Source organism: Sphingomonas paeninsulae, assembly GCF_003660165.1.
GTDB classification, from domain to species: Bacteria; Pseudomonadota; Alphaproteobacteria; order Sphingomonadales; family Sphingomonadaceae; genus Sphingomonas_O; species Sphingomonas_O paeninsulae.
Window position 1 is genome coordinate 399583 of sequence record NZ_CP032828.1, and the last position, 56261, is coordinate 455843.

57 protein-coding genes, 1 pseudogene and 2 riboswitches (2 of these 60 only partly in view) are annotated in these 56261 nt (G+C 60.0%); of the genes and pseudogenes, 21 read left to right on the plus strand and 37 right to left on the minus strand.

Annotation, left to right across the window (positions count from 1 at the left end; translation table 11 throughout):
• The 5 genes from cobN to D3Y57_RS03120 all read right to left on the minus strand — a co-directional run.
• On the minus strand, positions 1-355 hold the beginning of the coding sequence (gene cobN, locus D3Y57_RS03100; RefSeq protein ID WP_121151246.1) for a cobaltochelatase subunit CobN. It extends 2939 nt beyond the left edge of the window; only the first 355 of its 3294 coding nucleotides appear in the window; its start codon is at positions 353-355; its stop codon lies beyond the left edge, outside the window.
• Between the two features lie 9 nt (positions 356-364).
• Positions 365-1402: a cobalamin biosynthesis protein CobW gene (gene cobW / locus D3Y57_RS03105; RefSeq protein WP_121151248.1), complete on the minus strand. Its 1038-nt coding sequence runs from the start codon at positions 1400-1402 to the stop codon at positions 365-367.
• 180 nt (positions 1403-1582) lie between these two features.
• Positions 1583-1810: riboswitch (cobalamin riboswitch) on the minus strand.
• A gap of 125 nt (positions 1811-1935) precedes the next feature.
• A complete protein-coding gene (locus tag D3Y57_RS03110; RefSeq protein ID WP_347400377.1) occupies positions 1936-2853 on the minus strand; it encodes a HoxN/HupN/NixA family nickel/cobalt transporter in 918 nt (305 codons plus the stop codon).
• Positions 2801-4606 carry a peptidase gene (locus D3Y57_RS03115; protein ID WP_347400380.1) on the minus strand — a complete coding sequence of 602 codons (1806 nt, stop codon included), beginning with the start codon at positions 4604-4606 and terminating at the stop codon, positions 2801-2803. Before D3Y57_RS03115 ends, D3Y57_RS03110 begins: the two co-directional genes overlap by 53 nt.
• Positions 4552-6681, minus strand: coding sequence for a TonB-dependent receptor (locus D3Y57_RS03120; RefSeq protein WP_121151252.1), 2130 nt, complete (start codon positions 6679-6681; stop codon positions 4552-4554). Before D3Y57_RS03120 ends, D3Y57_RS03115 begins: the two co-directional genes overlap by 55 nt.
• 172 nt (positions 6682-6853) lie before the next feature.
• Positions 6854-7088: riboswitch (cobalamin riboswitch) on the minus strand.
• Positions 7089-7467: 379 nt separating this feature from the next.
• Between D3Y57_RS03120 and D3Y57_RS03125 the strand changes: the two genes are divergently transcribed.
• On the plus strand, positions 7468-7818 hold the full coding sequence (locus tag D3Y57_RS03125; RefSeq protein ID WP_162986912.1) for a UrcA family protein: 351 nt from the start codon (positions 7468-7470) through the stop codon (positions 7816-7818).
• A 71-nt stretch (positions 7819-7889) separates the two neighbouring features.
• Here D3Y57_RS03125 and D3Y57_RS03130 read toward each other — a convergent pair whose 3' ends face one another.
• From D3Y57_RS03130 to D3Y57_RS03145, 4 genes are all read right to left on the minus strand, one after another.
• Positions 7890-8633: a LytR/AlgR family response regulator transcription factor gene (locus tag D3Y57_RS03130; RefSeq protein ID WP_121151256.1), complete on the minus strand. Its 744-nt coding sequence runs from the start codon at positions 8631-8633 to the stop codon at positions 7890-7892.
• Positions 8623-9501 (minus strand): sensor histidine kinase, encoded by an 879-nt coding sequence (locus tag D3Y57_RS03135; RefSeq protein WP_239025809.1) that lies wholly within the window; start codon positions 9499-9501, stop codon positions 8623-8625. The genes D3Y57_RS03130 and D3Y57_RS03135 overlap by 11 nt, the downstream gene beginning before the upstream one ends.
• A gap of 515 nt (positions 9502-10016) precedes the next feature.
• A complete protein-coding gene (locus D3Y57_RS03140) occupies positions 10017-10658 on the minus strand; it encodes a dihydrofolate reductase family protein (RefSeq protein WP_121151260.1) in 642 nt (213 codons plus the stop codon).
• Between the two features lie 338 nt (positions 10659-10996).
• A complete protein-coding gene (locus D3Y57_RS03145; protein WP_121151262.1) occupies positions 10997-11878 on the minus strand; it encodes an OmpA family protein in 882 nt (293 codons plus the stop codon).
• 473 nt (positions 11879-12351) lie between these two features.
• Here D3Y57_RS03145 and D3Y57_RS03150 point away from each other — a divergent pair, with 473 nt between their 5' ends.
• Both D3Y57_RS03150 and D3Y57_RS03155 read left to right on the plus strand, forming a co-directional pair.
• Positions 12352-12687 (plus strand): DUF2322 family protein, encoded by a 336-nt coding sequence (locus D3Y57_RS03150; protein ID WP_121152090.1) that lies wholly within the window; start codon positions 12352-12354, stop codon positions 12685-12687.
• Positions 12688-12867: 180 nt separating this feature from the next.
• Positions 12868-13251, plus strand: a complete 384-nt coding sequence (locus D3Y57_RS03155; protein WP_430738992.1) for a nuclear transport factor 2 family protein — start codon at positions 12868-12870, stop codon at positions 13249-13251.
• 567 nt (positions 13252-13818) lie between these two features.
• Here the strand turns inward: D3Y57_RS03155 and D3Y57_RS03165 are convergent.
• Positions 13819-14685, minus strand: coding sequence for an aldo/keto reductase family oxidoreductase (locus tag D3Y57_RS03165; RefSeq protein ID WP_121151266.1), 867 nt, complete (start codon positions 14683-14685; stop codon positions 13819-13821).
• A gap of 90 nt (positions 14686-14775) precedes the next feature.
• Between D3Y57_RS03165 and D3Y57_RS03170 the strand changes: the two genes are divergently transcribed.
• On the plus strand, positions 14776-15678 hold the full coding sequence (locus tag D3Y57_RS03170; RefSeq protein ID WP_121151268.1) for a LysR family transcriptional regulator: 903 nt from the start codon (positions 14776-14778) through the stop codon (positions 15676-15678).
• Positions 15679-15821: 143 nt separating this feature from the next.
• Here the strand turns inward: D3Y57_RS03170 and D3Y57_RS20360 are convergent, their stop codons facing one another.
• On the minus strand, positions 15822-16013 hold the full coding sequence (locus D3Y57_RS20360; RefSeq protein WP_205590047.1) for a hypothetical protein: 192 nt from the start codon (positions 16011-16013) through the stop codon (positions 15822-15824).
• Between the two features lie 64 nt (positions 16014-16077).
• Between D3Y57_RS20360 and D3Y57_RS03180 the strand changes: the two genes are divergently transcribed.
• The 4 genes from D3Y57_RS03180 to D3Y57_RS03195 all read left to right on the plus strand — a co-directional run bounded on the left by D3Y57_RS03180 (position 16078) and on the right by D3Y57_RS03195 (position 18254).
• Positions 16078-16512, plus strand: coding sequence for a VOC family protein (locus D3Y57_RS03180; protein ID WP_205590048.1), 435 nt, complete (start codon positions 16078-16080; stop codon positions 16510-16512).
• Between the two features lie 218 nt (positions 16513-16730).
• On the plus strand, positions 16731-17201 hold the full coding sequence (locus tag D3Y57_RS03185) for a glutathione S-transferase family protein (RefSeq protein ID WP_347400378.1): 471 nt from the start codon (positions 16731-16733) through the stop codon (positions 17199-17201).
• Entirely contained in the window at positions 17198-17503 is a 306-nt protein-coding gene (locus tag D3Y57_RS03190) for a DUF1428 domain-containing protein (RefSeq protein ID WP_121151270.1), read from the plus strand. The genes D3Y57_RS03185 and D3Y57_RS03190 overlap by 4 nt, the downstream gene beginning before the upstream one ends.
• Positions 17504-17513: 10 nt before the next feature.
• Complete coding sequence (locus tag D3Y57_RS03195) at positions 17514-18254, plus strand: VOC family protein (protein WP_121151271.1); 741 nt, start codon at positions 17514-17516, stop codon at positions 18252-18254.
• A 283-nt stretch (positions 18255-18537) separates the two neighbouring features.
• On the opposite strand, the gene D3Y57_RS03200 is transcribed toward D3Y57_RS03195, so the two are convergent.
• A complete protein-coding gene (locus D3Y57_RS03200; protein WP_121151272.1) occupies positions 18538-19173 on the minus strand; it encodes a PEPxxWA-CTERM sorting domain-containing protein in 636 nt (211 codons plus the stop codon).
• Between the two features lie 380 nt (positions 19174-19553).
• Here D3Y57_RS03200 and D3Y57_RS03205 point away from each other — a divergent pair, with 380 nt between their 5' ends.
• The gene (locus D3Y57_RS03205; RefSeq protein ID WP_121151274.1) at positions 19554-20441 is read left to right on the plus strand and encodes a CPBP family intramembrane metalloprotease; all 888 of its coding nucleotides are present in this window, start codon (positions 19554-19556) and stop codon (positions 20439-20441) included.
• Positions 20442-20606: 165 nt separating this feature from the next.
• Here the strand turns inward: D3Y57_RS03205 and D3Y57_RS03210 are convergent, their stop codons facing one another.
• The 8 genes from D3Y57_RS03210 to D3Y57_RS03245 all read right to left on the minus strand — a co-directional run bounded on the left by D3Y57_RS03210 (position 20607) and on the right by D3Y57_RS03245 (position 28987).
• Positions 20607-21977 (minus strand): phosphotransferase family protein, encoded by a 1371-nt coding sequence (locus D3Y57_RS03210; RefSeq protein ID WP_121151276.1) that lies wholly within the window; start codon positions 21975-21977, stop codon positions 20607-20609.
• Entirely contained in the window at positions 21974-23029 is a 1056-nt protein-coding gene (locus tag D3Y57_RS03215; RefSeq protein ID WP_121151278.1) for a DUF7064 domain-containing protein, read from the minus strand. Before D3Y57_RS03215 ends, D3Y57_RS03210 begins: the two co-directional genes overlap by 4 nt.
• Positions 23030-23151: 122 nt before the next feature.
• Positions 23152-23949 carry a crotonase/enoyl-CoA hydratase family protein gene (locus tag D3Y57_RS03220; RefSeq protein WP_121151280.1) on the minus strand — a complete coding sequence of 266 codons (798 nt, stop codon included), beginning with the start codon at positions 23947-23949 and terminating at the stop codon, positions 23152-23154.
• 12 nt (positions 23950-23961) lie between these two features.
• A complete protein-coding gene (locus tag D3Y57_RS03225) occupies positions 23962-24819 on the minus strand; it encodes an SDR family NAD(P)-dependent oxidoreductase (RefSeq protein WP_121151282.1) in 858 nt (285 codons plus the stop codon).
• Positions 24820-24871: 52 nt separating this feature from the next.
• Entirely contained in the window at positions 24872-25921 is a 1050-nt protein-coding gene (locus D3Y57_RS03230; RefSeq protein WP_121151285.1) for an enoyl-CoA hydratase/isomerase family protein, read from the minus strand.
• On the minus strand, positions 25918-27423 hold the full coding sequence (locus tag D3Y57_RS03235) for a class I adenylate-forming enzyme family protein (RefSeq protein ID WP_121151287.1): 1506 nt from the start codon (positions 27421-27423) through the stop codon (positions 25918-25920). Before D3Y57_RS03235 ends, D3Y57_RS03230 begins: the two co-directional genes overlap by 4 nt.
• An 11-nt stretch (positions 27424-27434) precedes the next feature.
• Positions 27435-27743 (minus strand): hypothetical protein, encoded by a 309-nt coding sequence (locus D3Y57_RS03240; protein WP_121151289.1) that lies wholly within the window; start codon positions 27741-27743, stop codon positions 27435-27437.
• Positions 27744-27757: 14 nt separating this feature from the next.
• Entirely contained in the window at positions 27758-28987 is a 1230-nt protein-coding gene (locus D3Y57_RS03245) for a CaiB/BaiF CoA transferase family protein (RefSeq protein WP_121151291.1), read from the minus strand.
• A 140-nt stretch (positions 28988-29127) separates the two neighbouring features.
• Here D3Y57_RS03245 and D3Y57_RS03250 point away from each other — a divergent pair, with 140 nt between their 5' ends.
• Entirely contained in the window at positions 29128-29817 is a 690-nt protein-coding gene (locus D3Y57_RS03250; protein ID WP_162986913.1) for a TetR family transcriptional regulator, read from the plus strand.
• Positions 29818-29995: 178 nt separating this feature from the next.
• On the opposite strand, the gene D3Y57_RS03255 is transcribed toward D3Y57_RS03250, so the two are convergent.
• From D3Y57_RS03255 to D3Y57_RS03280, 6 genes are all read right to left on the minus strand, one after another.
• A complete protein-coding gene (locus D3Y57_RS03255) occupies positions 29996-30742 on the minus strand; it encodes a glucose 1-dehydrogenase (protein WP_121151295.1) in 747 nt (248 codons plus the stop codon).
• 30 nt (positions 30743-30772) lie between these two features.
• The gene (locus tag D3Y57_RS03260) at positions 30773-32041 is read right to left on the minus strand and encodes a cytochrome P450 (protein WP_239025721.1); all 1269 of its coding nucleotides are present in this window, start codon (positions 32039-32041) and stop codon (positions 30773-30775) included.
• 213 nt (positions 32042-32254) lie between these two features.
• Positions 32255-33730 carry an aldehyde dehydrogenase family protein gene (locus D3Y57_RS03265; RefSeq protein ID WP_121151297.1) on the minus strand — a complete coding sequence of 492 codons (1476 nt, stop codon included), beginning with the start codon at positions 33728-33730 and terminating at the stop codon, positions 32255-32257.
• A 44-nt stretch (positions 33731-33774) separates the two neighbouring features.
• On the minus strand, positions 33775-34092 hold the full coding sequence (locus tag D3Y57_RS03270; protein WP_121152094.1) for a 2Fe-2S iron-sulfur cluster-binding protein: 318 nt from the start codon (positions 34090-34092) through the stop codon (positions 33775-33777).
• 386 nt (positions 34093-34478) lie between these two features.
• The gene (locus D3Y57_RS03275; protein ID WP_121151299.1) at positions 34479-35405 is read right to left on the minus strand and encodes an acyl-CoA dehydrogenase family protein; all 927 of its coding nucleotides are present in this window, start codon (positions 35403-35405) and stop codon (positions 34479-34481) included.
• 2 nt (positions 35406-35407) lie between these two features.
• Entirely contained in the window at positions 35408-36550 is a 1143-nt protein-coding gene (locus D3Y57_RS03280; protein ID WP_121151301.1) for an acyl-CoA dehydrogenase family protein, read from the minus strand.
• A 109-nt stretch (positions 36551-36659) separates the two neighbouring features.
• Here D3Y57_RS03280 and D3Y57_RS03285 point away from each other — a divergent pair, with 109 nt between their 5' ends.
• Genes D3Y57_RS03285 through D3Y57_RS03295 form a run of 3 tightly spaced genes read left to right on the plus strand, consistent with a single transcriptional unit; the run spans position 36660 to position 39174 of the window.
• Complete coding sequence (locus D3Y57_RS03285; protein ID WP_121151303.1) at positions 36660-37484, plus strand: SDR family NAD(P)-dependent oxidoreductase; 825 nt, start codon at positions 36660-36662, stop codon at positions 37482-37484.
• Positions 37481-38260 (plus strand): FadR/GntR family transcriptional regulator, encoded by a 780-nt coding sequence (locus D3Y57_RS03290; RefSeq protein WP_162986914.1) that lies wholly within the window; start codon positions 37481-37483, stop codon positions 38258-38260. Before D3Y57_RS03285 ends, D3Y57_RS03290 begins: the two co-directional genes overlap by 4 nt.
• A gap of 26 nt (positions 38261-38286) precedes the next feature.
• On the plus strand, positions 38287-39174 hold the full coding sequence (locus D3Y57_RS03295; RefSeq protein WP_121151307.1) for a crotonase/enoyl-CoA hydratase family protein: 888 nt from the start codon (positions 38287-38289) through the stop codon (positions 39172-39174).
• Between the two features lie 22 nt (positions 39175-39196).
• On the opposite strand, the gene D3Y57_RS03300 is transcribed toward D3Y57_RS03295, so the two are convergent.
• From D3Y57_RS03300 to D3Y57_RS03315, 4 genes and pseudogenes are all read right to left on the minus strand, one after another.
• Positions 39197-39865, minus strand: coding sequence for a nitroreductase (locus D3Y57_RS03300; protein WP_121152095.1), 669 nt, complete (start codon positions 39863-39865; stop codon positions 39197-39199).
• Positions 39866-40364: 499 nt separating this feature from the next.
• Positions 40365-41586, minus strand: a pseudogene (locus D3Y57_RS03305) (replication initiator protein A).
• A gap of 121 nt (positions 41587-41707) precedes the next feature.
• Positions 41708-42766, minus strand: coding sequence for a ParB/RepB/Spo0J family partition protein (locus D3Y57_RS03310; protein ID WP_121151309.1), 1059 nt, complete (start codon positions 42764-42766; stop codon positions 41708-41710).
• A 56-nt stretch (positions 42767-42822) separates the two neighbouring features.
• Entirely contained in the window at positions 42823-44019 is a 1197-nt protein-coding gene (locus tag D3Y57_RS03315; protein ID WP_121152096.1) for an AAA family ATPase, read from the minus strand.
• A 190-nt stretch (positions 44020-44209) separates the two neighbouring features.
• Between D3Y57_RS03315 and D3Y57_RS03320 the strand changes: the two genes are divergently transcribed.
• A complete protein-coding gene (locus D3Y57_RS03320) occupies positions 44210-44605 on the plus strand; it encodes a hypothetical protein (protein ID WP_121151311.1) in 396 nt (131 codons plus the stop codon).
• A 12-nt stretch (positions 44606-44617) separates the two neighbouring features.
• Here the strand turns inward: D3Y57_RS03320 and D3Y57_RS03325 are convergent, their stop codons facing one another.
• Genes D3Y57_RS03325 through D3Y57_RS03335 form a run of 3 tightly spaced genes read right to left on the minus strand, consistent with a single transcriptional unit; the run spans position 44618 to position 47371 of the window.
• On the minus strand, positions 44618-45070 hold the full coding sequence (locus tag D3Y57_RS03325) for an acyl-CoA thioesterase (protein ID WP_162986915.1): 453 nt from the start codon (positions 45068-45070) through the stop codon (positions 44618-44620).
• A gap of 49 nt (positions 45071-45119) precedes the next feature.
• Positions 45120-46196, minus strand: a complete 1077-nt coding sequence (locus D3Y57_RS03330; protein ID WP_121151316.1) for a DUF7064 domain-containing protein — start codon at positions 46194-46196, stop codon at positions 45120-45122.
• Complete coding sequence (locus tag D3Y57_RS03335) at positions 46193-47371, minus strand: NADH:flavin oxidoreductase (protein WP_121152097.1); 1179 nt, start codon at positions 47369-47371, stop codon at positions 46193-46195. Before D3Y57_RS03335 ends, D3Y57_RS03330 begins: the two co-directional genes overlap by 4 nt.
• A 177-nt stretch (positions 47372-47548) precedes the next feature.
• On the opposite strand from D3Y57_RS03335, the gene D3Y57_RS03340 reads away from it, so the two are divergent.
• The 4 genes from D3Y57_RS03340 to D3Y57_RS03355 are packed head-to-tail and all read left to right on the plus strand — an operon-like array spanning position 47549 to position 51807.
• Positions 47549-49129, plus strand: a complete 1581-nt coding sequence (locus D3Y57_RS03340) for an AMP-binding protein (RefSeq protein WP_121151318.1) — start codon at positions 47549-47551, stop codon at positions 49127-49129.
• Positions 49126-49905 carry an enoyl-CoA hydratase gene (locus D3Y57_RS03345; protein ID WP_121151320.1) on the plus strand — a complete coding sequence of 260 codons (780 nt, stop codon included), beginning with the start codon at positions 49126-49128 and terminating at the stop codon, positions 49903-49905. The genes D3Y57_RS03340 and D3Y57_RS03345 overlap by 4 nt, the downstream gene beginning before the upstream one ends.
• Positions 49906-49907: 2 nt before the next feature.
• Positions 49908-50699: an SDR family NAD(P)-dependent oxidoreductase gene (locus tag D3Y57_RS03350; RefSeq protein ID WP_121151322.1), complete on the plus strand. Its 792-nt coding sequence runs from the start codon at positions 49908-49910 to the stop codon at positions 50697-50699.
• 58 nt (positions 50700-50757) lie between these two features.
• A complete protein-coding gene (locus D3Y57_RS03355) occupies positions 50758-51807 on the plus strand; it encodes an MDR family NADP-dependent oxidoreductase (protein ID WP_121151324.1) in 1050 nt (349 codons plus the stop codon).
• A 5-nt stretch (positions 51808-51812) separates the two neighbouring features.
• On the opposite strand, the gene D3Y57_RS03360 is transcribed toward D3Y57_RS03355, so the two are convergent.
• Together D3Y57_RS03360 and D3Y57_RS20005 are read right to left on the minus strand one after the other, a co-directional pair.
• The gene (locus D3Y57_RS03360; RefSeq protein WP_121151326.1) at positions 51813-52895 is read right to left on the minus strand and encodes an MFS transporter; all 1083 of its coding nucleotides are present in this window, start codon (positions 52893-52895) and stop codon (positions 51813-51815) included.
• On the minus strand, positions 52892-53044 hold the full coding sequence (locus D3Y57_RS20005) for a hypothetical protein (protein WP_162986916.1): 153 nt from the start codon (positions 53042-53044) through the stop codon (positions 52892-52894). The genes D3Y57_RS03360 and D3Y57_RS20005 overlap by 4 nt, the downstream gene beginning before the upstream one ends.
• 127 nt (positions 53045-53171) lie before the next feature.
• Between D3Y57_RS20005 and D3Y57_RS03365 the strand changes: the two genes are divergently transcribed.
• The 3 genes from D3Y57_RS03365 (at position 53172) to D3Y57_RS03375 (ending at position 55742) form a co-directional block, all read left to right on the plus strand.
• Entirely contained in the window at positions 53172-53642 is a 471-nt protein-coding gene (locus D3Y57_RS03365) for a MarR family winged helix-turn-helix transcriptional regulator (protein WP_162986917.1), read from the plus strand.
• 108 nt (positions 53643-53750) lie between these two features.
• Positions 53751-54914: an acyl-CoA dehydrogenase family protein gene (locus D3Y57_RS03370; RefSeq protein WP_121151331.1), complete on the plus strand. Its 1164-nt coding sequence runs from the start codon at positions 53751-53753 to the stop codon at positions 54912-54914.
• A 42-nt stretch (positions 54915-54956) separates the two neighbouring features.
• A complete protein-coding gene (locus tag D3Y57_RS03375; RefSeq protein ID WP_121152098.1) occupies positions 54957-55742 on the plus strand; it encodes a tyrosine-protein phosphatase in 786 nt (261 codons plus the stop codon).
• 62 nt (positions 55743-55804) lie between these two features.
• On the opposite strand, the gene D3Y57_RS03380 is transcribed toward D3Y57_RS03375, so the two are convergent.
• Complete coding sequence (locus D3Y57_RS03380; protein WP_121151333.1) at positions 55805-56071, minus strand: hypothetical protein; 267 nt, start codon at positions 56069-56071, stop codon at positions 55805-55807.
• A gap of 114 nt (positions 56072-56185) precedes the next feature.
• On the minus strand, positions 56186-56261 hold the 3' end of the coding sequence (locus D3Y57_RS03385) for an alpha/beta fold hydrolase (protein ID WP_121151336.1). The gene runs 803 nt beyond the window's last position; 76 of the gene's 879 nt are visible here — the last part of the coding sequence; its start codon lies off the right edge, out of view; the stop codon is at positions 56186-56188.

Consider the following 56261-nt stretch of genomic DNA (forward strand, 5'->3'; position numbering starts at 1 on the left):
CGGGCAGCACGGCCAGCGCGATGCCGCGCGACCGGGCCAGAGCCTCGACCTGTTGCAGCCCATAACTCCAATAAGGCGTACCGCCGATCAGCCGGATCAGGATCGCCTTCGCGCCCGACAGCGTCCGCTCGACATAAGTGTCGACCGATAGCGGATGCATAAGCGCCGCCAGGTTGGCGAGCCTAAGCGTAGGAAATGCCGCATCATCCGCGCGGGCCTGATGCCATGCCGCCGCGAACGCCCCGAGGTCGCTGTCTGAAAAGGACAGCACCACCAGATCCGCAGGCTCTTGCCCCAGATCCTGCGGGACGGCAGTTTCCTCCATCCCATGGGTTTCGCGGAAGATGACGTGCATGGTGCGCGCCTAGCTCAACAGCACCGCGCGAATGGCGTCGGCATCGATATGGTCATGCTCGGCAATGGCGACGAGCGTGGTGCGCCGCGCCTCGTCGGGCCGCCACGGACGGTCATACTGATGACGCACCCGCGCACCCACCGCCTGCACCAGCAGCCGCATCGGTTTTCCAACAACGGCGGCATAGCCCTTCACACGCAGGATATTGTGATCGCGGGCCAGCGTTTCTATTCGCGCCACAAAGGCCGCCGGATCAGCAATCTCGCCCAGTTCGACGACAGTGCTGTCAAAATCATCGTGCTCGTGATCGTCTTCTCCATCATGGTGTGATGGGCGCGCTGCGATATCGTTCTCTGCGGCGGCATCAAGCCCCAGAATGATACGCGGATCGACTACGCCTTCGGTAAGTTCGATCACCGGCACAGCGCGTGGAGCCTCCGCCGCGATAATCGCACGCGCGGCGGCGACGCCCTCGGGTCCGGCCAGATCAACCTTTGTGAGCAGGATCATGTCGGCGCAGGCGAGCTGATCCTCGAACACTTCCGACAGCGGCGTCTCATGATCGACGCTCGGATCAGCGGCACGCTGAGCGTCGAGCGCGGCAACATTGGGCGCAAATCGTCCTGCCGCAACCGCCTCGGCATCGGCCAGCGCCAGCACGCCGTCCACGGTGATCCGGCTGCGGATCGCAGGCCAGTCGAATGCCTTGAGCAGTGGCTTGGGCAGCGCGAGGCCTGACGTCTCGATCAGAATATGATCCGGGCGCGGATCGAGCGCGAGCAGCTTTTCGACCGTGGGGATGAAATCATCCGCCACGGTGCAGCAGATGCAGCCATTGGCCAGCTCGACGATGTTTTCTGCCGGGCAATCGGGAATGGCGCAGGATTCGAGAATCTCGCCGTCCACGCCCAACGAACCGAATTCGTTCACCACCACCGCCAGCCTGCGCCCGCCGGCATTGCGGATCAGATGGCTGATGAGCGTGGTTTTTCCAGCGCCCAGAAACCCTGTAACGATAGTGACCGGCACCTTGGACAGGTCGGACATGGCAATTCCCCGTGCGCCGGAGCGAGAACAAGCGGGGGCTTGCCGGACAGGTCCGGTCGGCGCGCGACCACGGGCGGGCGCGATGAAGCACCCGTTACCGCGCGACCGTGCAGCCCCAGCCGCACAGCTTCGTCGCTCAGACGGAGTTCACCGTGCCGCGGCCATCCCCTGGACCAAGGCAAGAGCGACCAGACGCCGGCAGGTCTCCTGGCTCGCGGGTCACAGCTTGATGCACACCTTCCCAGACTTGCACGAATGCGTTGTCCAGTGGTCGCTCCTGTGGTCAGGAGCATGTGCATCGCGCTATCCGCTTACAGTTGCAGGGACAGCCACGGATTTGGAAGCAAGCTCCCGCACCGCATTCCCGATTAAGCCCCTTGCGGGGGCACCGGCGCGATCAATGAAGGGCGGAATCAATCCGTCCTTCGATGATCGCCCTAGAGGAAAATACAAGCCAAGCCAATTGATGTTGTTGCGCCTTCCTCTTCTTGGCTGAGAATGATGTAACGACGCGCACGGTTAGGTGGGGACGATCAGGGAACGACGGGCACTTCGATCTCGTCGAAGCGCTTCCAGCGGTAGATCGCAAAGCTTGCAAGCCAACAGAGCACGAAAAGTCCGATGATGGCGAAGCCAAGGCTGTTGAAATTCTCACCCAGTTTCGCAGCAAGACTCCATGGCCACCCCGTCAGGCCAAGCTTGTCGCCGATCAGGGCCAATGTCTCAATTCCGCCAATGACAATTGCCACAATGGCCGAGATCAGGGTGATGGTGATGTTGTAATAGAGCTTGCGGATCGGTTTCACGAAGGCCCATTCATAAGCGCCCAGCATCACCACACCGTCGGCCGTATCGATCAGGGCCATACCGACCGCGAACAGCGCAGGCAGGACTAAAATCGTTCCGATCGACAGGCCATTGGCAGCCTGGCTGGCCGACATGCCCAGAATGGCGACTTCGGTTGCGGTATCGAACCCCAGCCCGAACAGAAACCCCAGCGGGGCCATATGCCAGCTCTTGTTCACGAGGCGGAACATTGGCCTGAACATCCGCGAAAGCAGACCGCGCCCACCCAATAACAGGTCAAGATCGTCGTCGACATAGTTGCCGCCCGCGCGAACATGGGCAAAGGTCCGCCAGACGGAGTGCAGGATGACAAGGTTCATGCCTGCAATGGTGAACAGGAAAAGTGCGGAAATCATGGTCGCGATTACGCTGCCCATTTCCTTGAAGGCACCGAACCCCGACAGCGCGCTGGCCGTCACCGCGATGGTGATCGACGCGATGGCAATGATCCCCGAATGCCCGATCGCAAACCAGAAGCCGACCAAAACCGGGCGCTGACCTTGCTGCATCAGCTTGCGGGTTACATTGTCGATGGCCGCAATATGATCGGCATCAACCGCGTGACGCAGGCCGAGTCCCCAGGCAAGCAAAGCGGTGCCCAGCATCAGGGGTTGCGCGTGGAACAGGCTGTATGCCCAGATCCACACCGCGATGTTGGCCGCGATCAGTCCTGCAAACAAGATGCTGATCTTTCGGCGTAGGGACAGTGATACTGATGCGACAGATGCAATCATGACTGGCTCCGTGATCGACGGGGAAATGGGTAGCGTGAGAGCCGCCGCCGGATACGCCGCCAAATTCGCCGCAGGTCGCGGCCAAGTTTGCGGATACCCATCCAGGCTCCGGTCCCGCACACGAACGTGACCGCTGCGAGCAAGGGCAGGATAACGATATACCGCCAAGGGCTGTGGCGCAGGCCGGGCAGATCAAAGCTGTGGGGGCGCTCCATAGCCAGCGCTCGGCGCGCGCGGTGCCATCGACCGCACGCAGCAAAGTGCCGGACACCGCGTCGATATAAAGGCGCGTGGCTTGCGGATCAGCCAGCACCGCACGCCACACCGGCAATCGCACCGACTCCTTATGCGCATAGTAATAGCTGTCGCCCTCGGACAGCAGGGAAAGCGATGCGACACGAGGGCCGTTCCGCAATGCGACCGCGATGTCCGCCCCCGTCAGTATCGCGGGCTTGCCCGAACTGTTCAGCCGGACCATGCGTCCATCCGCGGCAATCGCAACAAGCGCCATTTTTCCGCCAAGCGGCGCGCTTTCTACGCGGACCGTATCGATGGGAAGGCGGCTTATATTGGCCAGCGCGGCCCGCATGTCGGCCCAGTGCATCGTGCCTGCAAGGTACTGACGTTCCACAAGTCCGGCATTGCTGTCGAACAGCCCCCAGGGATTCATCGAGAACAGGCCACTCCCGACCCAGGTGAGGGTGAGCAGGCCAAAGACCAGTCCCGCCATATGATGCCACCACCACAGGCCGCGATAGGGCGAGCCGATCGTTCCGTCCTTGCCCCGCATTAATCGGATAATACCGATCCAGATACCGGTGACGGTAAGGAAGCAGCCGGTCAGCGATGTCCAGATAACGACCTGGCTCCACGCAACTGGGTTCTGGCGAAGCACCGTCGGGTAAAGCCAGTGCGGAACCGCGCCGAGCCAGCCCCAGAAGCGCTCAAATCGGGTCGTTTTTTGGACAACTTCACCGGTCAGGCCAGCGATGTAGGCCGTCGAGCCTGCGGCGTCGGCATAGTCTACCCGATAGAGCGGTCGGTTGGCGCGAAATGCCTGAACGGTCCATTGATCGACGAAAATCGGCGTTATCGCGGCCACAGGTCCGTCAATCCCGACGTTGCGCCCGAATTCCGCCCCGACCTTGCCGAGATCTTCGCTGGAAAGCGTCGTCAAGAGAGCGCCGGACCCGAGGTCATAGCTCTGCGGTGAGGCGCGCATCTGCCAGATCGCGCGCCCATCACCCTTTTCAGGCACGACCCGCAGCACGGCCTTGCCCGCGACCATCTCAAGGCGGGCCGAGGCCAGTCCAGCATCGGGTGCCAGGGCAATCCGTGCCAGACTGCCACCGAACGGCAAATGCAGCGGTGACAAGCCCCGCAATTGCTCGGTCGGCAGCAGCCGGGGGTAATCGACAAACAACATCACGAACCCGGTAAGGCACCACAGCGTCATCACCGTGCCGATGATGACCCCCATCCAGCGATGCAGGACGAGCAGCGCCCGCAACAGCCGACCCCGGCTGCGCGGGGGTGCCGTCGCCACGGGTTTCGTGAAACCATGCATGGTCAAAACCGCCCGCTGATCGAAACTTCGATCGAGCGAGGCCGCCCGAGCAACCATTGCTCGTCATTATAGGTGGTGGTCGCATAGTTCTTGTCGAACAGATTGTAGACCCGCAGGTTGGCCGCGACATTCTTCGTCACCGCGAACGAAATACCGCCATCCACCACGGCATAGCCGGGCACGCGAAACTGGTTGGCGTTGTCAGAGTAAGTCTTGCCGACATACCGCAGGCCGAGGCGTGTCTGAAAACGCGCAGTCACATCATAGCGCAGCCAGAGATTAGCGGTGGCTTCGGGCACGCTCGGCGGAGTCTTGCCGCTATAGGATATGCCCCCGGTGTTGAACGAATCGAAGCGGGCCTCCAGTACGCTGGCATTGGCATCGAGTCCGAACCCTTCCGGCAATTCGAGCGAGAGCAAGCCTTCCAGGCCCTTCGATGACCGCTGGCCGACCTGCAACAGCGTGGTACTCATCAGGTCGGCGGGATCGCGTACCAACAGATTCTTCTTCACGATGCGGTAAGCCGCGAAGGTGAAGGTTCCTCGCCCGTGCCAGAAGGCCGCCTTGAAACCGGCCTCGACCTGATCGCCGGTAGTGTTCCTGAATTGAGCATCGCTCGGGGAAAAGGTCACGAGAGAACCCAGCGGATCAACCGCAGTGGCATATTGGGCATAGAAGGACAGTGTAGGCAGCGGTTGATAGACTGCGCCGATCCGCCAGGTCGTATTGTTGAGCGACTTGTCCAGAACCTGCGTCTCGGCAGCGTTCGCCGCTATCGTATAGCGCTTCACATTGGCGTGTTCGTGATTGATCCCGGCGACCAGCGAGATCTGGTCGTTCAATTTCAGCCGGTCTTCGGCAAAGAAAGAATATTGCAGGGTGCGGGTACGAAAAACGGGCTGGATCGGGACCGTGGTGTCGAACAGGCCCGGAACGAAGATGAAGGGATCGACCGGGCTATCGGAAATGGAGGCCGCTCCCGGATAGAAATTGTTCGAATGCCTGAATTTGATGTCGTTGACGTCGAAACCGATCACGAAATCATTATGCAGGCCCGCGATCGGATGGCTGACCGTCAGGCTGGTTTGGTCGCCGACCTGAGTCTGGGCATGATCGATCCCCAGATAGTCGGTACGATCAACCTTGCTGGTCGTGCCGTCCCAGAAATAGCTCTCAAGGTTGCGCCAGTGCCTGCTTGTGGTCAGGCGATAGGCCGTGCTGACAAGCTGGATGCCATCGGCCAATCCCCACTCAGCCCTCAGCGTGGTGCGATTGTCCTCAAAATGCATAACCGCATCCGAGACATTGTAGTTCAGGCGCTTGTTGCGGTCATCGAGCCTGCCGTCGATCAGCGGCGTTCCAAAATAGCGCATCGGATGCTGATCGCTATAATCGTCCGACAATGTGAGGCTGAAGTTGTCGGTCGGGGCGAAGCGCAGTGAGCCGGAAACGGCAAAGCTCTTCGAATTGCCGCGCTCAACCCAGCCATCTGAACCGGTCCGACTGGCATCGACCCGATAGGATAGCGTTTGGTTCACGGGGCCGCCGGCACCGGCACCGATACGCCAACTGTTCTGCGATCCGTAGCCTGCCTCGAAATCGAAAACCGTCCGATCCTGCTGCGGCTTTTTCGATATGACATTGACCGCGCCGCCAATTGCGCCTTGCCCATAGAGGACCGAGGCAGGACCACGCAGCACTTCGATCCGGTCGACAGTCCAGGGATCGGTCGGAAAGGTCACGGTGCCCGCGCCGGGATAAAGCCTGACGCCGTCATAGAGGATCATGACAGAGCCCTGATCGCTGAAGCCACGTGCGGCGAGGCCAGTTCCGCCGTTGCCGGGATTTGCAACCGAACTGATGCCGGTGGCGCGCGTGACGGCATCGACAATCGACAGGTCGCCCCGCGCGCGGATAACATCGCCCGATAATGTCTCGATGCTGGCCGGCGTCTCGAGGATAGTCAGGCCAAGGCGGCTTCCCGTTTGCGTGGCCTCATTGGCGTTGTTGGGGTCGGTGCCGATTACAAGGATATCGGAATTGCTTCCTGCGTCGGATGCCGTTTCGGCATGAGCAAGTGCAGGCAAAAGAAGCGCGGCGAGCGCGCTGCTGGAAAGGATGGTCTTGATCACAAATAGTCCCCCGGCGTCTTGCGACGTGGCCGGGGCAAACCCGCGCGAACGGGCGACACGCGCGGCGGCCGGACGCCAAAGGCGACCGACGCACGTCTCCGATGCGGCCCCAGCCGCTCGTTCGTCGCTCAGACGGAGTTCACCGTGCCGCGGCCATCCCCTGGACCAAGGCAAGAGCGACCAGACGCCGGCAGGTCTCCTGGCTCGCGGGTCACAGCTTGATACACGCCTTCCCAGGCCTCGCATGATTTAGCGTCCGGCCCAGTGGCTGCCTCTTCAAGGAGAGGCTATGTGCATCGCGCTATCCGCTTACAGTTGCAGGGACAGCCACGGATTTGGAAGCAAAACTTCCGCACCGCATTCCCGATTAAGCCCCTTGCGGGGGCACCGGCGCGATCAATGAAAGCCGGAATAATCCGACTTTCGACACCTCGCCTAACTGAAGCGAACGAAAAAGCCAATAACTGAGGTTGCGCGATTTGGGCTGCTGCTTTTCCCGCGGGCGAAGGCGCGTGCCTGAAACGTGTCAACGGACATCAGAGTGTGACCTGACGACCGCCTGTCTGGCTGTGCTTTAACGGGTTGCCCTTCCACATTGACGAAGCGGAGCGACGTTCGTCGAAAACCACCTGTCATTCGTCGATGCGTTTTGAGGTTGATGGATCGCTGTAATGCATCCGTCGAATGCGCCGCGCGCCGGGCACGTGCATCACGTATCAAAGCCCTCAGCAGTCCCGTCACCCATTGCTGTATGTCAAAGACGGGCGTGCCAGAGGAGCATCGATCATGTCCACCATTGTCACCCGCACCGTCTTGTCATTTGGTCTAGTCTGCGTACTAGCAGCAGCGCCCGCGCTAGCTGAGCCGGGCATCCCCAGCGTGTCGGTCCGTACTGCCGATTTTGATGTCACAACGTCTACAGGCGAGCAGGCTCTCCGTAACCGTGTCGCGCGTGCGGTCCGCTTCGTCTGTGGCGATAACGATCAACGCGATCTTGAGGCATGGATGGAGCAGCGCGCATGTCGTGCGACTGCCTTGTCGAAAGCCCTCCCACAGGTGCAGATCGCGATTGCCAAGGTACGCACCCGCAACGCTTATACCGCGGAAATTACCAAGGCTGGGCGCCCCGCTTCCTGAGGTCACAGGTACAATTTCAGCTAAATCGTGGCGACGCTATCGAGGCCCATACGAAGGTAGATGCGAGCCAACTATCCGCGCTTCATCAGCGTGCGCGCCGAGGTGAGATAACTGCGCCCGATCCGTATCTCGCAATCGCTGGCAAGGACAGCGTACCAAGTGCCGAGCCCGTCGTGACGGAGCTTGGCGATCAAGTCACGCCGAACGATTGTTGAACGGTGCAGCCGGATGAAGCGCGCCGGGTCGAGCCGCTGCTCAAGCGCGCTGATCGTTTGGTGAAGCAGAAAACTTCGCGGGCCGATGTGAAGTCGCATATAATCACGCTCCGCCTCGATCCGTTCGATGGTCGTGGCAGCGATACGAATAACCTCGGAGCGGTGCGGCACCCAGAACTCTTCGACCCACGCCGGTACAGTATCAGGCGCGGCGTCGACCGCGGCGAGCGCTTCGGCGACACGGGCAACTGTCCTGGCAAGTCGCTCTGGCGCGACCGGTTTGAGCAGATAGCCCACTGCCGCGACATCGAACGCCGCCACAGCGAACTGATCGAAAGCGGTGCAAAAGATGATCGCGGGGCGCTTGGCCTTTCCCTCGAGCGCGCGCGCCACACCAAGTCCGTCAAGCCCCGGCATGGAGATGTCGAGCAGTACCAGCTCAGGCAGCAGCGCTTCGATAAGCCGCAGCGCCGCCTCACCATCGGACGCAGTTCCAACGAGATCGATCCCCGGTATCTGCGCGCACAGGATCTGCAACCGCTCGATCGCCAACGGTTCGTCGTCGACGATCAGCGTACGCAGCCTGCCCTCAACAGCCATCACGCACCAGCGGAAGCTTGAGCACTATCGCGAAGCCGCCGTCACTTTTCGGGCCCCAATGGCAGGTGGCTTCGTCTGCGTAGCGCGCGGTCAATCGATCACGGACATTGCGCAGGCCGACACCGATGCCGCCTTCTATCGCATCGACATAGATCGCATCGCCATCGTCTTCCACCGTGAGCGACAATCCAGTTGCGACTTCCTGCGCTGCAATCCGGATCGTCACCACCCGTTTCACGCGCGAGACCGCATATTTAACCGCATTCTCCACGAGCGGCTGCAGGATCAGGCCAGGAACGCAAGCGCTTAGCAATGCGTCGGGGACATCGATTTTGACGAGCAGCCGATCGGGAAAGCGCACCTTCTCAATATCGAGATAAAGCAGTTGCAGCGTTATTTCTTCGGACAATCGCACGTCTTCAGTCGGATCGCCAGTCAGGCTGGTGCGGTAGAATGTCGCGAGGTTGAGGATCATCCGCTCGGCTTCGTCGCGCTTGCCCCCTAGCAACATCGACGACAGCGAGTTCAACGTGTTGAAAAGGAAATGTGGATTGATCTGATAGCGCAAGGCCCTGAGCTCTGCGGATTGAGCGGCGGCGTGCAGCGTTGCGGTCCGTCGCTCCAGCGCGCCAATTTTGGCAGAATAGCACAGTGCCAGATAAAGGGCCGCCCAGGCGATAAAGAAGAAATAGCCATTGGCGGCCTGATCCGCGATCGCCTGAAGCGGGTCATCTCCGCACCGGTCTGGGACGGCATCGTGCCAAAGCCCACCGACATCGAACCCGGAGTCGGAGGTGGTGGCGGAGGAGGAGGAGGTGGTGGTGGTGGGACCGCGCTTGGTGCAGATGTCATCGTTGACCAATGCCACTGCATCACCGCGCCTTCGCCGATATGGTCGAACATGTACCAGTTGAGCGCAGAATAAAGTATTGCGGCGGGCACCGCGAGCAAGAGCGCAAGACCGATGCTACGCCTAAGGCGCATCGCCGAAACGCGGCGCATCAGCAGAAAGAAGATCACGGTCAATCCCGCGCTGCCTGCTGACACAATTGCGCGAGAACCCAGCATACCAGGCTGATTATGCTGATACAGTACCGCTCCGCGCAGGGACCAGATTACAAAATAAAATGCCCAAAAGCACGCGATCGAGATGAGCGCAACGTGCGGAGCGAGTGGCTCGGTGGTTCGATCGTCGGTCAGCATTGATCCACTGTACCCTGCCCCGCTCAAGCACGCATCCGGGGATTAGCCATTGGTCGAAGGCTGTAGGTCGCTTGTCGAAATTGCCGTGCCCCGCGTCATTAGCGACGCAGGCGGATTCTGTTTGAACCTGATGGGCGCTGAAGGCTGCGACGGCTCGCGCGTTTTTACCTCCGCCTTTTCCTAACGGCCGAGCACGACGTGCGTGGCGAGTTCGGTGGGTGCGGTCTCGATCACGCGATATCCGAGTTCGGGAAGGTTCAGGCCTTCAAACATCGCTTCGCCCCGTCCAAGCAAAACCGGAGAGAACGCAAAGTGCAGCTCGTCGATCAGGCTGGCCTGCAAATATTGGCGGACCGTGGACACGCCGCCGCCAATTTTGATATCCAGGTCACCAGCGGCGGCGCGTGCTTTCTCGAGCGCCGCGCGGATCCCGTCCGTCACGAAGTAGAAAATGGTGCCTCCCTCCATAACGATCGGATCGCGGGGGTAATGCGTCAGGATGAAGGTCGGTGCGTGATACGGTGGGTTCTCGTCCCACCACCCCCTCCAGTTGTCATCTGTCCACTCGCCGCGCGAATACGCAAACATGTTCCGCCCGAGGATGAAGGCGCCGAAGCCGTCCATAGAGCGATGGGCATAGCTATCGTCCACGCCTTCGGAACCACCGCTTTGCCCCAACATGGCTTTGAAGCTTTTCGTGCCGACGAACCAGCGGTGCAGTTCCGGTCCTCGCTTACCGAGAGGATCCTGAAGGCTCTGCTCGGGTCCGGCACCGAACCCGTCCAGTGACACACTAAACCCAGCAACTCTGACTTGTCCCATCACAGCCTCCCTTTGTGTATGCGATGTGCCATCACCGTTCTGCCTTCAACCGCCGCACACCGCCCTTTGGAGAAGGGTGGGCCATGTCGCTTCCAGCCAAGTCTCGTAACCCGTTTGCCGCGTCGCTCCCGATCGCCTCGGTGATAAATGTATCTACATTATTGTGTGGATAAAGGGGTGTTGTTTCAGGTCACTCGACCGGAACTAGCGCTCAAGATGATCGATCACGCCATGCCGCACCACAAAAGCCGTTCTGTGACGTTGATCGCATTGCCGGAGCACACCCCAAAAGCGCCTAGGCCAACAACCCGGGGTGGGCAAAGCCCACCCCGCGCGCCTCACAGGCCGTCGAGGCCTTTACTGACCAGAACGTTCACCGAAACGCGACGGTTCTGTGCTTTACCTTCGACGGTATTATTGTCCGCCAACGGGTCAGCTTCGGACATCCCGGTGGGGGTCAACATGCGATAGGGCTTCCAATGGCAGGCCTGCTGGAGATAGTTGACGACGCCACTGGCCCGCTTTTCGCTGAGCACCTGATTGAATTCCGGTCTCCCGGTAGAGTCGGTGTAACCCACGACGAGCAGCAGGGCGTTATTCATCCCCTCGGCAGCCGCTGCCGCCGCGCAGAGTTCGCTCTTAGCTTGCGGAGACACGACCGCCTTGCCCGTGTCGAAGTTCACGTTGGTCGTGCTCTTGACGTTATACTTGTCGATGTCTCCCATGCGGCCGCGCAGCGCCTCGGTGGCTGCGGTCTGTTCGCCAAAGCGCTGGTCGGTGCCATTGTGGATCATCGAGGCAGTCTTGAGATCCTTGCCGGTCAGCATGACCTGACTTGCGAGAAGGAAATTGCCCGACTGCAAGGTCTTGACTGTCACCGGCAGGCCATTGAGCAGCGACGTCGCCGCAAGCTTGTCGCGGTTGATGCCGAAGAGGCCCTTGCTGGCAGTAATACGGGTGGAATCGTCGATGGTAATGATCGATTTGGCACCGTCGGCGGCCGTGACCTGCACCCTGTCGCCGCTGCGCGCGGAGATGATGCCCTCTATCTCAGGCCCTTTGGTCATTGCAGACCGGTCAGGCGGGCTCGTGTCAGAAACGGTCACCGCGAGCGGAGCCGCCGGCGGCTCCTGCGTCTGCGCAGACACGCTGACCGACGCTACGCCGGCAAGCATTGTAACCAGCAAGAGAACTCTTGGACTTTTGGAAATGATATTCATTGCGCTACTCCTTCAAACTCGACCATTCGGGCCTGCGGATCGCAGCTTTTCGTCAGACCGCCGACCGCACAATGTCGTATTCGGCTGCGAGAACCCCTCCATTTAGTTGCGCAAGGTAGGCAGCGTGAAAGCTACACCTGAACGCGATGGATGTTCTGCGTGTTCAGATTTACCTGTCTGGCATATGAACAGCCCCGGTAACACTGGCGGTTTATCGTTAATTCGAGCGCAACTCGCGACAAACCGATGCAGACGTCGCTCGCCAAGCAAAGGTTCATGTTCTGATAGAGTTCCTCCACTGGAGGCTCGCGGATGCCGGCCCTCACCCGGACGCACAGCCTATTTGCCGGCATCCGAAAACCTTCACAAAGGCAGCCGTAGGGCGCCGATCTTCGCGCGCCTCATAGCAGCCATCCGAAGAGGGTGTTACATGCCCGCGGGCAATTAACTCAGGAATTCGAGAAATGCTGGCGATGATTCAACCAGGCGCGACGTTCAAGGATAACCTTCAGCAATTGCCGCCAATCGATTGCGTGCAACGCATCGACCTCGTCGATGGGAAGGGAGCTGTGGTCGCCAGCATGGAAAATCAGCCAGGCAAGCAAGGCTCGCTGGCCGTCTACCAATATCTGAAGCAGTTCTTTGATACTTTGGATGCGAAAGCGGCCGAACATGGCTTGGTTGTGTTTGCCGAGCACACGGCGGATGCGCGCAACCGCCCGGGCGCGCATCCGAATGTCGACCGCCTGCTTGCGATTGCCGCTGGCGGTACGCCGCTGAGTATCGAAGTCATCGCCGTCAGCCGCTGACCGCGCTGCTACGCCCCATTAGCGCCGTTCAGGCCATTAGCGCCGTTCAGGACTGGCTTTCGCTATTCTGGATCCCATGGCGAGGGCGCGCGCCGCGGCATGAATTGCACGTCTCCGGCTATCTGTGCTTCGGCAGACACGTGGGCACGCGATAACGCAGATAAAAGGATACGGATAAGCATGACGCCCGAAATCGCAATCCGGATGGCGCGTGCCGCCTTTAACCGAGCGCTCACCGATGCCGACCTAGCCGCGATTGGGTCAATCCTGGCGCCAAATGCTGTGCTTGTCGCCGGCACCGACAGCGCGCTGATCTCCGGCCGCAAGGCGCAACTCTTCGCTTGGAAGCGCGAATTCAGCTCGCCCGGGCGCACCGTCTATACCCGCACGCCTGAGACCATCGTTATATCTCCGATCGAGCCCATCGCGTTTGAACATGGGCAGTGGGTAGGCGTAGCGACCACGGACGGCCCCCCTCTCGCCAGCGGGAATTACAGCGCTAAATGGCGGCAGATCGGCAATGACTGGCTGATCGAGGCGGAGCTATTTCTGACCCTCGCCTGATCCCCAAGGTACCTGAAACATACTTAAGTTTATGGTCGCTCAGGTTCCGACAGCCCCGCACCTTACCGGCAGAGTGTGATTCGCTTGTTCGCGACGGAGGCTATCGACGGGGCTTTGCAGCCCTTCCCGCCCGCATCATGTCCGCTTCCGTCCACTTGCGGACGTTCCCGAATGGGCGGATGATTGGCCATGCTCATCCTTCTTGCCCTTTCAGCAGCATGACCCCTAAGGTTTGGTGGTGGGCAGAGTATTTGCGAGAGAGTAAGCGTTGCGGTGCGGTTTTCAACGTTGACGCTCCCGGCCCAGCGGGTGACGGCGTGAATTTCGACGAGGACTACAGGCGGATCATCCTAAGCCGGAGCAGGGCTCGCCCACGCAAGCCAATTGACTGTATCGATGCTTGGGCGAAGCGCCGGAACATCCCTGTCCGCTACGACCAGCATTGATCCAGCGAACGGCAGCTTTCCCCCAACACCGGGCGTCTAAGTTGCGCACAAACGATAGCTCGGAACGGGAATAGCTGGCCGATTCCGGACAGACGGCTTTTAATCGTATGGAGCATGAATGTCAGGATCCGATTGCATCGAGCCTTCGAAGATGTTCGGTATCAAGCACCAGACCGGCCACTTGCAGATTTTCATTCAGATGGGCGACCGACGACGTTCCGGGGATCAACAGGATGTTGGGCGAGCGCTGCAGAAGCCAGGCGAGCGCAACCTGCATGGGTGTTTTTTTAAGCGTCTCGGCCACCTCAGAAAGCACTGAAGATTGTAATGGCGAAAATCCGCCCAGCGGGAAGAACGGAACATAGGCGATGCCATCCGCAGCGAGCGTGTCGATCAACGGGTCGTCATTGCGATGCGCCAGATTATACTGGTTCTGCACGCAAACGATCGCGCAGATATCGCGCGCCTGCACCACCTGCGCCTCGGTCACGTTGCTGAGGCCAATGTGACGAACCAATCCTTGTTGCTGCAGTTCGGCCAAAGCCATGAGCGGCGCCTCGATCGATCCTTCCGCAGGGCCGTGAGTACCGAACATGATCCGTAAGTTCACGACATCGAGCACCTCAAGGCCAAGGTTGCGTAGATTGTCTTCCACCGCCTGTTTGAGCTCAGCCGCGCTAAACGCCGGGTTCCACGATGCGTCATCGCCGCGTTTTGCTCCGATTTTCGTAACCAGAACCAGATTGTCCGAATAAGGCGACAGTGCCTCACGGATGATCTTGTTGGTCACATGAGGTCCATAAAAGTCGCTCGTATCGATGTGGTTGACGCCCAGATTCACAGCCTCGCGCAATACCGCCAGCGCCGTGGCATGATCGCGCGGCGGGCCAAAAACGCCGGGGCCCGCAAGTTGCATGGCCCCATAGCCAAGGCGCCGCACCGTGCGTCCGCCAAGTTTGTATGTCCCTGCCTGTTCGATCGTCTGCATGGTCTTCTCCTGTGATGGAAACGAGATAGGCATTGCGGACCATCATGATAATCCGGCAAAACCAGCACGGGCTGTGCAGATAAATGGACAATAATGACGGATCTCCGTGACCTTAACGCCTTCCTCGCCGTGGCGCAGGGGCGCGGTTTTCGCGAGGCTGCACGTTCCGGTGGCACGAGCGCGTCGACATTGAGCGAGGCGGTACGTCGTCTCGAAGCGCATCTCGGCGTCCGCCTGCTGCATCGAACTACTCGCAGCGTGACGCCAACCGAGGTCGGCGCGCGCTTGATCGACAGGCTGACGCCCGCGTTGGTCGAGGTCGAAGCGGCGCTCGATATCGTCAATGGTTTCCGGGATCGGCCGGCGGGAACGCTGCGCCTTAACGTGCCGGTCAGCGCCGCCCGCCTGGTACTGCCCACGATCCTGCCTGGGTTTTTGGCAGCTTATCCCGACATATGCATCGAAATCATTGCCGATGACAGCTTCGTAGATGTGCTGGCATCGGGATGCGACGCCGGCATTCGCTACGACGAGCGCCTTGAGCAAGACATGATTGCGGTTCCCATCGGACCGCGCGTCCAACGAATGGCCACCGCCGCTGCCACGGCCTACCTCGACCGATGCGGTCGCCCGCAACATCCGCGCGACCTTCTGTCACACACCTGTCTGCTCGGTCGCTTTGCAAGCGGTGCATTGACCAGCCCCTGGGAGTTTGAGCGATCGGGCGAAGTGATGCTGGTCGAGCCTCAAGGGCAATTGGTAGTGCGCGTCGGTGCCGCCACTGACCTTGCCGTTGATGTCGCGATTGCGGGCGGCGGCATCATCCATTTGTTCGAAGGGTGGCTGCGTCCCCATATGGAAAGCGGTGCACTCGAACCTCTGCTCGAGGACTGGTGGCAGCCCTTTTCTGGGCCGTTCCTCTATTATTCAGGTCGCCGCCTCGTCCCGGCACCGCTTCGCGCTTTCCTCGATTTCATCAAAGTTCCAACCTGATTGGAACCAGCTCCAAAACCGGGCAGAACACTGGCGCAATCGATTTGACGCTCGCGGCATACAGGGAATGACTGCTTCGGGCGCGCACTGCTGTCCGACCGCTCTTTGCTCTATGTACGGCGCGGAGCCGTCAGTTTCCTGATTCAGTCCGCGATCTTCTCCGGCAAGGGGAAGAGATCGACAAAGCGATACGCGATATCGATATCGCCTTCGACCCGGAGCGGCACGCCGGTCAGCTCGCCGATAAATTCCATCGCAAGCGCGGTGCCGCAGGCGTCGTCATACCAACGCTTCGCCGTGGCCTTTTCTCCTTCAGTCACTTTTAATAACTGCATAGTTGCTTTTTGTAACTAGCCCGCTCATTCCGTGCAAACAGTGATTCGCAAAGGAGTGGTTTCAATGGCAAAGATGATCTTCGTGAATTTGCCAGTCGCCGACGTCGCCAAGTCGACGGCGTTCTACGAAGCGATCGGCTTCGAGAAGAACGTGCAATTCTCCGCAGAGCATGCATCGTCGATGATGTGGACCGACACGATCACCATCATGCTCGTCGGTCACGCATTTTACCGAACACTTACAACCAGGCCGATCGCCGATACGCATGGGACGAGTGGCGCGTTGATAGCGCTGGGCTTCGACAGCCGCGCTGAGGTGGACGCCATCACCGAAGCAGCGATCGCGGCTGGCGGGCGCGAGGGGCACGATCCCGAAGATCTCGGTTTCATGTACAGCCGAGCTTTCGAGGACCTTGACGGGCACGGCTTCGGGCCACTGCACATGGACCTCGACGCCGCCGTCGCCGCGATGGCGCAATCTGAGACGGAAGCGGCCTGATACCATCCAACCGGGAGAGATACGATGAGCGACCTTCTACGCATTACCACCTTCAAATGGGTGCCGCCGTTCGCGCGCGGTTTCGTTCGCGATCTGCGCGCGCGCTGGGCGTTCGAGGAAGTGGGTCAGGCCTATGAGGTCGACGGCCCTCCGCCAAGAGCCCGCAACACCGCCGTTACCAGCCGTTTGGGCAAGTCCCGACCTATTCGGACGGTAGGGTGGAGATCTTTGAATCGGGTGCAATCGCACTGCGTATCGCAGAGAAGGGGAAAGGATTGCTCCCCGACGACGCCGATGCCCGACTGAACGCGATCCAGTGGCTGATCGCGGCGCTCAATTCGGTCGAACCATGGGTGATGCAGATCGCCGTCGTCGACGTGTTTGAGGCCGAAAAACCATGGTCACCGATGCGCCGCCCACGCGTGATCGCGGACCTCGAGGGGCGGCTCACCGACCTCGAAGCGGCGCTGGGCGACAAAACCTGGCTTGACGGCGAGGCATTTACAGTCGGCGATCTGATGATGATATCGGTGCTCGGCGGCCTTCGCGGAACTGACATATTGCAGGCGTACCCCAGGCTCGCCGCTTATGTCGCGCGCGGCGAGGCGCGGCCCGCACATGTGAAAGCCATGGGCGACCAGCTCGCGCTCTACGAAGCCGCAGACGCACAGGAGGAGATGTCGGCATGACCTATGTCCAAGGGCTTCCTGATTCCGTCGCCCGACAAAGCGGGCTATACAGCGATGGCGGCGATGGCTGGGGCATCGACGTTCCCCAGGGCAAGGTGACGGATTTTCGCCGCGCCGTCGACCTAACGGACGACGAGACGGTCGTATTCGGCTGGATCGAATGGCCCGACAAGGCGACGCGCGATGACGCCTGGAACGCGCTGATGAGCGATCCGCGCATGGCCGGCAACAAGCCGGCATGGAACGGACCGACCGCGATCTTCGGCGGCTTTGCACCGGTCTTCGATACTGCCCACGCATAGGAGAAAGAGGATGACGACCTACGGAAAACCGATCTGGTACGAACTGAACGCGCCCGACCCCGAGGCTGCAAAGCGATTCTACGGCGACATCACCGGTTGGACGACCACGAGCTTCCCCGGCATGAGCGGCGAGCCCTACACGATCTGGAACGCAACCGGCGAAGGCACCGGCATCGGCGGCCTGATCAATATGCCCGACTTCCCGGCCGCGCCGATCTGGCTCGCCTATTTCCATGTCGAGGATGTTGATACCAAGGCGGCGGACGTCGTTGCGGCGGGAGGCAAGAAATATATGGAGCCGTTCGACATCCCGCAGGTCGGCCGGATCGCGCTGGTTGAGGATCCACAGGGTGCGATCTTCTATCTGATGAAGCCCGCGTCCGACATGGTCGCCTCAGACAAGGGCGACACCGAAAGTACGGCTTTCTCGCCCACGCTGATGGGCCGTTGCAGCTGGAACGAGCTGGTCGTGCCCGATCAGAAGAAGGCGCTGCCGTTCTACAAGGATTTACTGGGCTGGGTCTCCAACGAGGCGATGCCGATGGGGCCGAGCGGTGACTACAGCTTCATCGATGTGGGCGACACCCGGATCGGCGCGGTGATGGACCGATCGGCACCGGAGCAGCCTGTCAAGTTCACCTTCTACTTCGCAATTCCAGACGTCGATGTAGCGGTCGATAAAGTGAAGGCAGGCGGGGCAGTGTCATCATGGGGCCGATGGATGTGCCCGGTGGTCAGCGTATCATTCTGACGATCGACCCCACCGGCGCGTCGGTCGGTTTCGTATCGGGAGAGCGCACATGACCTTCGCGCACAACACGCTGACCACGGTGCTGTGGTTCGACCATGGCGAGGGACAACATCACGCACCTGCATTCGACGTTCCGGTTCCGCAATGGGCCGGCATCCGAAACCTTTAGACTTGCGGTCATACAGCGGCTTAGAAACTGTTCCCGCAAGTATACGCTTGCGGGAGTGGACGAGCCGTCAATCTTGCGACCTTCGGTTTCCGAAGACCCGCATGAGAGGTATAATCAGACGACGTATGAAACGCGCGTTGCAGGCTTCCGACGGCGACGCATGGCGACACCCGCCGCGCCGAAGCCGAAGATCATCATTGCCCAGGTCGCTGGCTCTGGAGCCGCTGATCCGAATATTAGATTGTCGAGTTCAAACGCATTTGAGCTACTGCTTAGGCTGATGCCCGTCAGTGCGGCGGATTCGGCTGGCGAAAAGTAAAATGTCACCTGGCGCGACGGCCGCGATACGTCAGAGTCAGTGCCGCCGAAAATAGCGCCACTAAAAGATTGGCTCAATCCGTCGAATGAGATCGTATTATAAGTATCGATACTTCCCCAGTAAAAGCTCAACTGGTTTATAGCTGAAAGCGCGAGCGAAGCTGGACTGCTTGTGCTTGGTCCGACAGAGAAATAAGGGGTCGTATCCCCTGCGGGCGCAACATATTGCCCTGTAGTTGTGCCCGATATGACAGCTCCGCCTGTAAAGGGGGAAGTGCCATCATTGAAATCGATCAGCGTGTAACCAGGATTGAACGACGAGGTCACGTCGATCGGCCCACTGTCGATCGGTCCAACGGTGTAAGTCACAGCGTTTGCCGGCAGGGTGGAAACCAGCAAGCACACAGCCGATATGGCTTTCCAAACCTTCATCTTCGCCTCCGTCGATTAATGCCCCTGAATGCGTAAACACGATACATTGTTTACCACACCCGATACGCAGGCCTGAAGACTGCAGCCTTTCCGAATATCGTTCAATTGAGAACAGCGCGGTTCCCAATTTGGGACTAATTGGTCATGGTGACCTGCGCCTCGCAGAGCGCGCCCTCGATAACGAATGCACTATGATGGTTGAGAGAAACTAAGATCGATGCGACAGCGCTCGCTCCTCTTTCCCAAACCTTGCTAGGGCAGCCAGTTCTCTTATAAGCACTACCAAACCCGACACGGGGATATTACAGCGAGGATAGACAGATTTGACCGACCTCCCTCGCTCGCGCGCTTTAGTACGGCTGGATGGACCTGGGCACATCATGCCTGTCGAACCTATCACGCCGCCCGATAGCAAGATTTGGCAGGTCATACATCTTCCGATGATGCTCGCCGTTGTTGCGGCAGGCCTGCTCTTCGTGGCGACCCTTGCGATCAGTCCGCTCGGTCTCGGCTTCCGATCTGTCACCCATGTTCCGGGAGCCCGTTACTTCTTGCCGTTAATCGGCGCGGCGGCGACAGTCGCGGTCTATTGTATATTTGTCCGCATCGTCGAGCGTCGCTCCTATATTGAGGAACTCGGCGATCGCGGGTGGCTGAAAGAACTCGGTCTGGGCTTCTGCGGGGGACTGGCTTTGTCCTTCGGGACCTTCGCAATCCTAAGTCTGCTTGGGGGCGTTAGCATCGTCGGTTTCAATCCGCCGTCCGTTATGCTCTTGCCGTTCGTCGTAAAGCTTTCCACCGCCATTATCCTGGTCATAATTGTATGCGGACTCGGTTTCCGGCTGGTCGAGCGATTGCTTGGAAGCTGGCTTAGCCTGCTGCTGACCATGATCTTCTTCGGGGTAGTGCGCCTCTTTGGCGATGACGCGACGCCATTGGCCGTGCTCGCCGTTGCGCTGGAAGCCGGATTGCTATTTGCCGTTTTATATATGGTGACGCGACGGTTGTGGGCCGCGATCGGGCTGCAAGCAGCCTGGAAATTCGCTCAAGTCGCTTTGTATGGCGATGCGATGACATCCATCGGACCTCGTGGATTCGTCCTGTCGAATCTGGAAGGGCCAGATTGGCTCACGGGCGGTCGCGGGGGCACCGACGCCTCGATCCCGGCGCTTGTTCTCGCCACACTATTCGTCATAGCGCTGCTCGCGGTCGCTGTCCGCCGAGGCCAGATCGTGCGCCCGGTATGGCAACGCGGTCGCACCACCTGAGCGCACTACCCATCGTGCTGGCCATCATCGTGCTGGCTTTTCTGATCGAAAGCGGACTGACAGGAGCCGACCACTCGCGGTCTGCCGAACCATCGCTGTGCAGACCGATCGCTGATTTGAGACATAGGGTAACGCTCGGGACAATAAAGCCGAGTCAGCCCTACTCTATTCCAGCGGCGCGAACCTCGCCTTGGCAAGCCCACCCATCGCATCGGCCATGAGTGCGGAATCGCGTGCGACCCCGGCATGGCAAAGGCGGATTGCGGTCGGTTGGTCGATGGCCCCTGCCACAACCGCCGCGCCAAGCGCCGCGCGAGCCTGCGTCAACGTGGCAAAGGGTTTCCCCAGAGCCGCCGACAGTTCCGCGATTTCGACAGCCGCAAAGCCGGGGCCAAAGCGTTCGATATCGCGCCACCATTTCACCAGTCGCGCCAAACCCTTTGCCTTTACCGCAGCCTGCTGGTCGGCGATGCGCGGCACGATCATGTCGCGGATATCGTCCAGCGCGATGGCGAACGATCGCGCGTGCGGCCCCTCGGGTGCATCGGGCATGGCAACCGGCGACAGGGTAACGCCGCTCGCTTCGGCCAGAGCTTCTGCCAATACGCGACGGTGAACCATCGAATAGACCATGTTCATGCCCAGATTGGGCGGCGGCGGCGCGGTCGGGTCGTCAAGGCGCGAACGGCTTGCGAAACCGGCCTGAAACAACAGCCGCCAGTAACGCACGCGCGCCACATCGACCTTGACCCCACCCGCAGCCTCATAAGCGGCAAACACCTGAGGCAGAGGCACGAACGGCTGAAACAGCATCCGCAGCGCGATCATCGCCATATCGGCCATCGGATCGCCGATATGCACCAGTTCCCAATCGAGCAACGCAGTCACCTTGTCGCCGTCGAACAGGAAATTGGCGGGACCGGCATCGCCGTGGACGACGACCATGCGCGTCGGTTCGGGCGGGATGTTCGCTTCCAGCCAGTCGGCGGCAAGGCGGACGACCGGATTGTTGCTCGCTTCGTTACTCTCCCGAATGGCGGCGATGCGGATCAGGATTTCACCGCGCACGCTGGGCGGCGCTGGTACGCCCTCGACCCCGTTCGGATCGACACGGTGCAGGGCGGCAAGCTGAGTCATGAAATCGGCGGCGACGGCATCGCGGCGCACGGGGTCACCCTTCAGCATCTGGAAATTGGATTCGCCCGACACCTTTTCGGCGACGAGCGCGCGCAGGTCGGGAATCGAGGCAATGAAACGCGCAGTCTGGACGCCAGAACCGGCAAACGGACCGGACAATGCGCGCAGGATCGCGGCTTCACGCAGGAACGCGGCATCGTCACCCGCGCCAGCCCGGTGGACGTCATAGTTCATATAGGCGTCGGCGGTGCGTCCGTCGGGCCATACCAGAGTCAGCTCGGCTCCCTCTCGCGATGCCCCTCCCCCACCGCGTGGGCGGACGGCGGTGACGGCGACACCCGCCGCCGCCTCCACCGCGTCGAACAATCCCGGTGGAAGCAGGGCAGCGAGTTCGCTCACCGCGTCGTCCTCAACGCATTGACCATGCGGGCATAATGGTCGCCGACCCACACGTCCTGATCCTCGCCCCAGCCGATCTTACCTTCCATTTCCCAGCGCATAAGCTGGTTGAGGCCATAGCCACCCTCGCTCATGCGGCTGACCGACTGGCCTTCGACCTCCATCGTGCGGCCCTGATCGTCGGTCAGATCGACGAGCATATGGCTGTTCCAGCCCGCGATCGGATCGCGGAAGTTCAGCATCCGCGACTTGTCCTTGTCGATCCGTCCGAACACGCCGTCCTTCAACAACCAGCCGACATTCATCGGTGCCCAGCCCTTCGCATCGGCCTCTTGCATACGAACGAAGCCAAGGAACCCGGTCTGGAAATCGAGCGAATGGCCGTAGATATATTCGATCCGGCCCCGTCCGCGCTCGCGTTCGATCTGGCGCCACAACGGGCCGCCGGGGTGTTTGACGCGGTTGCTGTCGGGCGCGTGCTTCTTCTGGCTCATCTGATACGGACCACCACGCGGACCCCATGTGCGGTCGCGAACGCCAACGCCGTCGATCGCAATCTTTTCGCCACGCAGCGTCATCGTACCGACGACATGGCCGAGTTGATCGTAATGCGGAGTCTGGATAAAGGGCGGCTCACCGGGCTGGAAACGGTGCGGCGCGTGAACACCGGTATGCGTGAAATCGAGCGCGAAACCGCGTTCGGCATCCTCATAGTGAAGATGGTATTTCATCCCCGGTTCGATCATCTTCAGGCTGTAACCGCCCTGTGGGAACGTGATGTCGCGCAGGTCGGGATTGTCCGGCATCGGCGCTTCCTCGACCTTTTTATAATAGGCGAGGCGACCCGGCTCGACTCCTTCGTCATCCCATACAAAGATCCGCCACGTCACGGTCTTTCGGTTGGGATAATAGGGCGTGTGAATCCAGCAGCCGATTTTCCGTTCGGGAATATTGAACGACCACCAATTGGTTTCCGTCTCATACGGATCGTCCGAAAGCTGGTGGTAGCAATCGTCCTCGAGCTTGAACGCAAGTGCTGGATCGTCGGTCATATTGTGTCTCCGTGGATGTTGTGATGTTTCTGAATGTCGAAAGGATTTTGAAGATTTGAGGGTTTTGAGGATTGTAAGAATTTTACCGCCGCGTCAGGGAAACGGGGAGGAAGGAGGAGGTGTCATTCTCCAATGAAAACAGGCGGCCGCTTATCGATCATCGCGGCAACGCCCTCACGGTAATCCGCAGTCGCATGGGCATTGACCTGAGCCAGTGCAGCCATATCGAGCGCGGTGTCATAACTGGTATTCTGACCCTGACGCATCAATGTCTTGGTCAGGCGCAACGAATGGGCAGGAAGCGCGGTGATCTTCGTCGCCAGCGCCATCGCTTCGACCATCAGCGTGTCATGCGGCACGACCCGGCTGACCAGCCCCCATTCGGCGGCCATTGTCGCGTCGATCACATCGCCAGTGAAGAACAATTCGGCGGCGCGGCTCATGCCGATGACGCGGGGCAACAGCCATGATCCACCGTCGCCGGGGACAAGTCCGAGTTTCAGGAAGGTAACACCGAACTTGGCCTTGTCCGACGCAATGCGGATGTCGGCCATGCACGCGACATCGCAGCCGAGGCCGATCGCCGCGCCATTGACGGCGGCAATCACCGGCATGTCGAGGCTGTAGAGCGCGCGGGCGGCGCGGTGGATATTGTCGCGATAATGGTTGCGGATTTTCAGGCCGGTGCCAGAGAAGGAGCCGTTGGGGTCGGCCATCGCCTTGATATCGCCACCGGCAGAGAACGCCCTGCCCTCACCGGTCAGGATCACGCAGCTAACGGTCAAATCGGCGTTGAGCGCGGCGCAGGCGGCCTGAATGACCTCGCCATCGCCGGGCGCGCCAAGGGCGTTCATCGCATCGGGACGATTGAGTTTCAGAACGGCAATCGGGCCGTGACGTTCGGTCAGGATTATCGACATTTCTGGGGCTCCTCAGCCAAAGTTCAGGCCATGAGCGAGCGTCCAGGCACCGGCGGAATCGCGATGCCAGCCCGCGGCCGCAGCCGTGCCGCCATCAACCGGCAGCACCACGCCCGTGATGTAGCAGGCGAGCGAGGAGCAAAGAAACGCGGCCGCATCGCCACATTCCACATCGACGCCCTCACGACCAAGGGGGACAAGGCGGTCCATCGCATCCTGTGCTTCGGGCGTCGGTTGCGTCCATGCGGCGGGATCGACCGGCCCGGCGCGATTACCACGATTGCCGGGCGTTACAGTGTGGTCCGGCGCGATGGCGTTGACGCGGATATTATGCGCCGACAGTTCGATCGCCATCGATTTGGTAAAGCTTTCCATCGCGGCCTTGCACGCGGCATAAACGGCGAATCCGGGGGCGGCGCGAGTGCCCTCTATACTGCTGACATTGATGATTGATCCGCCTCGCCCGCCCGCGATCATCAGGGGTACTGCGGCGGAAACTCCGGCGAGCATCGAAGTAAAGTTAATGTCGATATGACGTTGCCAGCTCCGTTCGGACTGATCGACGAAATCGCGCCGGGATACGCCACCGGCATTGTTGACGAGAATGTCGAAGCGTCCGAATTCGGCTTGTGTACGGTCGATGGCGGCACGAACCTGTGCCTTGTCCATCACATCAGTCGGCAAAGCGAGCGCGCGGCGTCCGGCGGTACGGATTTTGGCCGCCGTTTCCTCGCAGCGTTCGGGAACGATATCGGCAACTGCGACATCGCAACCGGCATCGGCAAGACGCAGAGCGATGGCGCGACCGATGCCGCCGCCGCCGCCGGTTACCAGTGCCGCTTGTCCGGTCAGGTCGATTGAAAGGCTCATATCCGTCCCTCGGTCTGTATCGCTATGGCGATGGCGTAATGACACTTTGATGTCAATTCGACACACGCGAGTCGTTTGGCATTTCGGGGGTGATGGCGACAGGGGAAACCAGGCCCCAATGGGCTGCGGTCTCTGCTGTTATGCGGCGGCCACTGAGCACCATATAACAGGTACGGTGGCGACCGATGGCGCGGGCGATGCTGACGGTCCCGCCTGCCCCCGGCATCAGGCCCATGCCAAGTTCGGGAAGCTGGAAGAAAGCGCCGGGAAGGGCGTGGCGATGAGCGGCGGCGGCGGGAATCTCGATCCCCGAACCGATGCACGCGCCGTGCAGCATGACGGTCGCCCGGTCGCCCAGTTCGTAAAGGCGCAGCGCACAGGATCGCAGCGTGCGGATGGCATGGGCGGCGGCGAGATCGGTCGCGGTGCCAAACTCCGCAAGGTCGCCGCCCGTGGAAAAGCACGCGCCGTCGCCCTTCAACACCAGCGCCGGGGCACTGGGATCGTCCAAAACCGCGCAAATAGCTTCGTGCAAGGCGTCGCGCATCCCCGCGCAAATGCCGTTACGCTCTGCGGGGCGCGCAAAAGTGACCGTAACAAGGTCATTATCGCGGCTTATGTGCAAATAGGGACCGCTGGACTCTGGCGGGGCACGATTTGGTTGAGCGGCTCGCCACGCGCGAAACTCCGCCCCGCCAAGCAAGGTGGAATAGGCAAAGGACTCAAGCTGCAAAGCCTGTTCGAACGGCAAATTTCCGCCCATACGAAGGACTTGCGCCGTAGCTGACGCAGCAATCGGATTCCGCACAACCGCCGCAGTAATGCTCTCCGCAGCTTTCCACGGGTCCGCCACAGAGATCCAGGGCGCAGCGGGCGCCACTTTACTGGTCAAAACCAGATCATAAAAACCCACATCAAACCGACAGCACTCCCCTCCCCTGTCAATCCCGCCAATAATCGCCTGCGTAGTGCGCGAAAGGGTTTCGGCGCGCGCGGCCGCTCCGGGTTCAGCCACGTCGATCCAGACAATCGGAGTGGAGCCAAGCGCTGAAAAGGCTTCAGCGTCGAGATGGTCGATATCGGCCACCCTGTCGCGCTTCATGCTGTCGTCGTCAGCTCGGACTTCAGCACACGACGGAGCAGTTTGCCGGTTTCGTTATAGGGCAGCTCGGTGCGGAACTCCCATGTCTCGGGCGTCTTGGTCGAGCGCAGCCGTGACTTCACCCATTCGGTCAGTTCGGCAATTGCGGGCTGTTCGCCGTCGCAGACGAGTACGGCGGCAACACGTTCGCCCCACTGGTCGTCGGGCAACCCCAGAACCGCGACGTCGCGAACACGGGGGTGGGCGCGCAACACGTCCTCAATTTCTCCGGGAGAGATATTTTCCCCGCCACGCACGATCACATCATCGAGACGTCCTTCGATGAACAGATAGCCGCCTTCATCAAGCCAGCCCGCGTCATTGGTCGCGAACCAGCCATCGTCGCCGATCAGTTTCTTGTGGAGATATTCGCCCGCCACCTGTTCGCCGCGGACATGGATTTCACCGGACTCACGGGCCGGAAGCACCTTGCCGTCGGGACAGCGGATTTCGAGTTCGAGCGTGTGCAGCGGGCGACCCACTGATCCGAGCCGCGCGCGGACGAGAACATCTTCAGATGAGATCGCAGCACGGTGATCGTCGGGACCAAGAACCGCGACCGTCGAACTGGTTTCGGTAAGGCCATAGGCGTTGACGAAATCGACGTGCGGCATCAGCTTCAACGCGCGCTCAATAACCGGCAGCGGCATCCGCCCGCCCCCGTAGGACAACGCGCGCAGGCCCGGCAGGGTAATTCCGCGCGCATCCAGCACGTCGAGGATACGGCCGAGCATCGTGGGAACGACCATCGCGTGGGTCACATTTTCCGCAATCGCCGTATCGACCCAGATTTCAGGGGTGAAAGCGGGCAGATAGACAAGGCGTCGGCCGCCATAAATGCCTGTCAGCACTGCCGACATGCCAGCAATATGATAAGGGGGCACGCTGATAAGTGCGGCTTCGCCTTCTTCGGCACCCATGAATTCGACGGTCGAGACGACATAGGAGCTGAGGTTGCCGTGACGCAGGACGGCGGCCTTTGGTTCACCAGTGGTGCCACTGGTGAACAGCAAAACGGCAATGTCCTGTTCGCTTTCGGGCAATTCGATCGCGCGGTTGGCGGGGTCCAGACAGGCCGCTTCGAACGCTTCTCGCGTGACCAGTGTAACGCCGGGCGTGCCGGTAACACGCGGCATGATGTCGGCATCGACGATGGCAACCGACGGTGCGGTCCGGGCGAGCAGTCGGCACAGATCGGCGTCCGTCAGACGATAGTTGATCGGCGCAAACGGCATTCCGGCAATCGCACCTGCAAACAGGGCGATCGGCAGCGCGGGCCCGTTAAGGCCACAAAACACCAGAGTCTCGCCACCCTGCCCTGCCAACCACGCAGCCCCAGCGCGGGCACGGGCCAGCACTTCGCCGCCCAGGATAGGGCCATCAGGACCGGCGAGCCCATTGGACACCATAGCCCGGTCGGGGAAGCTCTCAGCGGCCATTTCGAGGAGGAGCGAGATCTGCATGGTTTCTGAACTCAGTCGGACGCCGGAAGCGCCTTGGCTTCCTTGATTGTCAGCGGACGGCCATCGACACCGAGCGTCCCCTTGCCGGGCTTGCTGCCCAGAACCTCGATACCAGCCTCATCATCGAAATAGCGTTTGCCGACCGAGGTGCCCCCCGAAAAGTCGGGAGACAGCTCGAGGCCGGTGGGCGCCGTGTCGGCAAGCGCGACCATCGGGTGGCCGCCGCATTCAAGGCTAACCGAGCCCTTCGACGGGCGGACGATAACAACTTCGGTCGTGCAAACAGCGCTTTTCCAACGCGAACCGGGCTTCAATTCCATAATTCAGATCCTCTTCAGGCTATTGCGCCCTTGTTTTTCAACTCTTCGATCCGGTCCCAATCAAGGCCCAGTTCCATCAATACCAGTTCGGTATGTTCGGACGGTTCGGGCGCGCGGGTCGTTTCAACCTTGGCATGGTTGAATTGCACCGGATTGGCGACCAGCTTGATCGGTGGCCCACCATCGGCGGATTCAACCTCAAAGATCAAGTCGTTGGCCAGCACCTGCTCGTCGGTCGTGACGTCGAACACAGTCTGATACGCTGCCCACTGACCCTTCATCGTTTTCAGATGCTGCGTCCAATAAGCGAACGGGTGCTTTTTGAAGGCTTCGGCAACGAGCGCACGGGCCGCGGGGGCATTTTCCATCAGCAGCAAGTCGGTCGAGAAACGCGGATCGCTCGCATGTTCGGCGATGCCGAGATGTGCGAACGTATCGTCGATATAGGGGCCGGGTTTCAGCACCGTCAGGTTGATATGTCCACCATCGGAGGTTTCAAACACACCAACGAATGGGTTGGTGCCAGTATCGATCGCACCCGGCATGGCGGCAGCGAACGGATCCGACTGCAACTCCATTGCGACGTCGATGCTGCACGCTGTTGCCCACACACCTGACGACAGCAGCGAGACATCAACTTCGGTGGTTTCGCCGGTGCGTTCGCGGTGAAACAGGGCCGCCGCGATACCGCCAGCGATGTTCATGCCGCCGATCGTGTCGCCATAAGCCGGCCCTGGCTGAAGCAGCGGCCCTGCGAGTTCATGCGGCGTGACGAGTTTCGATGATCCGCCCCGCGCCCAGAATGCGGTCGAATCGAAGCCACCCTTCTCACGCTCTGGCCCCTTGTCACCGAACGCCGAGCCACGGACGTAGATGATATCGGGATTGGCGGCACGAATGTGCTCGAGGTCGACCTTGAGCTTCTGGCGCTGCGCCGGGAGGTAGTTGGTCAGGAAAACGTCGCATGTTTTGGCGAGTTCATAAATCAACTCCTGCCCTTCAGGCGTCGAGACATCGATGCCAACCGACCGCTTGCCGCGATTCGGGTGCTGCATGAACGAACTGCGCTGCGGATTGACCGTCAGGCGCTGCAGCATAAGAATGCCGCGCTGGGCATCGCCGCGCACGGGGTGTTCGATTTTGATAACATCTGCGCCCCAGTCGGCCAGCACAGCACCTGCAGCCGGAACATAGGTGAACTGCGCAACTTCAAGAACGCGAACGCCCTTCATTACCTGAGTCATATAATTCCTCTCCCGCCGCCGAATCCTGTTAATTAAAAGGTATCCGAAAAACTGACGATGTGTCAGTCCTGATATCGCAGCGCTTCCGCTCTGTAAACCGATGTGTATAGCTATTGGCTGGGACGTAGGGAAAAATTAGGTTGAAACGGTTGACGCCAGAACAGAATCAAAGCGGCCAGACGATGGGTTCGAAGGGCCTTCGCACGCGGCGCAAGATTATCGACACGACCGTGGAACTGCTCGCGACGACGCCGCTCCGCGACCTGAAAGTCGTCGATATCGCGCAAATGGCCAATGTGTCTGCGGCCACATTCTACGTTTATTTCGACACCGTGATCGACGTCGTCCTGGCCGCGACTGCCGAACTCTCGCAGAGCACGCCCGAGATACTGGCGATCGTTAACGCGCCCTGGGATCACGCAACCGGGCATGACCGCGCGGTCGAGATGGTCGAAAGCTATATCCGCTACTGGGACGAACACCGTCCGTTGATGCGGACGCGAAACCTTGCGGCCGAAGAGGGCGATGAGCGGTTCGTGGGGATGCGCGAACGATCAATCCTGCCACTCATGCTGGCGATGGTGGAACAGATAGAAGCGGCACAGCGCGACGGTCGGGTAGCGCGGGGATTCGTTCCCTATGCCAGCGCCGGAACGCTATTGATGATGCTCGAACGGCTTGGCGCACTGGCGCATATTTATAATGGCCGTGGCCGGGTTACCTTCCCGCAGATGAAAATAGCCGCCGCCCACACAGTCACGGCGGGGTTCGGTTGGTCGGTCATAGACGAGGTCGAGCGGGAAGAAACCAAGCGCGCCGTTTCGAACTAGATCACTCTGATCTTTACTGCGCGGAGTCGGAGGTTATCGTGCTTCACATCCGGCACCGGGCGCAGGATTATGCCGCGTTGCAGTTTCCGTCCTGACAAGCGCCGATGGTCGAAAAACAGCGGACAATAATACCTGAAATCGGGGGAGATGCCAGAACACCTCCCCCGATTGCGCGACTTCAGGGTTTGCGGATCATGCCGCCATCGACGCAGATCGTCTGGCCGGTAATGAATGATGCCGCATCCGAAAGCAGGAACAACACCGCATCGGCCTGTTCGTTGGTGTCGCCAAGGCGACCGAGAGGCATCTGCGTGAGAATCCCGGCAATGACCTGCTCATCGACCTGACGCATCGCATCGGTAAGCGTCGGTCCGGGTGCAACACCATTGACGCGGATACCCTTGGGGCCGAGTTCGGCGGCGAGGCTCATCGTAATGCCGTTGGTGGCGAGTTTCGAAATGCCGTAATAAGCACCCACGGCACCCGACAGATAAGCAGCGGTCGACGACTGGTTGACGATTGCGGCACCGGTGCGCCCCTCCATCAACGGCACGATCGAGCGCGCGACGAACAGCGCACCGTGCAGGTTCACCGCCATGAACTTCATATAATAGTCGAGGTCGACCGACATCAGCGGCTCGTAACGCATACCAGCAAAGATCGCAGCGTTGTTGACGAGGTAATCGACCCCGCCGAACTTCGCCTTTGTCGCCGCGGCAAGGGCGGCGCATGAAGCGGGGTCCGCAACGTCAGTCTTTACGAACAGCGCAGCGTCACCGATTTCGGAAGCTACGCGCTTGCCTTGTTCTTCGTTCAGTTCGGCGATGACGACTTTCGCGCCTTCCGCCGCGAGCCGCTTAGCATAGGTTTCGCCGATGCCCTGACCAGCGCCGGTAACGATGGCCACCTTGTTTTCAAAACGCATATGTATCTCTCCAATAGTATTTGGGTGAATTTACCAGGTCAGATGCAGGTTGGTTACCGACAGCAGGCCGGGAAGAACGGTCATGTCGTCACCGTCTGCAATGCTGAACATCGGTACGCGCTTTAGCCAATGCTCCAGCGCGATCTTCATTTCCTGACGGGCAAGATGTGCGCCGAGGCAAAGGTGCGCGCCACTCGCCAGCGTAAAGTGCCGGTTCGCCTTGCGCTCAGGATCGAAGTCGCGCGGACATTTGAATGTATCGGGGTCGAAGTTGCTGACCGCCGTGAGCGCCTGCACCCAGTCGCCCTCTTTCATTTGGACGCCGTGCAACGTCAGATCGGTCTTGAGCTGACGAAACGAATTGACGAGTGGCTGCATCCGCAGAAACTCCTCGATCGCGCCGGTGATCAGTTCAGGATGCTCGCGCAAGCGCTGCTGAAGCGTGTGATCGAGTGCCAGACGACGATACATCTGCCCCAGCGTGGAAGCGACGGTATCGAGCCCGCCGAGCCACAGGAAGAACATCGTGCCGATCTTCTCGTCATCGGTCAGCGGGCGACCGTCGATCGAGCCGTTGACGATCTTCGAACTCAGGCCATCGTCTGGATGCGCTTCTTTTTCATGGATGAATGTGCGCAGCCAGTCGAGGACAGCCGCAACACCGGCACCCATGCGTGCGAAGTCGCGGGTGTGGAGAATTTCATATTCCCAGCTCAGGAATTGTTCGAGGATCGAATGGGGAAAGCCCATTAAATTGAAGAAGACTTTGACAGGGAATACCCGCGCAAAGTCATAAGCAAAGTCGCCGCCGCCCTTTGCCAGAAAATCGTCGATCATCTCGTCACACAGCGCACGGATGTCGGCGTCCATTTCCCCCACCGCTTTCTGGGTGAAATAAGGATTGAGGAACCGGCGATAGGCCATGTGTTCAGGGCCGTCGAACGACAGAGGAATGCACTTGAACGTCTCGCCGATCAGTTTCTGGAAATCGGCCTGACCATGCGATCCAAACGTCTTGCTGTCCTGATAGAGTTTGGCGCAATCCTTATACTGGGTTAGCACCCAGTTTCCGCCGGTAATCCATGTTGCCGGAAACGGCGACCACATCACCGGAGGGATGTCGTCGGCGCGCAGCCGCTCGGTATGGGCATAGGGTTCCGGGCAGGTATTGGGCCGCTGTCCCTGAAAGTTGCGAAGGTCACGAATGAGGTTGCGCGGCACATAATCGGGCGCAGGCACGTCGAGGATCACCGGCTCTTCCGGCGGCTCGCTCATCATGATTTCCATAAGGTCAGCCATAATTCGCTCCTTTTCTTAATGTGTTACGCGCCGGACAGCGTGAGGTCGCCATCGGCTTTGGAATTCACAAACAACGCCCAGATCGACTTGATACCGACGCGGGGGTTGCCGGAACCCACGGCTGCCAGCCCAGTCCGTCCTCATAAAACTTCCGCAGACCCGCGATATCGCGGGTCTGCGGTCATGATCATGTTGACGCGCGGCTCCATGTCGTCAGCCGCCCTTGAAGCTGATGGTTTTGATGTTGGTGAATTCGTTCAGACCCTCAATGCCGTATTCGCGGCCATAACCGGACCGTTTGATGCCACCGAACGGTGCGTGGCTCGACATTTTGCCACCGCCGCCGTTGATCGCCACGCCGCCGGTGCGCAGTTGCAATGCGATTTCATAGGCACGACCGACATCCGCGGAGAACACTGCACCAGATAGGCCGAAATCGCTGTCGTTGGCGATGTCGATGGCTTCCTCGTCGGTGTCGTAACCGATGACGACACCGATCGGGCCGAACACTTCTTCCTGCGCGATACGGTGGCTATTGTGGACATTGTCGAACAGCGTCGGCTCATGGAAAAAGCCCTTGTCGAGGCCAGCCGGACGCTTGCCGCCGGAAACCAGCGTGGCACCCTGATCGAGCGCAATCTGGACGTAATCCTCGGTGCGCTTGCGGGCGACTTCGCGGATCAGCGGCCCCATGCCGACGCTGGCATCCGAAGGGTCGCCGACCTTTACATGGGCGAGCATCCCCTTGACCGCTGCCACATATTCGGCACGGATCGAATTGTGGACGACATGGCGCGTCAGCAGCGCGCAGCCCTGACCGCAATGAACGGTGAAGCCCATCAGGCCGTTCTGGGCAGCGGCCATGATGTTGGCATCGGGCCGCACGATCATTGCCGATTTGCCACCGAGTTCGAGCAACACACGCTTCAGCGTCGGCGCACCCTGCGCCTGAATCATCGCGCCGACCTTGTCCGAACCGGTAAAGCTGACGAGGTCGATACGGGGGTCGGTCGTCAGTGCGGTGCCGACCTCGATGCCGCCGGTAACGATGTTCAGGACGCCCTTTGGCAAGCCAACTTCTTCGGCGATCTCTCCAAGGATCAGCGCCTCAAACGGGGTGAATGGCGATGGCTTCAGGATAACCGTGCAGCCGACGACCATCGCGGGTACAATCTTGCCGACGTTCAGGAAGAATGGAAAGTTGTACGGAGTGATCGCAGAAACGACGCCGGCGGGTTCGCGAGCGAGGACACCAGCGCCAAGCGTAATCGAGCCCTCTGCGTTCGGCGTGGTTTCAACCGGCAGCGGCGTGATGGCAGGACGCGACGAGATTTCGACCATGTGACGGGCGTGCTGCATGGGGATGCCATATTGCAGATATTGGGCGAGCATTTGGGTTGCGCCCGCTTCAGCAACGATCAACTGAACGATTTCCGGCGCGCGACGCTCGATCGCGTCAAGGAATTCGGTCATCTTTGCCTGTCGCTCACGCTGCTGCAAGCGCGGCCACGGCCCCTTGTGGAATGCTTCGTGCGCGGCAGAGATCGCGGCTTCGACATGGGCGGCGGTGCCCACGGGCGCTTCACCCAGCACAGCTTCAGTTGCGGGATTAAGAACCGCTTCGAGCTGGTCGGTGCTCATCCACTCGCCGTTGATGTACAGCGCCTTGCTGTTCTTCAGAATCGTCATGTTGGTCTCCTAACGCAGGCCATGGCCTGCTGGTGGGAATGATATCAGTCTTCTGGAGCGATCGTGACACGCAAACCCTCGAGCGCGGGGCTGATCGCGATCTGACAGGACAGGCGCGAAGTTGGCCCACGATGGTCGGAACTGTCGAGCAGCTCGTTCTCGTCAACGCCGAGCTCGCCGGTCGCCGCAAACCAGTCTTCATCAACGATGACATGACATGTGGCGCAACTCAGGCAACCGCCGCACAGCGCGATCATTTCGTCGATGCCGGCGTCGCGAATCGTTTCCATCAGAGACAGGCCATCCTCACCCGTCAAATTTTGAAGGGAGCCGTCGCGCAGTATAACCGAAATTGCCGTCATCCACATTCTCTCCGGATTTTGTCAGCCGCTCGCGACTCTTGAATGGTCGCGGTACGAAGAATGCATAGTGTGTCATTACGCCGGACAAAAGCAGAAAGTTGTAACAGCGTCAGTTTTCTTCGCATACTAATGAGGCGGAAAATAAGGTGCCCGCAAATAGGCCATACAGAGCCAAAACATAAGGTCGCGCTACACCAGTGACCGAAGGTCGCGAATCGCCCCCTGCGGAGCCTCTGACGAGATTTTATCGTCTCGCTGATGCCTCTGTTGTTAACGAAAAGGCTTTTCGGACGGTTCAATGATCGGCGCGGGCGTGCGGATCGACCCACCGGCTTCTTTTTCGGTTTTGGGGCGTCCGACGCTTTTTTCGGATGAGATGTCGAACGTCAGGCCGCCGTTTTCCACAGCCGATCATAAACGGCCGTCGCCGCGCCATCCGCGCCGCCAAGTTCGGCCTGCAGTGCGCGCAGGCGATAAGAGAAGAAGTGGAGTTGATATTCGCAGGTCACGCCCATGCCGCCGCTGAACTGATGAAGATCGAATGCCAGCTTGTTGACGTGATCCTGTGCATAAGTCGCGGCGATGTCGGCACCGACCGGGTCGCCGCTCCATGCCGCATGAAGAGCAAGGAAACGCATCCCCCGCGAAATCTGGTAACATTGAGCAAGGCGATGCTGCACCGCCTGATAGCTGCCGATGGCCCGACCAAAGGCAAAGCGTTCCTTCACATGGTCGACCGTGATGCGGACTGCCGACTGCGCGGCCCCAGCACTCTCGCACGCCAGCGCCACCCGCGCCCATTGCTGCAACAAGGCACCCGACCCTTCGCCAAGGTCGCGGGCCGAAGACCAGTCAGGTTCGACGGCAAGGCGACCATAAGGATAACCATAGATCGAAGACACGGCCTCGACGGTTACGCCCGCCATGTCGAGCAGCAACGCTCGATCGTCGCGCAGCACCAGCGCATAAGCGGCCACCGGCAGCAGTCGCTGGGGCTTGCGCCAGTCGCTGGTAATAATGGCGACCGGGCCGCTGAATACATCGCCAAGCAATGCCGCAGAGACCAGCGCCGAGGCTCCAATGCTCGTGACCACCGGCAGCCGCGATACTTCGAGCGCGACCAGCCCGGCTTCGAGCATCCCCATGTCCAGCCCGGCTCGCAGAAAGCCGCCTTCGGCCAACGCGGCCTGAAGATCGGCAGCATAAAAGGCATAGTCACGCTCATGACCCGGCGGCATCGTCTGCCAGCGCGTCCCCAGCGTCTCCACCGCATCGACCAGCAACTGCTGTTCGCCCGTCAGTTCCATATCCATCGTCAATTTCCCCGCGGCAAGTCGAGCGCGCCGCGCGCGATCATGTTCAGTTGCAGTTCGTAGGTTCCAGCAGCAATCGTCGCCGCGATATTCCCACGGTGAAATTCGCGCAGGATGGCATCGCCATCCGCCAGACAGTCGGGCACATATTCCATCAGGAAGTTGGTCAGGTCGGTACACGCTTCAGACGCCGTGATCCGACTGACATTGGCGTCGACGCTGGGCGGCGCACCCTTTGCGCGCTGATCGACCACGACATAGGTTAGCAGGCGTGCGGCTTCGAACTTGGCGACGATCCGCCCTACGCGAGCTTTGATAATGGGGTCGTTCCCCCTGCCCTCCCGGTCAAGCTGCGCAATGGCGCGGTCGAGCAGTTTGCGACCGACATGGTAGCGTGGAATGCCGACGCGTTCGAAACTGAGCGCGTAAGTGATAATGTCCCACGCCTTGCCCTCTTCACCCACGCGGGCGCTGCCGGGCACTTCAACGTCGGTGAAGAAAACCTCGTTCAGATGGCCGTCGCCGACGAGACCGGGGAAAGGCTTTACCTCAATTCCGGGGGTGTCCATCGGCACAAGGAAGATCGAAATATCCTTACGACCTGATCCCGTTCGCGCCAGCAGGAAACAGAAGTCAGCAAATGGCGAATAGCTCGTCCAGATCTTCTGGCCGTTGACGACATAACCGTTGCCTTTGGGCTCGGCGCGGGTTTGCAGCGCCGCGAGATCGGTGCCTGCGCCGGGTTCCGAATAGCCCTGACACCAGATCACATTGCCGCTGGCAATGCGACCGAGATGCTCCTGTTGCTGTTCGGGCGTGCCATGCTTCATCAGCGTGGGTCCGAGCCAGTTGACGTTCATATATTGCGGCCCACGCGGCTCGCCCCGCCACTTCATTTCTTCGGCAAGGATGAACTGTTCCCAGGGATCGGCGCTCTCTCCGCCCCATTCGGCCGGCCAGTGGCGCACCAACAGACCACGCTCGGCAAGTTTTGGACCGAACTCCCGCGAAAACGCGATCTGATCGGCCGAGCCATAGCCCTGCGGCGCATAATGCGTGCCCCAGTTGTCAGGGAGCAGTTCGTCGAGCGCGTCCCTGACATGGGCACGGTAAGCCTGTTGGTCGGCGGTCCAGGCAAACTCCATGAGCACTCTCTCCTTTGGCCGATTCTACGGCGGCAATGCCCCTAAAAGACATTGACATGGTTTACATGTCAATAGCACAAGGTAACCTATAACGAGGTGGAGATGATGAATGTTCTCGCTTAAGGGCAAGACGGTTGTGGTTACGGGCGGCGGACGCGGGATTGGACGCGGCATCGCAAGGGCAATGGCTCAGGCGGGTGCCGATGTGCTCATTACCGGGCGCAGTCCCGAACCTCTGGAGGAAACCGCTACGGAACTGCGCGCAATGGGCGCAACCGTCGGTATCGTCGCCACCGACATCATGAGTTTCGACGGCATCGCTGTGGTCGTCGGCGCAGCGATTGCGCTGGGCGGGAACGGTTATATCGACTGCTGGGTCAACAACGCGGGCAGCGCCTCAGCAGGCGATGTCGGGCCGCTGATGGACATGGACGAGCGCCAATGGGACGCGGTGGTCGATCTCAACCTGAAGTGGACGTTCTTTGCGGCACAGGCGGCAGCGCGGGTCATGACGCGCGGTGGGTCGATCGTAAATATCTCATCGCGGTCGGCGTCTCAGCCTTGCCCGATGACCGGCAATTACGGAGCGGCCAAGGCTGGCGTCGAGAATCTCACCGCAACGATGGCGGTCGAATGGGGGCATCTGGGCATCCGGATCAACGCGATTGCGCCGGGGGTGGTTTTGACCGAAAGCTCGTCGGCAATGACATCCGAAAGCCGCCGTCGCCGCCAGATCGAAACCGTACCGCTGCGCCGGTTAGGCGTGGTCGATGACGTTGGGCCCCTTGCGGTATATTTCGCATCCGACGAGTCGTCGTGGACCAGCGGCACTGTCGTTCAGGTGACCGGTGGAAGCCGTATTCCGGTCGGTGTCCTGACCTATCTACACCGCATGAACCGGGATGCCGAAGCGCGCGAGAGTGCGGACGGTTGAGCGAAGGCCCCTCCCCCGCGCTGATCCCTTTTGTGGGAAAGATCCGTGCGTCGGAACGGATTGCGGATGCATTGCGGCGTGAAATTATTGCCGGGCAGCCCGTAGCGCGCACGCCGGCGCTGATGGAGCGCTTCGGTGTCTCACGGCCGACGTTGCGTCAGGCGTTTCGCGTGCTGGAAAACGAACAGTTGATCGAGGTTCGCCACGGGTCGCGCAACGGTGTCCGCCCCTTGCGACCCGGTCCCGACAGCGCAGCGCGGATGGTAGGCCAGTCGCTACAGGCCTCGGGCGCGACGATCGAGCAATTGTACGAGGCCCGCGAGGCTTTCGAACCGTTTGCTGCCGCCCTTCTTGCGCGACGTCGCGACCGGCGCGACATTGCGACGTTGCGCGCCTCGCTCGGCGCATTATCGGCGCTTGTCGAAGCGCAGGCGTGGCCCGACTTGGGCGCTGCGCTGGCGCGGTTCCATCACGAACTGGTCGCGCTGACCGGGAACCAGATGCTTGCGCTGACGGCAGCGACGATTGCAACCTTGCTCGAACAGCACCAGCGCAACCGCAATTTGTTCATCGAAACCGATAAGCCGGACGTTGCGACGCTGGAGTTTCGCGGACGCGGCGTGCGTTCTATCGCTCGCCTGACCCGGCTGATCGAGGTTGGCGATGCCGATGGTGCAGAGGCGCACTGGCGAACACACCTTATCAATTCGGCGGATCACTGGCTGTCTGGGCAGGACCGTCACGCCGTTATCGACATCGTCGGCGAGCCTGCCTAATCGCCCTCCTGAAAAGGAGAGCGCATATGTTCGAAACCATTTTATACGATGTAACCGACGGCATCGCGACCATCACATTGAACCGGCCTGACCGGCTGAACGCATTCAACGGCACGATGTCGAAGGAAATCATTGCGGCATTCGACCTGACCGATACCGACGATGATGTGCGTGCCGTGATCGTTACCGGATCGGGCCGTGGTTTCTGTGCGGGTGCCGACCTGGGCGCTGGTGCCGCGACTTTCGATTATGCCACGCGGGACGGCCGCGGGCCGGTTATGGCGGATGGCACGATTGATTGGGCGCATCCAGACGTGCGCGACACCGGCGGCGTCACGACGCTGCGCATTTTCGAGAGCCTGAAGCCAGTTATCGCCGCAATTAATGGCCCGGCGGTCGGGATCGGTATCACGATGACGCTGCCGATGGATTTCCGCCTTGTCGCCGACGGTGCAAAAATCGGATTTGTCTTCACGCGCCGTGGCATCGTCACCGAAGCAGCGTCGAGTTACTTCCTCCCGCGCCTTGTCGGCATCCAGACCGCGCTCGAATGGTGCATGACAGGACGGATTCTGACCGCGGAGGATGTCCAAGCGGGTGGTTTGGCGCGCTCCAGACACGCTCCGGGCGACCTTCTGGCTGCCGCGACCGCTCTGGCGCGTGAGATTGCCGACAATACTGCCCCTGTATCAGTTGCGCTAACCCGTCAGATGCTTTGGCGCGGTCTTGGCATGGCTCACCCCATGGAAGCGCACCGGATCGACAGCAGGAGCGTCTATGCCCGCGGGCGGAATGCCGATGCCGCAGAAGGGGTCACCAGCTTCCTCGAGAAGCGCGCACCGACGTTCCCCGACCGGGTCAGCAATGGGATGCCAGCATTTTTTCCGTGGTGGGAGAATCCCGAGTGGAGTTGAGCCCCCTGCCCTCCTACACTGCTTAGAAGCCCAGAAAGGTCGTAGTTTCATCGACGGGCGCGCGTTCCGCATTGGTGCGGTTCGCGGCCTCGTCCGGGTCGGCATAGCCGATCGACATGCCGGTATAGAGCAAGTGACCGTCAGGAATCGGTACGAAACGCCTGACGGTTTCAGGCCATGTCACCCAACATTCCTGCGGGCACGAATCCAACCCCTCCTCGCGCAGCATTAACATCACGCTTTGCAGATAAATCCCAAGGTCGGCCCATTGTGGCAGGCCCATGTATGTCGGTGTGTGGACGAATAGGCCGACGGGCGCGTTAAAGAACCGGAAATTGGCGGTGAACCATGCAAGACGACCAGCCTTGTCCGCGCGCGGAATGCCTAGGTTGGCGTAAAGCAGCTCGCCAACCCCGAAGCGCCGTGTTCGATAGGGGTCGGGCAAAGCTTCGGGATAGACGGTATATTCGGGAAACTCGCGTTCACCCGTCGCGATCTTCAGCGCCACCGCATTGACCAGTACTTGTTTGGGCTCGCCCGTGATGACGACGATGTTCCACGGTTGAACATTGCCGCCGCTGGGAGCACGGGCAGCAAAAGCTAACACGCGGCGCAGAGTGTCGAGATCGACCGGTTTGTCGAGGAACCCGCGCACCGAACGCCTACTGGAAAGGGCTTCGCTGACCTTCATGATATTTACTCCTGCGTAATGCGCGAGCGATGACAGGATGCTTGGCATCAGGCCACAGCTTTTCTCATCCAAATTTCATGGAATCTGATCAGGACGGTTAAGAGAGTTCATAAGTCTATTATAGAGTTAAGCGGCACGGATACGGTCAAAAGAGCAGGGTAAAGCACGATTCGAGGGGGAGGGGCCGTTCCCGAAAGGTCGGCGTTGCGTTCCCGTAGGGTCGAGACTGGTGTTCCCGAAAGATCGTTGTGTCGTTCCTCATGGATCGAAAGCCGTTCCTGAAAGGTCGAAGGATGGCGTTTGCGCTACGACAACGCTGAGGAGAGGGCGTGCGATTGAATCAAATCCAACACGCGATCGCGGTTTCGCGTTCAATAATTATCCGAAGCGCCAAAAGCGCGGCCGATTATGAACGACGCAGGTTTGCAAACGTGTTTGATGCCGACACTTCGGGAACGCCGATTTTGCGGTCCCCGAACTTTCGGGAACGGCAAATCGCCTAACGCGAGGGCAGAGTGTGCCGGTTCTTCGCATCGTAGCGACGAACGAAACCGATGAATGCGGCCTGATAATTGACCGGCGTGCGCGTTGCGTCGCTGCCGACCCATTCGCGAAACAGGGTGTGGAGGTTGTGATAATCCCAACCTGGACATTCGCTCTGCAACAGAGCCAGCGTATCATCGGCGATGAAGCCCGCTGTTGCCCGGCTCGATAGTCCGGCAATCGAGCGTCGGATGAGGGCCCCTGCGTCAAACAGGTCCGGTGTGGTTGCCAAGGGAACGGGCCGCACAGGATCAAGGGCGAGATCGGATGCGTTGATGGGGAGGGGGCCTTTGCCACCGTCGCGGGAGTCTTTTTAATGGTGCGGGGTTTAGACGCTTCGCCGTCGGCACGGCGGCGCATCCGCAAGCTCGGCTCGCGCTTGCCCGCAGCTTGTTCGAGTGTGAGGGCATAACCGGGCAGTTCGTCGCGCTCGGCAATCTTGGCGAGTTCGAATTTGAAGCGGCGATACTGGCCCTCCGCACCTGACTTTTCGAACAATGTCGGCATAGAGATTGCGAAACCCGCTTCGCCAGCGCCGCCGGAGTGCTTGCGCGCAACTCGATAGAGCCAGCGTTCGCGGCCGCCGGTGATGTCGAAATATGCGCGGTCGATCGACAAGACGCCGCCGCTCATCGTCACGCCTTCATAAAACCAGTTCGATAGTTCGATGGTCATGCCGCGCGACCGTTCGGTGCGCTCATCGACAAGCTGGGTCCAGCCATCGAGCCAGCTGAATGTCGCCTCGCGCCTGTTCTCGGCACGGATGTTGGTCTTGACCGTCGTCGCGACGAGCCGGTCGAGCGCTTGTCCAAGAAGTTCATAGGCGCGACCGGTTGTGGGGCGACCGATGGCGCGCAACAGGTCATAGGGCATCAGATGAAGCTTGCGTGGGACGTCGTTTTGCCCGCGTCGCGCCATGTCGGCGAGCATTGACGCGCAATAGATTAACACGTCGGCGTCCCAAATGGTCGCCATGCCGTAATCCGGATTTGCCGAGACATGGACCCAGAGTTTGCCGTCGGGGACTTATAGTCGATCGGTTTGAGGCGTTTGGATTTGGCAAGGCTGAAGAAGGGGCGCTCCATCATCTCGCGTTGATCGCGAAGTGGGAGATCGGACAAATACGGCAGGAACAGGTCGAATGTTTCTGTCACGCGTTCGCGATTGGCCCGGGTCATTTGGCGTTTCCCCGGAGAAACGAAATGCCATTGCGCACCGTGTTTCCCTGGGGAAACACGGGCCACCAGCGCGGTATGTTTCCCTGGGGAAACATCGGGGCAACGCTTGCGCGCAGGGTTATCATCGCTTCAGGCCTTGCCCTGTCTCATCGAGGTGATCGAGTGCTTGTCGAAAGGCGTTGACCAACGTGTCGTTGTCGGCCCCTGATCCCGCATGAAGACGGAGCGTGACGCCCTGCCTGCTTGATGACAGCACGCTGAGCGTTGCGCGGCCTGCTCCCGTGGTGTGCCTGAACGGCTCAGGCTTGGCTTTCCGTTGATGTGGAGCATCGAGCAGGCGACGCAAGACATCGGCGAAAGTGTAGGGGGGCTCACTCGCCGCGCGCCGCTCCGCCTGTTCGGCTGCAATTACCGAGGCAATTGCCCGGATCGCGCGTGCCGATGTGTCGATATCGAGCGCCTGAGCCAATGCATAGGCAGGCTTCAACTGCACGTCGGAAAAAGATGCGAAGGCCGCGAGCACGCCATCCTCGATTCCTGCGACCTTGATCATCTTCGAAAGCCAACCCTTCGATAGCCGAAGGCGTTCGGCCATGCGCGTCAGTTGGCCGTTGTAATGCTCCCCAAGCGCTTCGGCATAATTGCGCGCGCGTTCGAGATCGGAGACGTCTTTGCGCGCACGGTTTTCCAGGTCGGCAAGGCGGAAGGCAGCCTCGTCGTCGAGCACTGCAGCCTGTGCGACGAACGCCACGTCGGGATAGGAATTGTGCCGCAGCCACGAAACCGCGAAGTGCCGCCGTGTGCCCGCGATAACCTCATATTCGTGATCGGCGTCCCCCTCGACCCGGCGCACGATGGCTGGGACTTTCTGGCCGCCTTCGGCAAGGATCGAATCGATCAGGTCGCGGCAATTCGCTTCGTTCAGATCCTGATAAATGCGGGCATTACCGGGCCAGATGCGGACGCGCGACGGGTCGAGTAAAAGCTGCGTGACCTGTCGCACTTCACCTGATGCGAGGCGGGCAAGCGCGGATTCTCGGCCGAGAAGCGTCGTTCCGCGCATCCGTTCGGCGCGCTGATCGGAGAAACTTGTTGGTGTTTCGGCCTCCGTCGTCCCGGAATTCTCTGGAGCTTCGTCAGCCAGCAGATCGGCCAGATATTCTTTTTGCTTATGTGCCATGATGGTTCCCTCTTTCGGAACATATCGCGAACATGTCCGTGTAGGACACCATTAAATCAAGCGGCTTCATTAACGATCGCCTCTTCGCTGGCGGGCTGGGTCCGCCCCCACCCGCGCCGGACCAGCAACTCGACTTGGCCAAGTGCTTCTTCAAGATTGGCGCGGCATCGTTTATGAGTCTTTGGCGTGCCGATCGGGCGTTCGAGTTCGTATACCGTCATCATGCGCATCGCTGCGTGACTGATTTCTGCCGATTCAAGGATCGCAACGGGCAGGAGCGAGGGGCCGAACGCCTGCTCCATGATCGATTGCACCATCGCGTGGCTGGGATCGTTGGCGTCAAATTTCGAACAGATCAGCCGTACGAAGTCATAGTTAACCTCGATCCCCGCCTCGCCAAGCTGGTGAATAACCTGATCCATCATCGACAGAAATTGCACCGTCGAACAGAAATCGGGCGTCGTTGCAGCGAGCGGCACCAGCAGCGCGTTGGCCGCCTGCATGACGGCCAGGCTGATCGTGCCCAGCGCAGGTGGTGGATCAAGGATCACAATGTCGTAATTCCGCGCCAGATCCTGCAAGCCGTTTTTTAACTTGCGGAACCTTGCGGCCAATACGCCACCTTCCGAACCCGAAGCTGCGAGTTCATATTCGACATCGAATAGCTCGAGGTTCGACGGAATGAGATCGACGTTGGGCCAGGCTGTCTTTTTGACGGCATAGAGCAGATCAGTCTGCGTCGGGTCGATCGATAGATAGGGATAGAGTGTTTCTTCACGCGTGATGTTGAAATGCGGGTTGAAGCCGAACAGCGTCGTCGTCGTCGCCTGACTATCGCAATCGACCACCAGCACGCGGTAGCCGAGAACGCCGAAATGATGCGCAAGATGGGTGGTGACGGTCGATTTACCGACGCCGCCTTTGAAATTCTGGACTGCAATGATCGCTGGTTTGTCGAGCGGTGCGCGGGCAGGGGAGGCACCCAGCACTTCGCGCATGTTCATCAGATCTTCCATTGTATAGCCGAGCCTGCGGCCGGTTTCGGAAGCTGGCGGCGCGGGAAGGCGATGATCCTCTTCTGCCATGCGAATACGATTGGTCGAACAACCCAACAGGGCTGCGGCTTCGGCAATGCCAATACGGACGTTGAGGCTTTTCCGGCTATCTGGCAGAAAGGCTTTTCGGCGGAGGCGTTCGATCATGCGTTCGCCAGCGTCAGCCAGTTCGCCGATCCGCGTCGCATCTGAATGCATTTGTCGTTCCCCCGGCTCGCCTGAACCCCAGACGGCCGAATAATGGCAGAAAAGCTTCAATTTGACAATGGGCGCGCGAAAATCGCTTATAAGTATCTATTTAACGTCGCTGTCTGGACGATATAGTGGCAGGGAATGGGACTGACGACCCTGCCTTGGCCTAAGACTGGCCTGCCTATGGAGACGATTGATGGCAAGCGACAGTTTACTCGACGAGATCAGGCTGATGGCACGGGCGGATCATGCCTATCGTTTACCCCGGACCGACAATCCTTATGCAGCAGGCGACCCGCGCGCTGCCGCATGGACCGAAGGGTGGCAGGCCGAGGACGACCGTGTTCACAGGCTCGACGAAGAGATCGTCAAACTTCCGCGCTTTCGCGTGCTGATCGAGATCGTTTCAGGCTCCGAGGTGCTCGTCGCGCTCGATCGTGAGGAACTGGCAAATTACAGGGTTTCCAACCTGAACGGGGTCGATGCACGTAGCGTCACCTATGAAAGCGACGAAGCGCGGGCGCGCTTTCCTGACCGCGACAATGTCCTGATCCGCGTGACAAACGAGGATGATGGCGGGATGTTCGACTGAGATGGCAGGGGCTTAGCGCCGTACCAGAAACGCCTCTGCCCGTGCGCGTTCTTCGGACGTCAGCGGTGCGGAACGGCCACCCGCTGTCTTTACGATCACCAAACGGCTGAACACGTAGCAGCGGTCGTCGCGAAAGAATCCGAGAACCTCTCGCAAGGAACTGTTGCCGATCTCTTCGATACCGACGCCGATAATGAGCGAGCCGGGATAGGTTACTTCATGCAGGAAGCGGAAATTGCTTTCGACGATGTGGAGTGCGTGACCAGCCATCCGGTCGCCCATGATCTTTGTATGGACATCCTCGCGCGCATCGTCGGCCAGGGCGGCAAGCTTGCCATTAGCGACATGGCCGTTGCCACGGCTGTCCGACTGCCGGAGCGCGGTGGTGTAGTGGTACGGATAATGGGCAAGCCGTAATCCGGCATCGGAGGCCATTTTATCGCCGGTGATCGTTTCGTTCGTCAAATCATGACCCCTGTTGGAAGGCGCTCTATCCCGGCACCGCATCGTTGCGTCAACCAAACGCCCGCAGCGCTGTAAGCATCCGATTGAAGTGATCGACCTTCCATCCGTCCTGATCCTCGCCCCACCCGGTTTTGCCGTCATATTCCCAACGCATGAGCGCGTTGGAGCCCGCGCCATGTTCGCACATATGACTGACGGTAAAGCCCTCCGCTTCCATCGACCGGCCCTCCTCATCGACGAGGAGTACGTCCATATGTTCGCTCCAGCCGGTATCGGGCGAGCGCCAGCTTTTCATCCAGCTTTGCGTCTTGTCGAGCCGGGTGAAGCGACCGTCTTTCAGCAACCAGCCCATGTTGAGCGGCGACCGGCCGTGTGCGTCGCCGTCTTGCGGACGCACGAAGCTGAGAAAGCCGGTCTGATCGTCGGTGTGGCCAAAGATATACTGGATTCTGCCACGCCCGCGTTCGCGCTCGATCTCGCGCCATTTCGGACCACCGGGATGTAATATCTTGGCAGGTTTTCCGGCATATTTCTGTGACGAGGCATGTGCACCCTCACGCGGTCCCCAGGTGCGGTCGCGAACCGACCAGCAGTCGATGGGAATTCGTTCTCCGCGCAGTGTCAGCGTGCCGGTGTAGCGGCCAAGTTGATCGAGGTGCGGATTAAACATCGCAGGCGGTTCGCCGGGCGTGAACCGATGCGGCGGGTGACAGGCGGTAAAATCGAATTCGAGCGCAAAATCTGCTGCCGGATCGGCATATTCGACGCGGTATGCCATCAGCGGATCGACCATCTTCAGTGAATAGCCGCCCTCTGGAAACACGATATCGCGCAGGTCGGGCGTGCCGGCCATATCGACGCCATCAGCGATCCGGTAATAGGCGAGGCGGGCAGGGTCGGCGCCCCTGTCGTCCCATGCGAACACCCGCCAGCGCAGCTTTTGCGTGTTCGGATAATAGGCCGAATGGACCCAGATGCCGATCTTGCGCTCGGGGATGTTGATCGACCACCAGTTGGTTTCGAGATTGAGCGGATTGTCGCTGAGTGTGTGATACTGGTCGTCGGCAGGCACGAACGGCGTGTCGCGGGTGATATTCACGTTCTCGTTGGGTGTCAGGGTGCTCATGCTGCAATCTCCATCTGCTCGAGTGTCGTTACATGCGCTGCAGCATTATAAGGACGCAGCGCGTCGAAACGGCCTGTCGCAACCAGATTTGCCCAGTCGGGATTGGCAATCAGCGCGCGTCCAACGCCTGCCAAATCGAAGTCGCCGCGCGCAAGCATTTCGGCGAGTTGGCCGAGACGTTCGGTTGTAACCTTGTTCCGCGTCGGACCGCCCAACAGGAATTCGCCCTCCAGCCCAATCGATCCGACCGTCATCGAGGCCTTTCCGGTCAGCTTTTTTGCCCAACCGGCGAGATTAAGTGGGCTTCCCTCGAACTCAGGCTCCCAAAAACGCCGGGTGGAGGCGTCGAAGACGTCGACACCCGCATCGGCGAGCGGTTCGAGGATTTCGGCAAGGGCATCTGGGGTCGCGCCGATCTTTGCGGCATAATCCTGACTCTTCCATTGAGAGAAACGGAACATGATTGCGAAATCGGGGCCGACTGCGGCGCGCACTGCAGTGACGATTTCAGTGGCAAACCGGACGCGGTTTGCAGTCGATCCGCCATAGCGGTCGTCGCGCCGGTTTGCGCGGTCCCAGAAGAACTGATCGAGCAGATAGCCGTGTGCGCCATGGATCGCGACGCCGTCGCAGCCGACTGCCTTGGCATCGGCGGCTCCTTTGGCGAACGAGGCGATTATTCCCTCGATCTCGGAAATGGTCAGCGGTTCGGACGGGCGACGTGGCTTCGTCGGAGCAGGGGCGGTGCCATTTGCTGCGGCACTGGTCAGATCTTCTTCGGTTAGTGTCGAGGCGGACACATTTGGCGTTTCGGGATTATGGGCACGACTGCGGCGTCGAGCGAGGCCAGCGTGCCAAAGCTGCGGGACGATCGCGCCGCCTTCCGCATGGACAGCCGCGGCAACGGAACGCCAGCGGGCGAGTGCGGATTCTCCATAGAAATGCGGAATTTTGGCCGAATAATGGGCGACATCGTGATCGATTGCCGTGCCTTCGGTGATGATGAGCCCGGTTCCGCCCGCCGCGCGCCGGGCATAATAGCCATCGACCTCGTCAACGAGCACGCCATCGGACGCGAACTGGCGAGTCATCGGTGACATGACGATGCGGTTGTGCAGGTTCAGCGACTTGCACTGGAACGGCTGAAACAGCGGCAAGAGATCCTGAGTCGTCATTGGCATAAAAGCTTCCTGAAAAACTGGCATTTGCAGCGCGTCTATATCGTCCGATACACGACTCCAAGTGTACATCGCTGTCTAAGTGAACCTTGTGGCAGGGATTCGTTGTAAGCCACCGCGAATCTTCATAGGGTCGGCTCACAGCCAGATTGAATCGGCGTGCAGGAGAGCTTGATGACCGAGACAGCGTTTGCCGGTGCCAATCGTACTTTGATCCGGGCATTCATGGATGGCGCGGCGCTTTTTCCGCAGGCCGAACTGGTGGTTTCGTCGGCACAGCGACCGGGAACGCACCGGTTGGCCGATGTGCTGGCCGATGGTCTGCGCTTTGCCGCCGGTTTGCGCGCACGCGGGATCGGCGAGGGCGATATCGTCGCGGTGCAGCTTCCCGCGTGGAGCGAGTGGATGGTAGCCTGTGTCGGCATCGCGTACGCCGGGGCGGTAATGCTGCCGATTGTGTCGATTTATGGCGCAAAGGAAATGGGCTTTATCCTGCGCCAGTCGGGGGCAAAGCTGCTGGTGACGCCCGACAGCTGGCGCAATGCCGATTATGGCGACGTCCTGGTCGCTTGTGGCAATCTGCCAGCGCTGGCAACGCATGTCGTTATCGGCGATGCGGTGCCCGCGGGTGCCGTAAGCTGGGATGTCATGCTTTCCGGTCAGGACGACGCGCCGCCTGCCGAGCGTGATTCGGACGATCTGGCGATGCTCGTTTATACATCGGGAACGACCGCCGATCCCAAGGGCGTTTGCCATTCGGGCCGGACTTTGCTGTCGGAACTCGCTGCCGTCGCCCATGCTCGCCGCAAGATCGTGGAGATCACTCTGTCGCCGTGGCCGCCGGGTCATGTCGCTGGAGCCTGCACGATGATGCGGTATCTGGCACAGGGCAGCAAACTGGTGCTGATGGATCAGTGGGATGCAGGCGACGCGGCGATGCTGATCGAGCAACAGCACGTCAGTTCATGCTCGCTGACGCCCTTTCACCTGACCGGCATTCTCGATGCCGCCGAGCGCGATGGTCGCGATCTGTCCAGTCTGGTCAGTTGCCTTGTCGGTGCGGCACCTGTGCCACCGACGTTGATCGAACGGTGCGCCGCACGCGGGCTGAACACGTTCCGCTGTTATGGATCAAGCGAACATCCAACCGTCACGATGGGCGACCCGTCGGACACGATAGCGACGCGACTAACCACCGAAGGGCGGATCATGGCAGGGTCGGAAATGCGCTTCGTCGATGACGATGGTGATGAGGTGGCATCGGGGGCCGATGGCGAAATGGTCACGCGCGGGCCGGAACTGTTCACCGGCTATTTTGATTCCAGCTTGAACGCGGCGGCATTTCTACCAGGCGGATGGTACCGAACCGGCGACATCGGCCATTTCGATCGCGACGGCTTTCTGGTCATCAGCGATCGCAAGAAGGACATCATTATTCGCGGCGGAGAGAATATCTCGTCGCGCGAGGTCGAGGATATCATGCTCGCCGATCCGGCGGTGCTGGACGTAGCGGTCGTCGCTTACCCCGACACGCGCATGGGAGAGATCGTCTGCGCCTATGTCATCGTGCAACCGGGTGCCAGCGTGACGCTCGACAGCGTCCGTGCCTATTTCGCACAGAGCAGCGTCGCGCGGCAGAAAACGCCCGAACGCATCGTTCTGGTCGATGAATTTCCCCGCAACAGTACCGGTAAGGTGCTGAAACATGAATTGCGCGCCCGGGCGCGTGCCGAAGCCAAGGAACACATTGCATGAGTGAAATCATTACTGTCGCAATCGAGGACGGTGTTGCCACCGTTACACTCAACCGTCCCGAGGCGATGAACGCGCTGTCCAAGGCGCTGCGTTCTGAACTGTTCAAGGTCATGACGGCCATCGACGCCAATCCGGACGCGCGCGCGGTCGTGCTGACGGGAGCAGGAACGCGCGCCTTCACCGCTGGGCTTGACCTGAAGGAACTGGGGACGGAACCCGGTGCACTGGGCGCTGCCAATGCCGAAGGTGCCGATGAAAATCCGGTCAAGGCGATCGAAGTTTGCCGCAAGCCCGTTATTGGCGCGATTAACGGAGTCGCGATTACCGGTGGGTTCGAAGTTGCGCTGGCCTGCGACGTGCTGATCGCATCCACCAATGCGCGCTTTGCCGATACGCACGCGCGTGTCGGGATCATGCCGGGCTGGGGCCTGTCGCAAAAACTGTCGCGGAGCATCGGCATCAGCCGGGCCAAGGAACTGTCGTTCACCGGTAATTTCCTTGACGCGGCAACCGCCGAACGCTGGGGTCTGGTTAACCGCGTAGTGTCGCCAGAGGAACTGCTGCCGACCGCACAGGCGCTGGCCCGCGATATGGCGTCGATCGATCCAACAATGCTGAAGGCGTATAAGGCGCTGATTGATGAGGGTTACGCCGCGAGCTTTGGCGACGGACTGGCTGTCGAACATCGCGTTTCGTCGGCGGCGAATTCCACTGTGACGCCCGAGGATGTCGAGGCACGCCGTCTTGCGGTGCAGGCACGCGGGCGGACGCAGTAATCATGCTGACGGTCATAACCGGTGCCGGTGGCGGCATGGGTGCGGAGACGGCGCGGCGCTTTGCCGGCGAGGGGCCTATGCTGTTGTGCGATGTCTCGGAGGCAAAGCTCGATGCACTCGTCGCGTCGTTACCGGCCGGCGCGCATCGCGTTGTCGCGGGCGATCTGACCGACTTGGCGGTTCTCGACCGAATTGTGGCCGGGGTTGCGGGGGGCGATGGCCTGGGTCGGCTGGTTCATACCGCTGGCCTGTCGCCGACGATGGCGGATGCGCGGCGCATTCTTGACGTGAATCTATGTGCAAGCGTCCGGCTGGTGGATGCGTTGCTGCCTTATGCCAACGCGGGCAGCGTCGCGCTGCTGGTGGCGTCGATTGCGGGCCATTCGGCGGCGACAGACCGTGATAATGATCTCGACGATCCGAATGCCGAGGGTGCGCTCGACCGGATTGCGTCGGGGCTCGATCCCTATGCCGGTTACAGCTATTCCAAACGCGGCGTGATGCGACTGGTCGAGGCGCGGGCGGCAGCGTGGGGCAGGCGTGGGGGCCGCATCGTCTCGCTTTCGCCCGGCTTGATTGACACACCGATGAACGAGGCTGAATTTGATGCCAACCCGATCATCGCAAGGATGCTCGCTGCCACGCCTGTGCCGCGCATGGGGCGGGCAGCGGAGATCACCGACGCGGTCGCTTATCTCTGTTCCCCTGCGGCAAGCTTCGTCACCGGGACCGACCTGCGCGTCGATGGCGGCATCGTCGCTGTGATGCACACCGATTCCAGTTTCGGACACTAGACCATATGTTCGCCTGCCATGCCTTCCTTCTTGCCGGCCGAAATGGCATCAGGCGCAAATGAAGTATGAAAATATTGTTGTTCGCGTCGGGCGTATGCCGCTCCCCGGCGCTCTGACCGCCGATGCTTACGAATATTGTGCGGAGCCACTTGAAGCGTTGAAGCCCGGAGAAATTCGTATCGAAACAATTTATGCTTCGATCGACGCGGGCGCGCGAGGGATGCTTGACCCATCTGCGAACTATCCAATGCTGCTGCGACCGGGCAACCGGGTGTACACGTCCGGGGTGGTGGGGCGCGTGATTGAGAGCCTTGACCCCGCCTTCGTGCCTGGTGAATTTGTCCGTGCACTGTCGGTAACCCGCCAGAAATATCTGACCGTTGCGCCAAAGCGCACCTTAGGTGTGCGCAAAGTCGATCCGAGCGACGGTCCCCTTCATATCCACATCGGCTCATTGGGCATGACGGGCTTCACTGCATGGATCGGAACCTTCACGATTGGTTTGCCCAAGCCGGGAGAGACTATGTTGGTTTCGGCTGCCGCCGGTGCAGTAGGCTCAGTTGCCGGCCAGATTGCCAAAGCGATTGGTGCACGGGTTGTCGGCATCGCGGGCGGAGCCGAAAAGTGTAGTGCTGTGGTCTCGCGCTTCGGCTTCGATGCCTGCATTGATTATAAATCCGATGGCCTCGGCGAAGCGATGGACGCGGCTTGCCCCGTCGGCATCGACATCTATTTCGAAAATGTCGGCGGCGCTATTCAGAAGCTCGCTATGGAGCGGATGAATATGTTCGGGCGGATTATAATGTGTGGTCAGGTCTCGCAATATGACGGCAACGGCGGCGGTAGCGAGGGCGGCCCCAATCTGATGAATGTTATCAACCGACGGCTTAACTTGCGCGGTTTCATTTCGAGTGACCACATGGACGCGTTCCCCGCATTTGAGCGCAGCGCTCTTTCGCTGGTTCGCTCTGGAAAACTGATATCCTATGCGACCGTGACTAAGGGGTTCGACCAATTGCATGATGCCGTCAATTCACTCACCCAAGGGCGCAACTTCGGCCAGCAGGTTCACCAGATGGCGGACGATCCCATGACGAGTGATTGCTAACCGGATCATGTTGCTGCCAGCACGCCGGACTTGCGTGTAACTATCCAACTGGCAGCAACCACCAGAGCGGTTGTTGCTGCAATACCAAAAAACTGTCCGCGAATGCCCATCATCGCCTCGTAAGGCGCGCTCAGAAAAGGGCTGAGGGCGCCGCCAAGGTACAGGCAGGTCGTCATCGCGCCAAGCGCCCGGGGCACGATGTCATGCGGCGCAACGCGCATTCCCCAGGTCCAGATCGCGGTTAATCCGAACCCGACACTGACGCCCGAAACCATCAGCCCAATGGCGAATTGGATCACCGTCGTTCCGGAACCAAGAATGCACATCGCAGCGGCCAGCAACAGAAACGAGGCGCGCAGCACCGTATTGCTGGAAAAGCGTAACGCGATGCGACCGGCCAGCACCGAACTGACAGAGACTGAGGCTGCGTTGATGGCATAAAGGGTTGCTATCGTCCGGTGATCGCCAATCCCGGCAAGGGCCATGACGAACGGGGTCTGCACGCCGCTCATCAGCATCATGGCGAACCACGCGAACCCGACAAGGCAAACCGGCACTATGGGGCGTAACCGTCGCAGGTTGCCGATCATGTTTTCGGTTTGCTTCGGCAGCGTGGGAACACGCCCCGCCAGCAACACTGCTGGCAGGAACGCCAGTGCGACGGCCGCATGGAGCAGGAAAGGGGCACGCCACCACCAGCTTGCGGTGAAGCCCGCAATCAGGACAAAACTGATCCCGGCAATCGCCCCGGCACCGATAATCAGCCCATTCATCCGGGCGCGCTTTGCGCCGCGATAATAAATGGCGATCAGCGAATTGCAGGCCGTTGTCATGACTCCCGCAGCGCCGCCCATCAGCAGCCGGGCGCCAAGGAATGGATATGGCGCGTCCAGCAACACGCCGGCCGAACCGGCCACGGCAAATACGAACATCGACAGGAGCAGCATCTGGCGAAGGCCGAACCGTTCGATCATCGATCCGGCGAACAGTGCGCCCGCCATCACGCCGAAAAGCGGGAGGGTGCCGGCAAGCTGCGCAAAAAAGCTGCCACCCGCACCACCGCCGAAATGATTGGCAAGGTCGCTCATAATCGGGGCAGAACGTCGTAAAGCAGCGCGCCAGAGAAGGTGGCGGTGAAGCAGGCGAGGGCGATCATCGCCCGCCGCGCCTGTCCCAAAGCCAATGCCGGCGATGGTTCGTCGTCTCCTTTAGTCGGTGCAATCCCGTGGCTGGCCATATAGCCTATCCTTGTCCTATGCTCACCACCCGCATTCGAGCTTGCGCGTTGGCTAGGACATCAAAACCAAGATGTCTAACCATGTCAGGGCAGAATGATGGGCAGGCGATCGTTGCGAGGAGACGAGATGAAATCCAGGGCATCAATCAGCTATCGAATTAGCCTGATCTCACGGTTGCAGCGTACCCGATTCGACGCGCGCGCCCGTAGTCTGGGCATCACGCGCGCGCAGTGGCGGGCGATTTATGCGATCAGTCATGAAGAGGGTGCGTCGCAGCGTCGCATCGCGGAGATGATCGAGGTCACCGACGTTACGGCGGGCCGCCTTATCGATCGGCTGGTCGATAACGGCTGGGTCGAAAGGCGGGCCGATGCGACCGACCGGCGTACGCATCGCGTTCACCTTACGCCGCTCGCCGGGCCGCTGCTGGAAAAACTGGCGGCGCTGGGGACGGATGAGGAAGCGATTGCGCTTGCCGGTATTTCGGAGGAAGATCGTGCCGCCACTCTTGCCGTGCTCGACCGGGTTAGTGCGAACCTTGAAGAAGCCTCCAGATGCCTGGGAGCCGACCCTAAGATATGGTCCCAGGCCTGCTGACGGGGCCGCTTATTGAACTAAGTGAGATTGCAGACTCGGGATTTGTTTGTAAGGACTATCGGGAAGAATGGGCCATGGGCCCTGTAGTTCAGACCCGAGGTGTTGCCGATGTCTTCGATGAGTTTTCCCGAACCGGATTATATGGCCGACGAGGAAATCCGCATGTTCCATGATTCCGTGGGACGTTTTCTCGACCAGAGCGTGGATCAAAAGCGGATCGCGAAATGGCGTGAAGACGGGCAGGTTGAACGCGGGTTCTGGCGCGAAGCGGGCGCGGCCGGATTGCTGGGCGTATCGGTTCCCGAAGAATATGGCGGGCATGGAGGCGATTTCCGTCACGATCTCGTCGTCGTCGATCAGGTCCATCGCAAGGAGATCGAAGGCTTTGGCGCGAGTCTCCATAATGTCATCGTCACGCCGTACATCCGGTTGCATGGGACCGAGGAGCAGAAGAAGCGCTGGTTGCCGAACCTTGTCACGGGTGAGCGCGTTGCAGCCATCGCGATGAGCGAACCGGGTGCAGGGTCCGATCTACAGGCGATCCGCACGACCGCGCTGAAGGACGGCAACGGTTATCGCATCAACGGGTCAAAGACTTTTATCTCGAACGGGCAGGTTGCCGACCTTATCGTGGTGGTTGCGAAAACCGATCCTTCATTGGGTGCGCGGGGTATTTCGCTGCTCGTAGTCGAAACCTCTGAGGTCGAAGGTTTCCGACGGGGGCAGAATCTCGACAAGATCGGGAACGAGGCACAGGATACTTCGGAACTGTTTTTCGACGATGTCTGGGTGCCGTCGGAAAATCTGCTCGGCCTCGAAGAGGGCAACGGTTTTCTCCAACTGATGTCGGAATTGCCGCGTGAACGGCTGCTGATTGCGATCAATGCGGTGACGACGATGGAGCACGCGCTTGCCGTGACGGTTGATTACGTCAAGGAACGCAAGGCGTTCGGACAAACGGTTTTCGATTTCCAGAACACCCAGTTCAAGCTTGCCGAAATGTACGCCAAGGCGCGTATTGCCAAGACGTTCATCAACGATTGCACGGCAAAAGCGATCGCGGGCACGCTTGACAATACGACGTCGGCTATCGCCAAATTATGGGCGACCGATACCGAATGGGAAATCGTCGACCAGTGTCTGCAACTGCATGGCGGCTATGGCTATATCAACGATTATCCGATCGCGCGGATGTTCCGCAATTCGCGAATTTCGAGAATCTATGGCGGATCGAACGAGATTATGAAGGTGTTGATCGCGCGCTCGCTCTGAGCAGATGCGGCCAGGACCGGAGGTGGAGTCAAAGGAATGAATATGTCTGAAACCGATACGATCGACCGCGTAATCACTTGCGAACGCATCCACAACTTTCGCGATTATGGCGGCTATTCAACGTCGCATGGTCGCTTGCGAAGTGGATGGCTTTATCGGTCCGCACAACATTTTGATGCGAATGCCGCAGACCTTGCGCGAGTGTCCGGGCTTGGGCTGGCGGTGGTTATCGATTTGCGTGGCCGGAGCGAAAGGCGTGAAGCGCCGTGTCCGCGGCCTGACGGTTTCGATGCCGAAATCGTGTCGATCGAGGACGAGACTGTAACACAGGCTCCTCACATCGAAGCGGCTCGCGCAGAGATGACGGCTGAAGAAGCGCGCGCATCGATGGCGAACGCGTATCACACCATGCCTTTTCGCCCGGTATTGATGCAGCTTTATACGCGGTATTTTGAAAAACTGGCCGAGGTCGATGGACCCAGCCTGATCCATTGCCTCGCCGGAAAGGACCGCACGGGCATTGCGGTCGCGCTGTTACATCATGTGGTGAATGTTCACCCCGACGATATGATGGCGGACTATCTACTGACCAATGTAACCGGAAATATCGAGGCGCGCGTGCGTGCCGGTGGCCGCCACGTTAAAGCGCGCATGGGCGAAATGTCGGACGATGCGCTGCGTGCGCTGATGTCGGTGGAGCCGATGTTTCTGCAAAACGGCTTTAAGGCGATGGCCGAGCAATATGGCAGCATCGACGGATATCTGAGTGAGGGCCTGGGCGTAACGCCCGAGCGGCGCGAAAGGATTATCGCGCGGCTGACCGTATAAACGATCGGTAAGCAAGGGGGTAGTGGTCGGTCCGGGACTTGTGCCCCGGACCGACTGAAATCCTAGTGAAGTTTCGCGACTTCCGACTTCGTCAGCGATGTCGAAACGGCCGCATCCGGGGCAACGACCAGCGAGCTGGCTGGGATCGTCACGAATTTCGAGTTGAAGATGATCTGGACCGAACCATCGCTGTTGATGCGATCGATGGTGCCGAGACGCGTCATGTTGGCGTCGCGCAGCGTAGCGCCGCGCTTTGGTGCTGGCGCCGTCTGGGCAAGGACAGGGGTCGCGATGAGAGCGAGGGTCGCGATGGCAATAGTGAGACGCATGTGCTGATTCCAATATGTTACAAATAACGATCGGTGCGCCGACCTTACGCTAGCTAAGTATTAGCAAGCGTAAGGTTGTCAAGTCTTTTTGGTGCGCCGCAACATATTTATTTCTCACAGGAATGCGCGAAGGTCGCCAAGAAAGCCGTCGAACTGATCATGGTGAAGCCAGTGCCCCGCATTGTCATAG

Coding starts and splice junctions, on each gene's coding strand:
- cobW (WP_121151248.1), bottom strand. CDS start 1,402: ATGTCCGACCTGTCCAAGGTGCCGGTCACTATCGTTACAGGGTTTCTG.
- D3Y57_RS03110 (WP_347400377.1), bottom strand. CDS start 2,853: ATGCTGGGCACCGCTTTGCTTGCCTGGGGACTCGGCCTGCGTCACGCG.
- D3Y57_RS03115 (WP_347400380.1), bottom strand. CDS start 4,606: ATGGTTGCTCGGGCGGCCTCGCTCGATCGAAGTTTCGATCAGCGGGCG.
- D3Y57_RS03125 (WP_162986912.1), top strand. CDS start 7,468: ATGTCCACCATTGTCACCCGCACCGTCTTGTCATTTGGTCTAGTCTGC.
- D3Y57_RS03130 (WP_121151256.1), bottom strand. CDS start 8,633: ATGGCTGTTGAGGGCAGGCTGCGTACGCTGATCGTCGACGACGAACCG.
- D3Y57_RS03140 (WP_121151260.1), bottom strand. CDS start 10,658: ATGGGACAAGTCAGAGTTGCTGGGTTTAGTGTGTCACTGGACGGGTTC.
- D3Y57_RS03145 (WP_121151262.1), bottom strand. CDS start 11,878: ATGAATATCATTTCCAAAAGTCCAAGAGTTCTCTTGCTGGTTACAATG.
- D3Y57_RS03150 (WP_121152090.1), top strand. CDS start 12,352: ATGATTCAACCAGGCGCGACGTTCAAGGATAACCTTCAGCAATTGCCG.
- D3Y57_RS03155 (WP_430738992.1), top strand. CDS start 12,868: ATGACGCCCGAAATCGCAATCCGGATGGCGCGTGCCGCCTTTAACCGA.
- D3Y57_RS03165 (WP_121151266.1), bottom strand. CDS start 14,685: ATGCAGACGATCGAACAGGCAGGGACATACAAACTTGGCGGACGCACG.
- D3Y57_RS20360 (WP_205590047.1), bottom strand. CDS start 16,013: ATGCAGTTATTAAAAGTGACTGAAGGAGAAAAGGCCACGGCGAAGCGT.
- D3Y57_RS03180 (WP_205590048.1), top strand. CDS start 16,078: ATGGCAAAGATGATCTTCGTGAATTTGCCAGTCGCCGACGTCGCCAAG.
- D3Y57_RS03190 (WP_121151270.1), top strand. CDS start 17,198: ATGACCTATGTCCAAGGGCTTCCTGATTCCGTCGCCCGACAAAGCGGG.
- D3Y57_RS03195 (WP_121151271.1), top strand. CDS start 17,514: ATGACGACCTACGGAAAACCGATCTGGTACGAACTGAACGCGCCCGAC.
- D3Y57_RS03200 (WP_121151272.1), bottom strand. CDS start 19,173: ATGAAGGTTTGGAAAGCCATATCGGCTGTGTGCTTGCTGGTTTCCACC.
- D3Y57_RS03205 (WP_121151274.1), top strand. CDS start 19,554: ATGCCTGTCGAACCTATCACGCCGCCCGATAGCAAGATTTGGCAGGTC.
- D3Y57_RS03215 (WP_121151278.1), bottom strand. CDS start 23,029: ATGACCGACGATCCAGCACTTGCGTTCAAGCTCGAGGACGATTGCTAC.
- D3Y57_RS03220 (WP_121151280.1), bottom strand. CDS start 23,949: ATGTCGATAATCCTGACCGAACGTCACGGCCCGATTGCCGTTCTGAAA.
- D3Y57_RS03225 (WP_121151282.1), bottom strand. CDS start 24,819: ATGAGCCTTTCAATCGACCTGACCGGACAAGCGGCACTGGTAACCGGC.
- D3Y57_RS03230 (WP_121151285.1), bottom strand. CDS start 25,921: ATGAAGCGCGACAGGGTGGCCGATATCGACCATCTCGACGCTGAAGCC.
- D3Y57_RS03235 (WP_121151287.1), bottom strand. CDS start 27,423: ATGCAGATCTCGCTCCTCCTCGAAATGGCCGCTGAGAGCTTCCCCGAC.
- D3Y57_RS03240 (WP_121151289.1), bottom strand. CDS start 27,743: ATGGAATTGAAGCCCGGTTCGCGTTGGAAAAGCGCTGTTTGCACGACC.
- D3Y57_RS03245 (WP_121151291.1), bottom strand. CDS start 28,987: ATGACTCAGGTAATGAAGGGCGTTCGCGTTCTTGAAGTTGCGCAGTTC.
- D3Y57_RS03255 (WP_121151295.1), bottom strand. CDS start 30,742: ATGCGTTTTGAAAACAAGGTGGCCATCGTTACCGGCGCTGGTCAGGGC.
- D3Y57_RS03260 (WP_239025721.1), bottom strand. CDS start 32,041: ATGGCTGACCTTATGGAAATCATGATGAGCGAGCCGCCGGAAGAGCCG.
- D3Y57_RS03265 (WP_121151297.1), bottom strand. CDS start 33,730: ATGACGATTCTGAAGAACAGCAAGGCGCTGTACATCAACGGCGAGTGG.
- D3Y57_RS03270 (WP_121152094.1), bottom strand. CDS start 34,092: ATGACGGCAATTTCGGTTATACTGCGCGACGGCTCCCTTCAAAATTTG.
- D3Y57_RS03275 (WP_121151299.1), bottom strand. CDS start 35,405: ATGGATATGGAACTGACGGGCGAACAGCAGTTGCTGGTCGATGCGGTG.
- D3Y57_RS03280 (WP_121151301.1), bottom strand. CDS start 36,550: ATGGAGTTTGCCTGGACCGCCGACCAACAGGCTTACCGTGCCCATGTC.
- D3Y57_RS03285 (WP_121151303.1), top strand. CDS start 36,660: ATGTTCTCGCTTAAGGGCAAGACGGTTGTGGTTACGGGCGGCGGACGC.
- D3Y57_RS03295 (WP_121151307.1), top strand. CDS start 38,287: ATGTTCGAAACCATTTTATACGATGTAACCGACGGCATCGCGACCATC.
- D3Y57_RS03300 (WP_121152095.1), bottom strand. CDS start 39,865: ATGAAGGTCAGCGAAGCCCTTTCCAGTAGGCGTTCGGTGCGCGGGTTC.
- D3Y57_RS03310 (WP_121151309.1), bottom strand. CDS start 42,766: ATGGCACATAAGCAAAAAGAATATCTGGCCGATCTGCTGGCTGACGAA.
- D3Y57_RS03315 (WP_121152096.1), bottom strand. CDS start 44,019: ATGCATTCAGATGCGACGCGGATCGGCGAACTGGCTGACGCTGGCGAA.
- D3Y57_RS03320 (WP_121151311.1), top strand. CDS start 44,210: ATGGCAAGCGACAGTTTACTCGACGAGATCAGGCTGATGGCACGGGCG.
- D3Y57_RS03330 (WP_121151316.1), bottom strand. CDS start 46,196: ATGAGCACCCTGACACCCAACGAGAACGTGAATATCACCCGCGACACG.
- D3Y57_RS03335 (WP_121152097.1), bottom strand. CDS start 47,371: ATGACGACTCAGGATCTCTTGCCGCTGTTTCAGCCGTTCCAGTGCAAG.
- D3Y57_RS03340 (WP_121151318.1), top strand. CDS start 47,549: ATGACCGAGACAGCGTTTGCCGGTGCCAATCGTACTTTGATCCGGGCA.
- D3Y57_RS03345 (WP_121151320.1), top strand. CDS start 49,126: ATGAGTGAAATCATTACTGTCGCAATCGAGGACGGTGTTGCCACCGTT.
- D3Y57_RS03350 (WP_121151322.1), top strand. CDS start 49,908: ATGCTGACGGTCATAACCGGTGCCGGTGGCGGCATGGGTGCGGAGACG.
- D3Y57_RS03355 (WP_121151324.1), top strand. CDS start 50,758: ATGAAGTATGAAAATATTGTTGTTCGCGTCGGGCGTATGCCGCTCCCC.
- D3Y57_RS03360 (WP_121151326.1), bottom strand. CDS start 52,895: ATGAGCGACCTTGCCAATCATTTCGGCGGTGGTGCGGGTGGCAGCTTT.
- D3Y57_RS20005 (WP_162986916.1), bottom strand. CDS start 53,044: ATGGCCAGCCACGGGATTGCACCGACTAAAGGAGACGACGAACCATCG.
- D3Y57_RS03365 (WP_162986917.1), top strand. CDS start 53,172: ATGAAATCCAGGGCATCAATCAGCTATCGAATTAGCCTGATCTCACGG.
- D3Y57_RS03370 (WP_121151331.1), top strand. CDS start 53,751: ATGTCTTCGATGAGTTTTCCCGAACCGGATTATATGGCCGACGAGGAA.
- D3Y57_RS03375 (WP_121152098.1), top strand. CDS start 54,957: ATGTCTGAAACCGATACGATCGACCGCGTAATCACTTGCGAACGCATC.
- D3Y57_RS03380 (WP_121151333.1), bottom strand. CDS start 56,071: ATGCGTCTCACTATTGCCATCGCGACCCTCGCTCTCATCGCGACCCCT.